At 66.3% G+C, this 56,376-nt stretch carries 49 protein-coding genes and 2 pseudogenes; 27 read left to right on the top strand and 24 right to left on the bottom strand.

Features of this window, described 5'->3' with window-relative positions; translation table 11 throughout:
• Positions 1-144: 144 nt before the first annotated feature.
• The gene (locus tag XINFAN_RS01720; RefSeq protein WP_233352090.1) at positions 145-438 is read left to right on the top strand and encodes a nucleoside phosphorylase-I family protein; all 294 of its coding nucleotides are present in this window, start codon (positions 145-147) and stop codon (positions 436-438) included.
• Between the two features lie 12 nt (positions 439-450).
• Here XINFAN_RS01720 and XINFAN_RS01715 read toward each other — a convergent pair whose 3' ends face one another.
• Both XINFAN_RS01715 and XINFAN_RS01710 read right to left on the bottom strand, forming a co-directional pair.
• Entirely contained in the window at positions 451-2,700 is a 2,250-nt protein-coding gene (locus XINFAN_RS01715) for an MGH1-like glycoside hydrolase domain-containing protein (protein ID WP_124084766.1), read from the bottom strand.
• Between the two features lie 51 nt (positions 2,701-2,751).
• Positions 2,752-3,804 carry an ABC transporter substrate-binding protein gene (locus tag XINFAN_RS01710; RefSeq protein WP_124084765.1) on the bottom strand — a complete coding sequence of 351 codons (1,053 nt, stop codon included), beginning with the start codon at positions 3,802-3,804 and terminating at the stop codon, positions 2,752-2,754.
• A 139-nt stretch (positions 3,805-3,943) separates the two neighbouring features.
• Here XINFAN_RS01710 and XINFAN_RS01705 point away from each other — a divergent pair, with 139 nt between their 5' ends.
• The 7 genes from XINFAN_RS01705 to XINFAN_RS01675 all read left to right on the top strand — a co-directional run bounded on the left by XINFAN_RS01705 (position 3,944) and on the right by XINFAN_RS01675 (position 11,964).
• Complete coding sequence (locus XINFAN_RS01705; protein ID WP_124084764.1) at positions 3,944-4,810, top strand: ABC transporter permease; 867 nt, start codon at positions 3,944-3,946, stop codon at positions 4,808-4,810.
• Positions 4,807-5,589 carry an ABC transporter permease gene (locus XINFAN_RS01700; protein ID WP_124084763.1) on the top strand — a complete coding sequence of 261 codons (783 nt, stop codon included), beginning with the start codon at positions 4,807-4,809 and terminating at the stop codon, positions 5,587-5,589. The genes XINFAN_RS01705 and XINFAN_RS01700 overlap by 4 nt, the downstream gene beginning before the upstream one ends.
• Complete coding sequence (locus XINFAN_RS01695) at positions 5,590-6,657, top strand: ABC transporter ATP-binding protein (protein ID WP_124084762.1); 1,068 nt, start codon at positions 5,590-5,592, stop codon at positions 6,655-6,657.
• A 305-nt stretch (positions 6,658-6,962) separates the two neighbouring features.
• Entirely contained in the window at positions 6,963-7,964 is a 1,002-nt protein-coding gene (locus tag XINFAN_RS01690; RefSeq protein WP_124084761.1) for a glycine betaine ABC transporter substrate-binding protein, read from the top strand.
• A gap of 228 nt (positions 7,965-8,192) precedes the next feature.
• The gene (locus XINFAN_RS01685; protein ID WP_124084760.1) at positions 8,193-9,080 is read left to right on the top strand and encodes an ABC transporter permease; all 888 of its coding nucleotides are present in this window, start codon (positions 8,193-8,195) and stop codon (positions 9,078-9,080) included.
• Positions 9,073-10,116 carry a quaternary amine ABC transporter ATP-binding protein gene (locus tag XINFAN_RS01680; protein ID WP_124084759.1) on the top strand — a complete coding sequence of 348 codons (1,044 nt, stop codon included), beginning with the start codon at positions 9,073-9,075 and terminating at the stop codon, positions 10,114-10,116. Before XINFAN_RS01685 ends, XINFAN_RS01680 begins: the two co-directional genes overlap by 8 nt.
• A gap of 348 nt (positions 10,117-10,464) precedes the next feature.
• Positions 10,465-11,964 carry a phospholipase D-like domain-containing protein gene (locus tag XINFAN_RS01675; protein ID WP_233352089.1) on the top strand — a complete coding sequence of 500 codons (1,500 nt, stop codon included), beginning with the start codon at positions 10,465-10,467 and terminating at the stop codon, positions 11,962-11,964.
• Here the strand turns inward: XINFAN_RS01675 and XINFAN_RS01670 are convergent.
• A complete protein-coding gene (locus tag XINFAN_RS01670; protein WP_124084758.1) occupies positions 11,915-13,000 on the bottom strand; it encodes a DUF475 domain-containing protein in 1,086 nt (361 codons plus the stop codon). The genes XINFAN_RS01675 and XINFAN_RS01670 overlap by 50 nt on opposite strands.
• Positions 13,001-13,178: 178 nt before the next feature.
• On the opposite strand from XINFAN_RS01670, the gene XINFAN_RS01665 reads away from it, so the two are divergent.
• The 3 genes from XINFAN_RS01665 to XINFAN_RS01655 are packed head-to-tail and all read left to right on the top strand — an operon-like array spanning position 13,179 to position 16,417.
• On the top strand, positions 13,179-14,336 hold the full coding sequence (locus XINFAN_RS01665) for a M20 family metallopeptidase (RefSeq protein WP_124084757.1): 1,158 nt from the start codon (positions 13,179-13,181) through the stop codon (positions 14,334-14,336).
• 37 nt (positions 14,337-14,373) lie between these two features.
• Positions 14,374-15,312, top strand: coding sequence for an aldo/keto reductase (locus tag XINFAN_RS01660; protein ID WP_124084756.1), 939 nt, complete (start codon positions 14,374-14,376; stop codon positions 15,310-15,312).
• Positions 15,313-15,322: 10 nt separating this feature from the next.
• Positions 15,323-16,417, top strand: coding sequence for an oxidoreductase (locus XINFAN_RS01655; RefSeq protein WP_124084755.1), 1,095 nt, complete (start codon positions 15,323-15,325; stop codon positions 16,415-16,417).
• A gap of 316 nt (positions 16,418-16,733) precedes the next feature.
• Here the strand turns inward: XINFAN_RS01655 and XINFAN_RS01650 are convergent, their stop codons facing one another.
• The 8 genes from XINFAN_RS01650 to XINFAN_RS01615 all read right to left on the bottom strand — a co-directional run bounded on the left by XINFAN_RS01650 (position 16,734) and on the right by XINFAN_RS01615 (position 26,558).
• On the bottom strand, positions 16,734-17,558 hold the full coding sequence (locus XINFAN_RS01650; RefSeq protein ID WP_124084754.1) for a hypothetical protein: 825 nt from the start codon (positions 17,556-17,558) through the stop codon (positions 16,734-16,736).
• A 322-nt stretch (positions 17,559-17,880) separates the two neighbouring features.
• On the bottom strand, positions 17,881-19,788 hold the full coding sequence (cysN, locus tag XINFAN_RS01645; protein ID WP_124084753.1) for a sulfate adenylyltransferase subunit CysN: 1,908 nt from the start codon (positions 19,786-19,788) through the stop codon (positions 17,881-17,883).
• Positions 19,788-20,696, bottom strand: a complete 909-nt coding sequence (cysD, locus tag XINFAN_RS01640; protein ID WP_124084752.1) for a sulfate adenylyltransferase subunit CysD — start codon at positions 20,694-20,696, stop codon at positions 19,788-19,790. Before cysD ends, cysN begins: the two co-directional genes overlap by 1 nt.
• A gap of 192 nt (positions 20,697-20,888) precedes the next feature.
• On the bottom strand, positions 20,889-22,262 hold the full coding sequence (locus XINFAN_RS01635; protein ID WP_124084751.1) for a phosphomannomutase: 1,374 nt from the start codon (positions 22,260-22,262) through the stop codon (positions 20,889-20,891).
• A 19-nt stretch (positions 22,263-22,281) separates the two neighbouring features.
• Positions 22,282-23,448: a nucleotide sugar dehydrogenase gene (locus tag XINFAN_RS01630; RefSeq protein ID WP_124084750.1), complete on the bottom strand. Its 1,167-nt coding sequence runs from the start codon at positions 23,446-23,448 to the stop codon at positions 22,282-22,284.
• A 409-nt stretch (positions 23,449-23,857) separates the two neighbouring features.
• Positions 23,858-24,523: a DUF542 domain-containing protein gene (locus tag XINFAN_RS01625; protein ID WP_124084749.1), complete on the bottom strand. Its 666-nt coding sequence runs from the start codon at positions 24,521-24,523 to the stop codon at positions 23,858-23,860.
• Positions 24,520-25,098 carry a UbiX family flavin prenyltransferase gene (locus tag XINFAN_RS01620; protein ID WP_124084748.1) on the bottom strand — a complete coding sequence of 193 codons (579 nt, stop codon included), beginning with the start codon at positions 25,096-25,098 and terminating at the stop codon, positions 24,520-24,522. Before XINFAN_RS01620 ends, XINFAN_RS01625 begins: the two co-directional genes overlap by 4 nt.
• Positions 25,095-26,558, bottom strand: a complete 1,464-nt coding sequence (locus XINFAN_RS01615; RefSeq protein WP_124084747.1) for a UbiD family decarboxylase — start codon at positions 26,556-26,558, stop codon at positions 25,095-25,097. Before XINFAN_RS01615 ends, XINFAN_RS01620 begins: the two co-directional genes overlap by 4 nt.
• Positions 26,559-26,662: 104 nt before the next feature.
• On the opposite strand from XINFAN_RS01615, the gene ubiT reads away from it, so the two are divergent.
• From ubiT to XINFAN_RS01560, 11 genes are all read left to right on the top strand, one after another.
• Positions 26,663-27,193 carry a ubiquinone anaerobic biosynthesis accessory factor UbiT gene (gene ubiT / locus XINFAN_RS01610; RefSeq protein ID WP_124084746.1) on the top strand — a complete coding sequence of 177 codons (531 nt, stop codon included), beginning with the start codon at positions 26,663-26,665 and terminating at the stop codon, positions 27,191-27,193.
• Positions 27,193-28,188, top strand: coding sequence for a ubiquinone anaerobic biosynthesis protein UbiU (ubiU, locus tag XINFAN_RS01605; RefSeq protein ID WP_199286339.1), 996 nt, complete (start codon positions 27,193-27,195; stop codon positions 28,186-28,188). Before ubiT ends, ubiU begins: the two co-directional genes overlap by 1 nt.
• Positions 28,189-28,190: 2 nt before the next feature.
• Positions 28,191-29,078: a ubiquinone anaerobic biosynthesis protein UbiV gene (ubiV, locus tag XINFAN_RS01600; RefSeq protein ID WP_124084744.1), complete on the top strand. Its 888-nt coding sequence runs from the start codon at positions 28,191-28,193 to the stop codon at positions 29,076-29,078.
• A 67-nt stretch (positions 29,079-29,145) separates the two neighbouring features.
• Positions 29,146-29,601: a DUF2946 family protein gene (locus XINFAN_RS01595; RefSeq protein ID WP_124084743.1), complete on the top strand. Its 456-nt coding sequence runs from the start codon at positions 29,146-29,148 to the stop codon at positions 29,599-29,601.
• On the top strand, positions 29,598-31,814 hold the full coding sequence (locus XINFAN_RS01590) for a NosR/NirI family protein (protein WP_124084742.1): 2,217 nt from the start codon (positions 29,598-29,600) through the stop codon (positions 31,812-31,814). Before XINFAN_RS01595 ends, XINFAN_RS01590 begins: the two co-directional genes overlap by 4 nt.
• A gap of 20 nt (positions 31,815-31,834) precedes the next feature.
• Positions 31,835-33,778 carry a TAT-dependent nitrous-oxide reductase gene (gene nosZ / locus XINFAN_RS01585; RefSeq protein WP_124084741.1) on the top strand — a complete coding sequence of 648 codons (1,944 nt, stop codon included), beginning with the start codon at positions 31,835-31,837 and terminating at the stop codon, positions 33,776-33,778.
• Positions 33,779-33,780: 2 nt separating this feature from the next.
• Complete coding sequence (locus XINFAN_RS01580) at positions 33,781-35,109, top strand: nitrous oxide reductase family maturation protein NosD (RefSeq protein ID WP_124084740.1); 1,329 nt, start codon at positions 33,781-33,783, stop codon at positions 35,107-35,109.
• Positions 35,075-35,974, top strand: coding sequence for an ABC transporter ATP-binding protein (locus XINFAN_RS01575; RefSeq protein ID WP_124084739.1), 900 nt, complete (start codon positions 35,075-35,077; stop codon positions 35,972-35,974). The genes XINFAN_RS01580 and XINFAN_RS01575 overlap by 35 nt, the downstream gene beginning before the upstream one ends.
• Positions 35,971-36,792: an ABC transporter permease gene (locus XINFAN_RS01570; protein ID WP_124084738.1), complete on the top strand. Its 822-nt coding sequence runs from the start codon at positions 35,971-35,973 to the stop codon at positions 36,790-36,792. The genes XINFAN_RS01575 and XINFAN_RS01570 overlap by 4 nt, the downstream gene beginning before the upstream one ends.
• Positions 36,789-37,367 carry a nitrous oxide reductase accessory protein NosL gene (locus XINFAN_RS01565; protein WP_124084737.1) on the top strand — a complete coding sequence of 193 codons (579 nt, stop codon included), beginning with the start codon at positions 36,789-36,791 and terminating at the stop codon, positions 37,365-37,367. The genes XINFAN_RS01570 and XINFAN_RS01565 overlap by 4 nt, the downstream gene beginning before the upstream one ends.
• 3 nt (positions 37,368-37,370) lie before the next feature.
• On the top strand, positions 37,371-38,288 hold the full coding sequence (locus XINFAN_RS01560; RefSeq protein WP_124084736.1) for an FAD:protein FMN transferase: 918 nt from the start codon (positions 37,371-37,373) through the stop codon (positions 38,286-38,288).
• A 410-nt stretch (positions 38,289-38,698) separates the two neighbouring features.
• On the opposite strand, the gene XINFAN_RS01555 is transcribed toward XINFAN_RS01560, so the two are convergent.
• The 12 genes from XINFAN_RS01555 to XINFAN_RS01500 form a co-directional block, all read right to left on the bottom strand.
• The gene (locus tag XINFAN_RS01555) at positions 38,699-39,799 is read right to left on the bottom strand and encodes a branched-chain amino acid ABC transporter substrate-binding protein (protein ID WP_124084735.1); all 1,101 of its coding nucleotides are present in this window, start codon (positions 39,797-39,799) and stop codon (positions 38,699-38,701) included.
• A gap of 92 nt (positions 39,800-39,891) precedes the next feature.
• Positions 39,892-40,197 (bottom strand): DUF6867 family protein, encoded by a 306-nt coding sequence (locus XINFAN_RS01550; RefSeq protein ID WP_124084734.1) that lies wholly within the window; start codon positions 40,195-40,197, stop codon positions 39,892-39,894.
• Between the two features lie 3 nt (positions 40,198-40,200).
• Positions 40,201-40,938 (bottom strand): ABC transporter ATP-binding protein, encoded by a 738-nt coding sequence (locus XINFAN_RS01545; protein ID WP_124084733.1) that lies wholly within the window; start codon positions 40,936-40,938, stop codon positions 40,201-40,203.
• Entirely contained in the window at positions 40,935-41,873 is a 939-nt protein-coding gene (locus XINFAN_RS01540) for an ABC transporter ATP-binding protein (protein ID WP_124084732.1), read from the bottom strand. The genes XINFAN_RS01545 and XINFAN_RS01540 overlap by 4 nt, the downstream gene beginning before the upstream one ends.
• The gene (gene livM / locus XINFAN_RS01535; RefSeq protein ID WP_124084731.1) at positions 41,873-43,426 is read right to left on the bottom strand and encodes a high-affinity branched-chain amino acid ABC transporter permease LivM; all 1,554 of its coding nucleotides are present in this window, start codon (positions 43,424-43,426) and stop codon (positions 41,873-41,875) included. The genes XINFAN_RS01540 and livM overlap by 1 nt, the downstream gene beginning before the upstream one ends.
• A complete protein-coding gene (locus XINFAN_RS01530; protein ID WP_124084730.1) occupies positions 43,426-44,343 on the bottom strand; it encodes a branched-chain amino acid ABC transporter permease in 918 nt (305 codons plus the stop codon). Before XINFAN_RS01530 ends, livM begins: the two co-directional genes overlap by 1 nt.
• A 67-nt stretch (positions 44,344-44,410) precedes the next feature.
• Positions 44,411-46,027: an AMP-binding protein gene (locus XINFAN_RS01525; RefSeq protein WP_124084729.1), complete on the bottom strand. Its 1,617-nt coding sequence runs from the start codon at positions 46,025-46,027 to the stop codon at positions 44,411-44,413.
• The gene (locus XINFAN_RS01520) at positions 46,027-46,776 is read right to left on the bottom strand and encodes an enoyl-CoA hydratase/isomerase family protein (protein ID WP_124084728.1); all 750 of its coding nucleotides are present in this window, start codon (positions 46,774-46,776) and stop codon (positions 46,027-46,029) included. Before XINFAN_RS01520 ends, XINFAN_RS01525 begins: the two co-directional genes overlap by 1 nt.
• A 9-nt stretch (positions 46,777-46,785) precedes the next feature.
• A complete protein-coding gene (locus XINFAN_RS01515) occupies positions 46,786-48,477 on the bottom strand; it encodes a methylmalonyl-CoA mutase family protein (RefSeq protein ID WP_124084727.1) in 1,692 nt (563 codons plus the stop codon).
• Entirely contained in the window at positions 48,474-49,469 is a 996-nt protein-coding gene (gene meaB / locus XINFAN_RS01510) for a methylmalonyl Co-A mutase-associated GTPase MeaB (protein ID WP_124084726.1), read from the bottom strand. Before meaB ends, XINFAN_RS01515 begins: the two co-directional genes overlap by 4 nt.
• A gap of 2 nt (positions 49,470-49,471) precedes the next feature.
• Complete coding sequence (locus XINFAN_RS01505) at positions 49,472-49,924, bottom strand: cobalamin B12-binding domain-containing protein (protein WP_124084725.1); 453 nt, start codon at positions 49,922-49,924, stop codon at positions 49,472-49,474.
• 77 nt (positions 49,925-50,001) lie between these two features.
• Positions 50,002-51,309 carry an aspartate aminotransferase family protein gene (locus XINFAN_RS01500; protein WP_124084724.1) on the bottom strand — a complete coding sequence of 436 codons (1,308 nt, stop codon included), beginning with the start codon at positions 51,307-51,309 and terminating at the stop codon, positions 50,002-50,004.
• Between the two features lie 96 nt (positions 51,310-51,405).
• On the opposite strand from XINFAN_RS01500, the gene XINFAN_RS01495 reads away from it, so the two are divergent.
• Entirely contained in the window at positions 51,406-52,263 is an 858-nt protein-coding gene (locus XINFAN_RS01495) for a LysR family transcriptional regulator (RefSeq protein WP_124084723.1), read from the top strand.
• A 3-nt stretch (positions 52,264-52,266) separates the two neighbouring features.
• Here XINFAN_RS01495 and XINFAN_RS01490 read toward each other — a convergent pair whose 3' ends face one another.
• On the bottom strand, positions 52,267-53,253 hold the full coding sequence (locus XINFAN_RS01490; RefSeq protein WP_124084722.1) for an AraC family transcriptional regulator: 987 nt from the start codon (positions 53,251-53,253) through the stop codon (positions 52,267-52,269).
• A gap of 105 nt (positions 53,254-53,358) precedes the next feature.
• On the opposite strand from XINFAN_RS01490, the gene XINFAN_RS01485 reads away from it, so the two are divergent.
• The 4 genes and pseudogenes from XINFAN_RS01485 to XINFAN_RS01470 all read left to right on the top strand — a co-directional run.
• The gene (locus tag XINFAN_RS01485; protein ID WP_124084721.1) at positions 53,359-54,126 is read left to right on the top strand and encodes an SDR family NAD(P)-dependent oxidoreductase; all 768 of its coding nucleotides are present in this window, start codon (positions 53,359-53,361) and stop codon (positions 54,124-54,126) included.
• Positions 54,127-54,153: 27 nt separating this feature from the next.
• A complete protein-coding gene (locus XINFAN_RS01480; protein ID WP_124084720.1) occupies positions 54,154-55,335 on the top strand; it encodes an acetyl-CoA C-acyltransferase in 1,182 nt (393 codons plus the stop codon).
• 130 nt (positions 55,336-55,465) lie between these two features.
• Positions 55,466-55,777 (top strand): annotated as a pseudogene (locus XINFAN_RS01475) (hypothetical protein); the annotation flags it as partial.
• A 126-nt stretch (positions 55,778-55,903) separates the two neighbouring features.
• Positions 55,904-56,277: pseudogene (locus XINFAN_RS01470) on the top strand (IS5 family transposase); the annotation flags it as partial.
• Positions 56,278-56,376: the final 99 nt, after the last annotated feature.

Genomic DNA, 56,376 nt, shown 5'->3' with positions numbered 1-56,376 from the left:
GGAACGGCGCTCCCCGGCCCCTAAGGCGCTGGGGGGGGCTAACGGGGGGGGCGGGCGCGCTGGCCGGGGCGGGTCTATGGCCAGGAGGCGGGGCTGGTCTGCGCCCATGCCTGGGGGCCGCGGCTGACCAGCCCGGCCGAGGTGATGGCCTGGCGCAGCATGGGGGCGGATTTCATCAACCATTCCTTCGCGCCCGAGGTGACGCTGGCGCGCGAGATCGGGGCCTGTATCACCAATATCAGCTTCGTGACGGCGGCGTTCCAGAGCTATTTCGCGCCGGCGGGAGTGAAGATCCTTGGCGATGATCCGTATAAGGTGCTGGGGCCTCTGGCGTCGAAACTGGCGCTGATGGTGCTGGCGGCGCTGCCTTTGGAGGCCGGGTGCGGTTGCGCGGGATTGCGCAGCGAACAGCCGCCGGAACATTACGCGCGACGGTAGGCCGGGGGGCGCTCATCGGTCCTGACGGACCTCTTCGCTGGCGATGACGCCCGTGAGGGCGGAAGAGCGGATCAGGGTGATCCGGCTGCCGGGGCCCAGGCCAGTGAGCGGGATTTCCCGGGGGCCGCGGGGCTGCGCCTCGCCGTTTACGAACAGATATGCGGTATCGAAGGCGGGCGGGGGGATGAGGGTTCCCTGCCCTTCGCCTTCGGGCCACAGGTCGAGCGAGATCCGGTCGGGACCGGCGGCGATCTGCGTCAGCCGTCCGCGCCAGCCGTCTGTGCCGAACAGCGCCTCAGCGCCGCGGCTGAGGTGCATGGAATCGCCCCGGCAGGTCAGCGTCACGCGGCCGGGCGGCATCAGCACCGGGCCAAGGTTCACGTCCTCGCCGGTCAGGGTGATCTCCCAGCCGTGCCAGGGCGAGACATCCATCACCTCGCCGAGGGCGATCAGCGGCAGCATCGCCGCCCAGGCGTAAAACGGATCGGCGTCAAGCTGGTCCTGGCCCTCGCCGGTGGTGGCGTTGTAGTTCTCGGCGGCGATGCGCGCGGACCAGTTCTTCATGAACAGGCGCAGGGATTTGTCGGCGAAGCGGCGGGCCTCGTTGAGACGCCCCTCGCGGCGCAGCGCCTGCCAGGTGAACCAGTTGACATTGGCCCAGATCCGGCCGCGCCAGTAGACGTTATCCCCGAACGCCGGATCGTCACGCGAGACGTTCGGGATCACCCATTCGCCGCCGAAGGTTTCGGGGTTTTCCAGATGGGCGATCAGGTGCTCCGCCTGTTCGGGCGAGGCCGCGCCGCAAAGCATCGGGTAAAAGCTGGTCGGCCCCACCGAGCGCACGAAGCCGCCGCCGCGCTGACGGTTGGCGAAGATCTTGCGGCTCTCGTCCCAGAGTTCGCTTCGGATCTTCGCGCGGCTCGACCCGGCAAGGACGGTGAACTCTGCGGCATCCTCGCTGTGGCCCAGTTCCGTGGCGATCTTCGCCAGCATCTCGGCATCGAGCGCCAGCGCACAGTTCAGCCCGAGGTCGATCAGCGACAGGGTGCGGGTTTCCGGGTTCCAGACCGCCTCGTCATGGGTGGGGGAATTGTCCATCCCGGTCTCGTTGCGGGCGCCGAAATGGCTGCCCTTGTAGAGACCGTCGCCCACATCGGACGAGCCGCAGGAGACGAGGCCGATCCCCTCCGGGTCGCGATGCGCGCGCCACCAGCGTTGGTTGGCGGCAAGGGCAGGGTAGCAAAGCTCCAGCAGGCTGCGGTCGCCCGCGCGCAGGAACATCAGCCAGGCCATCAGCGCGCCGTGGGGGGCCTGCGAGCGGTCCACCCAGATGTCGTTCGAGGTGGCGATGCAGGCGATATTGCCCTGCGGCGTGGCCGAGGCCAGCGCGGCCACCATGTTGTCGCGGGCGAGGGCCTCGTCGAACAGCCCGCACATCAGCGCGTTGAAGGTGGCGTCGTTATACCAGACCGCGAAATCGCCCAGGTGCCAGATCCGGCTGACGGCGGTCCAGGGGCGGCGGTTGGTGCCGTCCCAGAGCGTGTTCCAGCCCATAACGTCGCGGATCGCGTCCAGCGCGCCCCCGGCCCGGCCCTGATGGAGGGGCAGGGCGGCGGGGGCCTCGCGCGCAAGCGCGGTGCGGGCCTTTTCGACGGCGAGAGGGATGGAATCGGCGACGGCGGCGGCGAAGCGGGCCGCGGGCATCATTTCCAGGTTGAAGCGCAGGGCGATGCAGGGGGCGTGGCTGCCGCGCGCGGCTTTGGTGAAATAGCCGTTGGTCTCGTAATCCTCTGCGAGCGCCCCGGGGCTGGCATGGGCGGTGACCTGGACCGGGGCCTGGTCGCAGACGAGGGCGACATGGCGCTGGCCGAAGCTCAGGATCGCGGCGCTCAGGCCCTCGTCCCAGCGGGCCTCTTCTCCGGTCTCAGACGACAGGCAGAGCGTCACCCAATAGCGCAGGGCCCATTCGCCGAAAGCCCGGCCCTGCCAGCGCCCGGTGAAGGCCCAGGGGTCGGCCTTGTCGTAAGCCCAGTCGATCCCCGTTCCGGCGTGGCTGGTCTGGAACCTGATCAGGCTGCCGTCGGTCGCGTGCTCGCCGAAAGTGATGTCCTGGCCCGCGGTGATGAGCGACGCCCTGCGCGTGCTGGTGGCGTAAAGCACGGGCGTCACGCGGGCGCCGAGCGGCAGGAACACCATCTCGGCCGGGCGGGTGGACCAGGTGTTCCAGGCGCGGGAAAGGCCGATGTTCGGGCCGATCAGCATGGGCATTCCTTCCGGGGGAAGCGGCGGCCTCGGAAAGCCGCCGCGCCAGGGTCAGCGGGCGAATTCGGTCTTCACCTCGGCCCACATCTGCTGGAAGGCCTGACGTTCGGCATCAGAGAGCGGCCCCATGAAGCGCAGCTTTTCGGCCACCGCCGGGTCGCCCAGCACGTCGCGGTTGAAGCTGCCCTCGGGCAGGGCTTCCAGCGCCTTCGGGTTCGCGGAAGTGGCGGCGCCGATCTCGGTATCCCAGCGGGTGTAGAACCCGGGCGAGATCATGTAGTCGATGAATTTCGCCGCGCCCTCGGGGTTTTTCGAGCCTTTCGGGGTGCCCAGCACGTCGAACCAGGCGATGACGCCCTCATCCGGGATGACGAATTCGACCGGCAGGCCGAAGGTGGTCTTGGCCCGCATCGCGCCGCCGGCCCAGATCTGGCCGATGTCATAGGCGCCGTTCGCCATGCCCTTCATCCATTCGTCTTCCGACATCCAGAGCGATTTGACCTGGGGTTTCAGCTCCAGGAGCTTCGCCTTGATCGCGGCCAGATCCTCGGGGTGGTTGATGTCCTGGCCGAGAACCAGCGCGGTCTGTTTCACCTGCCATTCGGCATCGTCGCGCAAGGACACGCGGCCGGCATGGGCCGGATCCCACATCGCATTGGCCGAGGTGATGGGCGTGGTGATCCTGTCGCTGTTATAGGCGAGGCCGTTCACGCCCCAGACCCAGGGCACACCCCAGTAAGTGTCGTTGTTGTAGACGGATTCGTTTTCCTTGAAGGCCTGGGTCAGATCGTCCCAGCGGGTGATCTGCGCGGTGTCGATGCCCTGCAAGAGGTCCAGTTCGCGGATCGTGTCGATCATCGCGCCGTTGATGATCACCACGTCATAGGAGCCCGCGCCGGTCTGGAGCTTGGTCACCGCCTCCTGCTCCGAGGTGAAATAGTCGTGCAGCACCCTGATGCCGGTCTGGGCCTCGAACTCCTGGATGGCGAATTCGGCGTCGGTGCCGTAGCTGTTCCAGTTCAGCACGCGGATCTCTTCGGCAAGGGCGGGGGCGGCCAGGGCGGCGGTCAGCGCCGCGGCGGCGGCGTATCTGGTGATGGTCATATCTCTTCCCTGTTGATGGCGGCGGTGTTTTCAGGTCACTTAACCCCCGGAAGGACCGGGCGGGGGCCGGAAAGACCCGGTTCATTGCGGTATCTTGAGACATGAATGACCGCCCGGCGCAACAGGGAAGGCGCGCGAGATGACGACCACCGCCGCACGCAACCGCGCGATCCTGTGGCTGGCCGGGCCGGCCTATCTGTGGCTCCTGGCCACCGTGCTGCTGCCGCTGGCGGCGATGCTGTATTTCAGCTTCCTGACCGTCTCACCGCTGAGCGGGACGCCCGAATTCACCCTGGCGCATTACCGGACCTTTTTCACCCAGGAGGTCTATCTGGTGAACGCGGGGCGCTCGATGATGCTGGGGCTGCATGTCACCCTGCTGTGTCTGGCCTTCGGCTATCCTGCGGCCTGGGTGCTGGCGCGGGTGATAAAGAACCGCTGGCGCGAGGCGATGCTCTTGCTGGTGGTGCTGCCGTTCTGGTCGAACGGGCTGGTGCGGACCTTTTCCTGGACCATGGTGCTGACCGATTACGGGCTGATCGGGCGGGCGCTGCATGCGGTCTGGCCGGGGGCGCCGTCGATCGAGATCATGAACTCTTACCCCGCGATCCTGGTCGGGCTGACCCATGCCTATCTGCCCTATGTGGTGCTGACCTGCTATGTCTCGCTGCAAGGGATCAACCCCTCGCTGACCGAGGCGGCGCGGTCCCTTGGCGCGTCCTGGGGGCAGGTGTTCCTGCGGGTGATCCTGCCGCTGAGCCTTCCGGGGATCATCGCCGGGGCGATGCTGACCTTCGTTCCGGTGATGGGCAGTTTCATGGAGCCGCGGATCCTTGGCGGCACCCAGGCGATCATGCTGGGCACGCTGATCGAGAACCAGTTCACCGCGGCGTTCAACTGGCCGCTCGGCGCCGCGCTTGGGTTTGTCATGCTGGGGGCGGTGTTCCTGTTGATGGCGCTGTTCTGGCCGCTGATCCGGCGGCATGTGCAGGGGGTGGCGGCATGAGCCGGATGTTCGGGGTGCTGGCGCGGTCTTATCTGGGGCTGGTGCTGCTGTTTCTGTATGTGCCGATCCTTGTGATGATGATCATGGCCTTCAACAAATCGCCGCTCTACATGCTGCCGTTCCGCTTCGATACGGTCTGGTTCGGGAAGCTGGCCGAGAATGAGCGGCTGCTCCGTGCCACCTGGAATTCGGTCTGGATCGCGCTGGCCAATATGGCGATCGCGACCTCGCTGGGCACGATGGTGGCGCTGGCCTTCGCGCGCTACGATTTTCCGGGGAAGCGGTTCTTGCAGGGGCTGTTGATGCCGCCCCTGGTGATCCCCTGGCTGATCACCGGCACGGCGATGCTGATCTTCTTCTTCTGGACCGGGATCGGGCGCGGGCTGCATTCGATCCTCTTGGGCCATGTGGCGCTGTCGCTGCCCTATGTGGTGATCGTGATCTCGGCCCGGATGCAGAGCTTCGGCGCGGTGTTCGAGGAGGCGGCCGCGAGCCTCGGGGCCACGCCCTGGCAGGTGTTCCGCCGGGTCTCGCTGCCCCTGATGGCGCCGGGGATCGTGGCGGCGGCCTTGTTCGCCTTTGCGATTTCCTTCGATCAGTTCGTGATTTCCTATTTCCTCGCTCCGGTGGGGATCTCGATCCTGCCGGTCGAGATCTATTCCTCGATCCGTCAGGGTTTTACCCCCGAGATCAACGCGATTTCGACCATCGTCATCCTGGTTTCCATGGCGCTGATGATCGCCTTCGCCCGGCTGTCGAGCTTTTCAGGAGAGCGCTGAATGGGGTCCGTCGATCTGCAATCCGTCACCAAAACCTATGGCGCCACCCGCGCGCTGGACGAGGTGACGCTGACCATCGCCGAGGGCGAGTTCTTCGGGCTGCTCGGCCCCTCGGGCTGCGGCAAGACCACGCTTCTGCGCGCCATCGCCGGGTTCGTGACGCCCGACAGCGGGCGCATCCTGATGGACGGCCAGCCGGTTGAGAGGGTGCCGGTGAACCGCCGCGACATAGGGCTGATGTTCCAGAACTACGCGCTTTTCCCGCATCTGAACGTGCGCGAGAACCTCGGCTTCGGCCTGTCGGTGCGCCACCGCCCGAAGGCGGAAATCGCGGCGCGGGTAGAAGAATTGCTCAGGCTGGTGCGGCTGGAAGGGTTCGGCGAGCGCAAGCCGCGTGAGCTTTCGGGCGGGCAGCAGCAGCGGGTGGCGCTGGCCCGCGCGCTGGCGACCAATCCGCGGGTGCTGCTTCTGGACGAGCCGCTCGGGGCGCTGGACAAGAACCTGCGCGAAGAGATGCAGATCGAGCTGAAACAGATCCAGCGCGAGTTGGGCATCACCACGATCTTCGTCACCCACGACCAGGAAGAGGCGCTGACGCTCTCCGACCGCATCGCCATCATGCGGGCGGGCAGGGTCGAACAGATCGGCGCCCCGCGCGCGATCTATGAGCGCCCGGCGACGGTGTTCGCGGCGAATTTCCTTGGCGCGGCGAATCTCTTCACCGGCATGGTCGAGGCGCGCGAGGGCGGGCTGACCCGGGTGCGGCTGGAGGACGGCAGTCTCGTCACCACCCGCGACGAGGCCGCCCCTGGGCGCCAGGTGACGCTGGCGGTGCGGCCCGAGAAAATGCAGGTCGCCGCGCCCGGAGAGGGGCCGAACCGGCTGAGCGGCACCGTCTCGCATGAGGTGTTCACCGGCACGGCGGTGATTCTGCGGATGGACTTCCAGGGCCGCGCCATTTCGGTCTTCGCGCAGAACGACGGCGGCCCGCTGCCCCGCGCGGGAGAGGCGCTGACCGCGGCTTTCGACCCGGCCAATGCGGTGATTCTGACCGATCCGGCAGGGTGAGACCGTTTCCCGCCGAAGCGGCTGCGGCATGACGTGCCATGTCGCAATAGCCTGATAAAGGTCGCGTGAGGCGCCGAGCCGGGGCGGTTTTCCGTTGATCTTCCGCCGCGGAAGTTTCACGATCCGACATGACCGAAGACAATGACAGCACGGTCGATCCGCAAGGGCACGCCCGTGCCGGCGAGAGCCGGGGTCCCGCTCCCGTCTTCGCTGCCGGAGCGGGATCCGTCCGCAAGATCCGAAACCTGACGGCAGAAGCGGTGTCGCCGCCAGGTTCATCCACAAACCGCAATCGGGAGAAATTCATGAAGAAATTGTCTGTATCCGCGCTTCTGTCGCTGGGCGTCAGCTTTGGCGCCACCGCCGCCATGGCGCAGGATTGCGGCGATGTCACCATCGCCAGCATGAACTGGCAAAGCGCCGAAGTTCTGGCCGCGCTTGACGCCTTCATCCTCAAGGAAGGCTATGGCTGCAACACCAGCGTGATCACCGGCGACACCGTGCCGACCATCACCTCGATGGTAGAAACCGGCGCCCCCGACCTCGCCCCCGAGGGCTGGGTCGATCTGGTGCCCGAAGTGATCGCCCGCGGCACCGCGGAAGGCCGCCTCGTCCCCGGCGCGCTGGCGCTGTCGGATGGTGCGGTCCAGGGCTGGTGGATCCCGAAATACCTCGCCGACGCCAATCCCGATCTGAAGACCATCGACGATGTGCTGAAGCGCCCCGACCTGTTCCCCGATGCCGAGGACGCCTCGAAGGGCGCGGTGCACAATGGCCCGGCCGGATGGGGCGGCACCGTGGTCACCGCTCAACTGTTCAAGGCCTATGGCGCCGAAGCGGCCGGGTTCAAGCTGATCGACACCGGCTCGGCCGCGGGCCTCGACGGCTCCATCGCCCGCGCTTACGAGAATCAGCAGGGCTGGGTCGGCTATTACTGGGCTCCGACCGCGCTTCTGGGCAAATACGAGATGGTCAAGCTGGACCATGGCGTCGAGTTCAACGCGGAAGAATGGGCGCGCTGCAACTCGGTCGCGGAATGCCCCGATCCGCAGAAGAACGACTGGCCGGGCGACACGGTGCAGACGCTGATGACCTCGGGCTTCGCCGAGCGCGCCCCGGCCGATGTGAAAGCCTATCTCGACACCAGGTCCTGGTCGAACGCCACCGTCAACGCACTGATGGCCTGGATGACCGACAACCAGGCCGCGGGCGAGGATGGCGCGCGGTATTTCCTTGAGAACAACGAGGAAATCTGGACCCCGTGGGTCACCCCCGAGGCCGCCGAAAAGATCAGATCGGCGCTCTGATCAAAGACCTGTCCGGCGGTTTCCATGCCGCCGGACAGCCTTCCCTGAGGGCGCCGGCAAAGCTGGCGGACCACAGGGAAACCGACCGCAGCCCAGGACGGTTTTTGCGCATTCGTGTCGCATTAGGATGAAACCGCCGGTCGCTCTTGCGGCAGAAAGCAGGGCAAAAAAAACCGGCCGCGCACAGGCGCAGGCACGGCAACAACAAGCGAACCCGGGGGTCTTTTGATGGATTGGTTTTATAATTTTCCGCATATGAGCGACAGTTCATTGCGGGATTTGCGGAAGGTCATCGACGACGGTTTCCGGGAATTCACCCGGGCCTGGGGCGGCACGTTCGAGACGATCTTCGAGCCGCTGCGGCAGTTCCTGATCCATTCCGAGCGGCTGATGCTGGCCACGCCCTGGCCGGTGATGCTGGCGCTCGTCGCGGCCATCGCCTGGTTCGCCAGCCGCAGCTGGAAGATCGTGATCGGCGCGGTGATCACGCTTCTGCTGATCGGCTGGTTCGACATGTGGGAAGACACGATGCGCACCGTGTCGATGATCTTCGTCTGCACCGTGGTGGCGATCGCGCTCGGGATTCCGATCGGCATCCTGATGGCGCGCTCGAACCGGATGCAAAGCGTGATGAACCCGATCCTCGACGTGATGCAAACCATGCCGAGCTTCGTCTATCTGATCCCGGTGGTGATGCTTCTGGGCATCGGCCGGGTGCCGGGGGTGATCGCGGTGGTGATCTACGCCATCCCGCCGATGATCCGGCTGACCAATCTGGGGATCCGCCTCGTCGACAAGGACGTGCTGGAGGCGGCGGATGCCTTCGGCTCGTCGTCCTGGCAGAAGCTGAAGAACGTGCAGATGCCGCTGGCGCTGCCGACGATCATGGCCGGGATCAACCAGACCATCATGATGGCGCTGGCCATGGTGGTGATCGCCTCGATGATCGGGGTGCAGGGGCTCGGCCAGCCGGTGCTGCGCGCGATCAACAACCAGTATTTCACCATGGGCATGTTCAACGGTCTGGCGATCGTCGGCATCGCCATCATCTTCGACCGCGTAAGCCAGGCCTACGGCCGGCGCCTGCAAAAGCATCTGGAGATCGTCCATGGCTGATCCGGCAATCAACGAATACGGCATCGCGATCCGGCGTCTCTACAAGATCTTCGGTCCGAAGGCGGCGGAACTGGTGTCGCTGGTCGAGGGCGGCATGTCCAAGGCCGAGCTGAACGAGAAGCACGGCCATGTGCTGGGGCTGCGCGACATCAACATCTCGATGCCGGCGGGCGGGATCCAGGTGATCATGGGGCTGTCGGGCTCGGGCAAGTCGACGCTGATCCGCCACATCAACCGGCTGATCGACCCGACCTCGGGCGAGGTCATCGTCGGCGGCGAGGATGTGGTGAAGATGTCCCCCGACCAGCTCCGCGAATTCCGCCGCCACAAGACGGCGATGGTGTTCCAGAAATTCGCGCTGCTGCCGCACAGAAATGTGCTGGAGAACACCGTCTACGGGCTTGAGGTCCAAGGCGTGGCGCGGGCGAAACAGGTGGAAACCGCAACCTACTGGCTGGAGCGGGTCGGCCTGAAAGGGTTCGAGCAGAAATATCCCAACCAGCTTTCCGGGGGCATGCAGCAGCGGGTGGGCCTTGCCCGGGCGCTGACCAACGACGCGCCGATCCTTCTGATGGACGAGGCGTTCTCGGCGCTCGACCCGCTGATCCGGGTCGACATGCAGACGATCCTGCTGGACCTGCAAAAGGACATCCGCAAGACCATCGTCTTCATCACCCACGACCTGGACGAGGCCCTGCGCCTCGGCGATCAGATCGCCATCCTGCGCGACGGCGAGATGGTGCAGCAGGGCACCGGCCAGGACATCGTGATGCACCCGGCCGACGATTACATTTCCAGCTTCGTGGAACATGTGAACCGCGGCAAGGTGATCCGGGTCGGAACGCTGATGACCAGGGGCCCGGCGGATGCGGATCTCCCGCAACTGCCCGAGGGTACGCTGCTGGACGAGGCCGCGCGCCGCATCATCGCCTCGGGCCAGGAGCGTTTCGCGGTGACCGACGCCGAAGGCCGCCCGCTCGGCACCATCGACATGGCCGCCATAACCAGAGGCATGTTCACAACACACGCCGCCTGACCCCCCGGGACGGGGCCCCCGGGCCCCGCCCGCTCTCCCGCGCGGGCCGCGGACCTGCTTGGCAGCTCCCCGCATCCGGGAACAGCCTCCCGCGCCAGACCGCGGCGCGCAAAACGACCTGCCTCATTTTCTGTCTCTAAATATCCCGGGGGGATTGCCGAAGGCAATCGGGGGCTGGCCCCCCTCCGGGGCTTCAACAGATACCGAGGGTGATACAGCCGCCACGGCCCGGATCCTCACAAGCACCGCCACGCCGAAACCGGGGCCCGAAATCGCGGCGGAACCGGCGGGCGGCCCCTTGCGTTCAGCATCGGGGACGAGGGGCCGATGCAAGAGAGCCGCATAGTGATGGAACCGGGCCGGAACTGCTGGCGCATCGAGCCCGCGGAGCGTTTCGCCTTCATCGTCGATGCGGCGGATTATTTCGTGGCGGTGCGCAAGGCGATGCTGGCGGCGCGGCGCTCGATCCTGCTGATCGGCTGGGATTTCGACGCGCGGATCAGTTTCGGCGATCACTCAGACGGTGGGCCGGAACGGCTGGGGGATTTCATCCTCTGGCTGGCAGACCGCACGCCTGCGCTGGAAATCCGCCTGCTCCGCTGGGACACCGGCGCGCTCAAGACGCTGTTTCGCGGCACGACCCTGTTCACGATCCTGCGCTGGAAGGCCCATCCGCGCATCACGCTCCGGCTGGACGCGGCGCATCCCCTGGCCAGTTCGCACCATCAGAAGATCGTGGCGATCGACGATTGCATGGCGTTCTGCGGCGGGATCGACATGACGATGAACCGCTGGGACACCCGCGAGCATCTGGACGACGACCCGAAGCGCATCAGCCCCGGCGGTCGGCACCATCCGCCCTGGCATGACGCGACCAGCGCCTTCGACGGCAAGGCCGCCGGCGCCATCGCCGATCTGGCGCGCGCCCGCTGGAAGGCGGCCACCGGCGAGGTGCTGGAGCCCTGCGAGGATTGCCACGACTGCTGGCCCCCGGGGCTGCCCGCGCGGCTGAGGGATGCGCCGCTGGCCATCGCCCGCACCGTCCCGAAGATGGAGGGGGTGGAGCCGCGCCACGAGATAGAAGAGGCCTACGCCGACATGATCCGCGCGGCGCGGCGCTTCATCTATCTGGAAAGCCAGTATTTCGCCTCGCGCCGCATCGCGCGGGCGGTGGCCGAACGGCTGCTTGAGGAGGACGGGCCGGAGATTCTGGTGATCAACCCGCGCGCCGCCCATGGCTGGCTGGAGCCGCTGGCGATGGACACCGCCCGCGCCCGGCTGGTCAAGGCCCTGCGCAGGATCGACATGCACGGACGGCTTGGGATTTACCATCCGGTCACGGCAGGGGGCGCGGATATCTATGTCCATGCCAAGGTGATGGTGGTCGACGATGCGGTGCTGCGGGTGGGCTCGTCGAACGTCAACAACCGCTCTTTGCGGCTGGATACCGAATGCGACGTGATCCTTTCCACTGACGCGCCCGGCTGCGCCCATCTGCGCGAGGGGATCGCGGCGTTGCGCGACGATCTGCTCGCCGAACATCTGGGGGTGACGCCCGGGGTCGTCGGCGAGACGCTGGCGCGGACCGGATCGCTGCTGGCCACGGTCGAGGCTTTGCGCGGGCCGGGCCGCAGCCTGCGGCCCTATGAGCTGCCCGATCTGAACGGTTTCACCAAATGGCTGGCCGACAACGAGATCCTCGATCCGAACGGCCCCGACGAGATCTTCGAATCCCCCGCGAAACGCGGGCTGTTCAAAGGGTGGGAGCGGCTGCGCGAGCGGATCCGCCGCGCCCGCTCTACTCTGCGGCGGCGGCCTCGCGCCGGTTCCAGCGGATCGAGGAGATGAGCGCCACCCCGATCAGGCAGGCGCCGCCGAGGCCGGTGATCACCTCGGGGATATGGATCAGCGCCTGGAGATACATGATCACCGACAGGATCATGATCGCCCAGAAGGCGCCGTGCTCCAGATAGCGGTATTCGGCGAGCGTGCCGCGCTCGACCAGCATGATGGTCATCGAACGCACATACATCGCGCCGATGCCCAGACCGATGGCGATGACGAACAGGTTCTGCGTCAGGGCGAAGGCGCCGATCACGCCGTCGAAGGAAAAGCTGGCGTCCAGCACCTCAAGATACAGAAAGGCGCCGAAACCGCCTTTGGCCGCGCCCTCCAGCATCTGCTGGCTGCGGTCGAGCACGCCGCCCACCACCTCTACCAGAAGAAAGGTCAGAAGGCCCCAGACCGCCGAATAGAAGAAGGTGTTCGCCGCCACCGGCCCCAGATGGGGCGCGTCCGAATCGCCGATGATGCGGGTGAAGATCATCATGATCACCAGAACCACCGCGATCTCGACCCCTTTGACCGAGGAATATTGCTGGGCTTTCTCTTCGATCCAGCGGATCCAGTGCACGTCTTTCTCATGGTCGAAGAAGAAGCTCAGCGCCACCATCATCAGGAAGGTGCCGCCGAAGGCCGCGATCGGCAGATGCGCCTCAAGCATGATGCGAGAATATTCCTCGGGCTGGCTGGCGGCCATGGTCAGCGCGGTCCAGGGGCCGACATTGGCGGCGATCACCACGATCATGAGCGGGAAGATCACCCGCATCCCGAACACGGCGATCAGGATGCCCCAGGTCAGGAAACGGCGCTGCCATTTCGGCGTCATGTCCTTCAGCTTGTTCGCGTTCACGATGGCATTGTCGAACGAGAGCGAAATCTCCAGCACCGCCAGCACGGCGCAGATGAAGAAGACCGAAGCCATGCCGCCCAGGGTGCCCGTCATCTGCCAGCCAAGCCAGGCCCCGAGCGCAAGGCCGAGGACCGTGACGATGATCGCCACCGTCAGATAGGACAGCACCGAGCGTTCCGTTCTTCCCGTCATCGCCTTTTCCCCTGTGCCGCGACCGCCGTTCCGGCTGCGCTTTCTGTTAGCCGGATCGGATATTCCCTGCCAGAGGCGATTTTGCCCGCGCCGCGGCCCCGCAGGCGGCCTGCGGGAAATCGCCGCTTATCACCGCCCGCGGGCTCGCGCATAGTGCGCCAAACGGCGGGGGAAGCGGATGGAAGACCTTCACGACAAGACGCAGGGCGCGGCGGTGTTCGACGTGGCGGAGTTCCTGTCGCAACTGATCCGGGTGCCAAGCTGCGATCCGCCCGGCGGCGAGCTGGAGGTGGCGCGGCTGGTGCACCAGGCGCTGCTGTCTCTGGGGATCGGGGCGGAGCTGGACGAGTTCCAGCCCGGCCGCGCCAATGTCCTCGGCCGCATTCGCGGGGCGGGGCGGCGCAAGGCGATGGTGTTCTCGTCGCATATGGACACGCTTCCCCCCGGCGCCACCGGCTGGAGCCGCGATCCGTTCTCCGGCCTGATCGAGGGCGGGCGGGTGCATGGCCGCGGCGCCAGCGACATGAAATCCGCCCTGGCCTGCATGGTCGCCGCCGCCGGGGAAATCGCCGCCTCGGGCACGCCGCTGGAAGGCGATCTCGTGCTGGCCTTCACCGCTGGAGAGAGCAACGACCTGCTCGGCGCGCGCCGTTTCGCCGCGCAGGGGCTGAAGGACGAGATCGGCGCTTTCCTCTGCGGCGAGCCGAGCGATCTGGATATCATCGTGGTGGAAAAGGCGGTGCTCTGGCTGCGGCTGAGCGCACGCGGCCGGATCGGCCATGTCTCGGGCGAGGGCGGCGCCAATGCGATCCACGCGCTGATGGCAGGGCTGGAGCGGCTGAAGACATTCACCTTCGATCTGCCCGCGCATCCGCTGCTGGACGGGCCGACGCTCAGCCTGAACCGGATCCAGGGCGGCTCGGCCAACAATATGACGCCGGAATATTGCGAGGCGGTGGTGGATATCCGCCTGCCGCCGGGGGTGCCCGCCGATGTGATCCTCGACCGGCTGGCCGCGCATCTGGGCGAGGGGATCGCGCTTGAGGTGATCGACTTCAAACCCGCGGTCGAGGAACGGGCGGATTCGCCCTTCGTCGCCCTCTGCGCCCGGATCTGCGAGGAGGAGCGGGGCGAGCGGCCGAAGATCCTCGGCGTGTCCTATTATTCCGACGGGGCGGTGCTGATGGACGGGGTGGAGGCGCCTTTCGCCATCATCGGGCCGGGGCATCTGGGCGCCAGCGGCACGGCGGATGAATCGGTGCCGGTGGAGAACCTGCACTGCGCGGTGGCGATCTGCCGCCGGATCGCCCTGGCCTGGCTGGGCTCCGGAGCGTAACCTTGCGATGATCGCGCCCGCAACCACAGGAGGCATCATGCAAAAGCGTCAGCTTGGCCGCACCGATCTGCATATCGCGCCGCTGGTCCTCGGCACCAACACCGCCGGATGGACGGCGGACGAGGCCACATCCTTCGCAGTGTTCGACGCATATCTCGCCCAGGGCTTCACCGCGCTGGACACGGCGGATGTCTATTCCCGCTGGGTGCCGGGCAACGACAGCGAAAGCGAGAAGATCATCGGCCGCTGGATGAAGGCGCGCGGCAACCGCGACAAGGTGCATATCTTCACCAAGGTCGGATCAGACATTGGCCAGGGCAGGATCGACCTTTCGGCCAGATGGATCGAGACGGCGGTCGAGGGCTCGCTGAAACGGTTGCAGACCGATTACATCGACCTCTACCAGAGCCACTGGTTCGACCCCGCCGTGGGCCAGGAGGAAACGCTCATGGCCTATGAGCGGCTGGTGCAGGCGGGCAAGGTGCGCTGGATCGGCGCGTCGAATTTCGATGCCGGTCAGTTGGGCGAGGCGCTCGGGATTTCCGCCGCGAAGGGGATCGCGCGCTATCAGACCATCCAGAACGAATACAGCCTGATGCGGCGCGACGCTTACGAGGGCGCGATGCAGGACCTGGTGCTGGCGGAAGGGCTGAGCCTGATCCCCTATTACTCGCTGGCCGCGGGTTTCCTGACCGGCAAATACCGTCGGCGCGAGGATCTGGAGGGGCGTGCGCGGGCCAGCAGTCTGGAGCGCTATTTCACCGACAAGGGCCTCGCGGTCCTCGCCGCGCTGGACGAGGTGGGGGCGGAGCTATCGGCGACGCCTGCCGAGGTGGCGCTGGCCTGGGTCTCGGCGCAGCCCGGGGTGATCGGGCCGCTGGCCTCGGCCACCTCGGTCGCGCACCTCGACTCGCTTGCGCGCGGTGCGCGGCTGGACCTGAGCGCGGATCAGATCGCCCGGCTGAGCGCCGTCTGAGGAGGAAAGCATGACAGAGCTTCCCGCCAGCGTGGCGCCCCTGTTCACGCCGTTCCGCCTTGGGCCGCTCACGCTGCCGAACCGCTTCGTCATGGCGCCGATGACGCGGGGCTTCTCGCCCCATGGCCTGCCGGGCCGCGACGTGGCGGAATATTACGCCCGCCGCGCGGCGGCCGGGGTGGGGCTGATCGTCACCGAGGGCGTCTATATCGACACGCCCTCGGCGGGCAGCGCGGACAACATCCCGAGGCTCGACGCCGCCACCGTCCCGGCCTGGGCCGGGGTGGTGCGGGCGGTGCATGAGGCCGGGGGGCATATCTTCGCGCAGCTCTGGCATCTGGGCGCGGTGCGCGACGAGGGGGCGCCGCCCTTCCCCGACGCCCCGGTCCTCGGCCCCTCGGGGCTGGCGCTCGACGGCAGCCCGAAGGGCCGCGCGATGAGCGAGGGCGAGATCCGCGACACCATCGCCGCCTTTGCCCGCAGCGCGGTTTTCGCGCGCGAGGCCGGGTTCGACGGGGTGGAGCTGCACGGCGCGCATGGCTATCTGATCGACCAGTTCTTCTGGGACCAGACCAACCGCCGCAGCGACGCTTGGGGCGAGGGCCCCCGTTTCGCGGCCGAAGTGACGGCGGCGGTCCGGGCGGCGGCGGGGCCGGATTTCCCGGTCATGCTGCGGTTCTCGCAATGGAAGGGCGGCTTCTACGATGCCCGGCCCTGGCCGACCCCCGAGGCCCTGCGCGCGGCGCTGCGGCCGGTGGTGGATGCCGGAATCACCGGCTTTCACGTCTCGACCCGGCGCTATTTCGATCCCGGCTTCGAGGGGTCCGGGCGCACACTCGCGGGCCATGTCAGAGAGATGTTCGGCCTGCCGGTGGTGGCGGTCGGCTCGGTGGGTCTGGGCACGCCCTATGCCCGCGATCCGGTCACCGTGGTGGAAAGCGCCGGGATCGGGACGGTGCCCGCGCTTTTCGCCGCGGGCGAGTTCGATCTGATCGCGCTCGGCCGGGCTTTGTTGCAGGACCCCCGCTGGGTGGAGAAGCTGCGGACCGGCGCCGGGGACGACTGGACGGGCTACGATCCCGCCTCGCAGAAGCGGCTTTACTGAACCGGGCGAACCAGCCCCGGGTCCACAGTTCCGCCATCCGCCAGATCGCCCCGCCGATTTCGAGAGCAGGACTCTGAGCCATGACGGGCATCACGAGGCCGGGCGCAAGACGCTCGATAGCCTCGCGCCCTACGGATACATCTGCAAAATCCGGACATCAGAGCCGGATCGATTCATCCTGAACCCGATCCAAAAGAGGCAGGGACTGAACGGCCAGCCCCTTCACAATCACAGACCTGCATGCCGATGAGATGGCGGCACGCAGGTCAGCCGGCGTGAAAAGGGTGGGCTCTTTCTGTCCTGGCAAGCGCCGGGATCAGTTCGTCAGAAGGTAATATGAGTTGCGCTTGCGCCCGGTATTCTCCACCGCAATGTAGAAATAGCCGTCCCAGGCCGGAACGAAATCGCAATAGACCTGATCCGAGGGCGAAACATCGTAGCAGACGACATTGCCGTTCTCATCGGTGATCACCACGTCGAGGTTGGCGTCGCCATCGCCGGCCACCGCCACCTCGGCATAGGAATTGCCGTAGAAGGGCACTTGCCAGATATCCACCTTGCCCGAGTTCAGCCGCGACAGCCAGCTTACCCCGCCGCCGATCCGCCCGCGCGAGGTTTCCGCCTCTGCGTCGGCGATGATCTCTTTCAGCGCCTCGTTATCACCGGCGAGTTCGGTCGCTTTGGCGAACATCGCGGCGGCGGTGGCGGGGGTTTCCGCCTCGCCCTCATCCTCGTTCAGCGCATCGCGGAAGGTGGCCACGGCGGCGGGACGGGGTTCGTCCTTCATGACCGGCGCAGGAGCGGCGGGGGTGGGCGACGGCGCCCGTTTCTTAGCGAAAGTCTCAAGGTTCAGCCCCTCGGCGTCGAAACCGGCGGGATCGAGGGCGGCGGGTTCCTGCGCCTCCACCTCGGCCGAGGCGGCGAGCCTGGCGGCGGTGAGCACGGTCAGCGCGTCGCCCGAGGCGATCCCGATCCCGTAAAGCTCATAGGCCATCGAAAGCGTGGCGACGGCGCCCTTCTCGCCTCCGGAGGTGGTGGTGAGGTTCGACCCGGACTTGTCCTGATCCTGCGCGAAGGAAGGCAGCGAAAGCGCCGCCAGCGCGGTGGTGGCGAGCACGAGGGAAATGGATTTGAGCTTCATGGGTGAGCGCCTCTGGATTGCTGATGGCCCCCGGCGGGCAGAGGGTCGGGAGGCTGGCATCGTGTCACTCCGCGAGGCGTTTGAGAAGACGCCATGGCGTGACAAATGCTGTCATCGGCCGGCGGCCGATTTTCTCCGGACAATCGGGTATTCTGCCGCTGCGCCCGGAAGGCACGAGTGATCGGCCCCCGGCCAGAGTGCTGAAGAGACCGCCGCTGGCCGGTTGCTGTCGCAAGGCCGGATATCCGCGGCGATCCTTGCGGACAACGGCGCGGATACCGATCCGGCGGCTCTGCCGGGTGCCAGACTGTCCTGCGGTTGATCAGCGCATGATCAGCGCGATCACCCGGTCGGCGGCCTCTTCGGGGCTCAGATCGACGGTGTTCACCTCAAGCTCGGGCGCTTCGGGCGCCTCATAGGGGCTGTCGATCCCGGTGAAGTTCTTGAGCTGACCCGAGCGCGCCTTGCGGTAAAGCCCCTTCACGTCGCGCGCCTCGGCCACTTCCAGCGGCGTATCGACGTAAACCTCCAGGAACTCGCCCGCCGCCATCAGATCGCGCACCATCCGGCGCTCGGACCGGAAGGGCGAGATGAAGGCGGTCAGTACGATCAGCCCGGCATCGGTCATCAGCTTCGCCACCTCACCGACGCGGCGGATGTTCTCCACCCGGTCGGCATCGGTGAAGCCGAGGTCGCGGTTCAGCCCGTGACGGATGTTGTCGCCGTCGAGCAGGAACGTGTGCTTGCCCATGGCATGCAGCTTTTTTTCCACCAGGTTCGCGATGGTGGACTTGCCCGAGCCGGAAAGGCCGGTGAACCAGACCACGGCGGGCTTCTGGTTCTTTTGCGCGGCATGGGCCTCGCGGTTGATGTCGACCGCCTGCCAGTGGATGTTCTGGCTGCGGCGCAAAGCGAAATGGATCATCCCGGCGGCGACGGTGGCATTGGTCATCCGGTCGATCAGGATGAAGCCGCCGAGGTCGGGGTTGGTCGCGTAGGATTCGAACGGGATCACCCGGTCGGTCGAGATATTGACCACCCCGATCGCGTTCAGCGCCAGCGTTTTTGACGCCAGATGCTCCAGCGTGTTGACGTTGACCTCATATTTCGGCTCGGTCACCGTGGCGGTCACGGTTTGCGTCCCGATCTTCAAAAGATACGGGCGGCCGGGCAGCATCTCGTGCTCGTCCATCCAGACGAGCGTCGCCTCGAACTGGTCGGCCACTTCGCAGGGCGCGTCGGCGCGGGTGATCACATCGCCGCGCGAGCAGTCGATCTCATCAGTGAAGGTCAGCGTGACGCTCTCGCCCGCCACCGCCACGTCCTTTTCGCCGCCAAAGGCCGGGATCGCCCTGACCGTGGTGGTCTTGCCCGAGGGCAGCACCCGCACCGGGTCTCCGGGCCGCACCGCACCGGCGGCGATCTGGCCCGCGAAGCCGCGGAAATCGAGGTTCGGCCGGTTCACCCATTGCACCGCCATGCGGAACGGCTGGTCCAGCATCCGGCTGTCGTTGACCGGGGCCTCTTCCAGATGGCCGAGCAGCGCCGGCCCCTGATACCACGGCATTTCTGCCGATTTCGTGACGATATTGTCGCCCTTCAGGCCGGAAATCGGGATCGGCAGGAAGCTCTCCATCCCGATCTGTTTGGCGAAATGCGAATAATCCGAGACGATCTCGTAGAACCGTTCGGCGGAATAGCCGACCAGATCCATCTTGTTCACCGCCAGCACGATGTTCCTGATGCCGAGCAGATTGACCAGGTAGGAATGTCGCCGGGTCTGGGTCAGCACGCCCTGGCGCGCGTCGATCAGGATCACGGCGAGGTCCGCGGTCGAGGCGCCCGTCACCATGTTGCGGGTGTATTGCTCATGCCCCGGCGTGTCGGCGACGATGAACTTGCGCTTGTCGGTGGCGAAGAAGCGGTAAGCCACGTCGATGGTGATGCCCTGTTCGCGCTCGGCCGCCAGACCATCGACCAGCAGCGCGAAGTCGATCTCGCCGCCCTGGGTGCCGACCGCTTTACTGTCGTGTTCCAGGCTTGCAAGCTGATCCTCGAAGATCATCTTGCTGTCATACAAGAGCCGCCCGATCAGCGTCGACTTGCCATCATCGACCGAGCCGCAGGTGATGAAGCGCAGCATGGTCTTGTGCTGATGCTGCACCAGATAGGCGTCGATATCCTCGGCGATCAGCCGGTCGGCGACATATGCGGGGTCTTTGGCGCTCATCAGAAATACCCCTCCTGCTTTTTCTTCTCCATCGAGGCGGCCTGATCGTGGTCGATCGCCCGGCCCTGGCGTTCGGATGTGGTGGTCAGCAGCATTTCCTGGATCACCTCGGGCAGGGTCTTTGCCTCGCTCTCGACCGCGCCGGTCAGCGGGTAGCAGCCAAGCGTGCGGAAGCGCACCGATTTCATCACCGGCACCTCGCCGGGGTTCAGCCGGAAGCGGTCGTCATCGACCATCAGGATCAGCCCGCCCCGCTCCACCACCGGGCGCGGCGCGCTGAAATACAGCGGCACGATCTCGATCCCTTCCAGGTGGATGTATTGCCAGATGTCCAGCTCGGTCCAGTTCGAGATCGGGAAGGCGCGGATGGTCTCGCCCGGGGCCTTGCGGGTGTTGTAAAGCTTCCACAATTCGGGGCGCTGGTTCTTCGGATCCCAGCGGTGGTTGGCCGAGCGGAACGAGAAGATCCGCTCCTTGGCGCGGGATTTCTCCTCGTCGCGCCGGGCGCCGCCGAAAGCCACGTCAAATTTGTATTTGTCGAGCGCCTGTTTCAGACCGTCGGTCTTCCACATATCGGTGTGCAGGCTGCCGTGGTCGAAGGGGTTGATGCCTTTTTCCAGCGCCTCGGGGTTGTGGTAGACGAGCAGATCCATCCCGGCGGCCTGGGCGGCCTTATCGCGCAGGTCATACATGGCGCGGAATTTCCAGGTCGTATCGACATGCAGCAGCGGGAACGGCGGCGGCGCGGGCCAGAAGGCCTTTTTCGCCAGATGCAGCATCACCGCGGAATCCTTGCCCACCGAGTAAAGCATCACCGGCTTTTCGGCGCTGGCGACCACCTCGCGCAGGATGTGGATGCTTTCGGCCTCAAGCCGTTGAAGATGGGTCAGCGTCGTTCTGGAAGTCATTGCCTGCCATGCCGGAAAGAACCAGTTCCCGTTTGTGATGCCACAGCAGATGGGTAAAGCAAAGGCAACGAAGTGGCGAAGCCGGGGCAGGGGCGAAATCCGGGCGCAAAGTCCACAACCGCGGGAACGGCGGGAATGTTGTTCCGGGGCGGGATTTTTCCGCGGAACCCTGTCTCTGCCCTGCGCCCGCGGTCAGGCCGAAAGCGCCGCGCGCAGGGTGGCGAGCCCGTCTTTCATCAGCCGTCTCGCCCTGGTCTCGTCGCCCGCTTCGACGTAGAGCCGGAACTCGGGCGCATTGCCCGAGGGGCGCAGATGCAGCACGCCGCCGCCCGCCAGCATGATCCGCAGACCGTCGGTCAGGTCGGTGCCCGCTTCCGTCTGGCCGAGCCGGGACAGGAAAGCGGCGCGGGCGTCCTGGTCCCCGGTGAGGCTGGCAAGGAAAGGCTGCGAGACTTCGGGCGCGATCTCCTGCAAGCGGTCGGCCAGGGTGACGACCGGCGGCTCGGCGGCGACGCGGGCCGAGACCGGGCCGCCCTGCGCCGCGATCAGCACCATAACGAGCGGCAGGATGCAGTCGCGCGTCGGCAGCGCGGTGATCGGCCCGGCGGGGCCTTCGGCGTCGAACCCCAGCAGGAAACCGCCGTTCGCCTCATAGCCGGTGACACGGCCTCCGGCCTGTTCCATCGCCCCGATCACGAAGGGCGAGCCGATCTTCGTGCGGATCACCCGGGCGAAGCCCTTCTGCATCACGCCGCTGTTCGACGAGACCGGCGTGACCACGGTTTCCGCCCCCAGCACCTGCGCGGTGATCTGGCCGAGGATGTCGCCGGGCACGATCCGCCCCGCCTCATCCGCCAGCAGGGGCCGGTCGGAATCGCCGTCGGTCGAGACGAGGGCGTCCAGCCCCGCCTCACGCACCCAAGCCGCGATCTGCGCCGCGCTGGCCGGATCGACCGCTTCGGTATCGACCGGAATGAAAGTCTCCGAGCGCCCGAATTCCGGCACTTCGGCCCCAAGCCCGCGCAGGATCTCGGACAGCATGTCGCGGCCCACGGCGGAATGGGACCAGACGCCGATCCGCCGCCCGGCGAGGGCCTGCGCCCCGCAGGCGGTGACATAGCGGGCGACGAAATCCGCGCCCGCGGTCATGTCCTGCCGCAGCCCTCCGGCCCGGCCCGCTGCCGGACGGCCAAGCGCCGCAAGGATCGCCGCCTCGTCGGCTTTGCCGATCTCGCCCCGGGGTGTGTAGAATTTCAGCCCGTTGCGGTCCGCGGGGATATGGCTGCCGGTGATCATCACCGCCGCAGCCCCCGCCGTGCGCGCGGCAAGCGCCAGCGCGGGCGTGGGCAGCGCGCCGCAATCCGTGACCTCAAGCCCCAGATCCCGCGCCGCAAGGATCACATCGCCCGCGATCCGCGGCGACGATGGCCGCAGGTCCCGGCCGACGAACAGCCCCGCCCCCGTCTCGCAGGCGGCGGCGAAGGCGCGGATATGATCCGCGATCAGCGCGGGCGTCAGCTCCGTGACCAGACCGCGCAGGCCGCTCGTGCCGAATTTCGGTGCCATGCCCGTCTCCTCAATCTGCTCAATCTGCGCCGAACAGGTCGCGGGTGAAGATCTTCTCTGCCACATCGTCCAGGTCTGCGGTGCGGCGGTTCGCGATGATCACCTCGGCCTCGGCCTTGAACTCCGCCAGGTCGCGCACCACCCGCGAGCCGAAGAAGGCATCCTCTTCCAGCGCGGGCTCGTAGACGATGACCTCGATCCCTTTCGCCTTGATCCGCTTCATGATGCCCTGGATCGAGCTTTGGCGGAAATTGTCCGACCCCGCCTTCATCACCAGCCGGTAGACGCCGACGAGGCGCGGACGCAGGGCGATGATCCGGTCGGCAAGGTAATCCTTGCGGGTGCGGTTGGCCTCGACCACCGCCGCGATCAGGTTCTGCGGCACATCGGCGTAATTGGCCAAAAGCTGCTTGGTGTCCTTGGGCAGGCAGTAACCGCCGTAGCCGAAGGACGGGTTATTGTAATGCGCGCCGATGCGCGGATCGAGACAGACCCCTTCGATGATCTGGCGGCTGTCCATGTCGCGCGACAGGGCATAGCTGTCGAGCTCGTTGAAGAACGCCACCCGCAGCGCAAGGAAGGTGTTCGCGAACAGCTTGATCGCCTCGGCCTCGGAGGGGTCGGTGAACAGGAGGGCGACATCCTTGTCGACCGCCCCTTCCAGCAGCAGCGCGGCGAAGCGTTCGGCGCGTTCCGACCGTTCCCCCACGATGATGCGCGAGGGATGCAGGTTGTCGTGAAGCGCGCGGCCCTCGCGCAGGAATTCCGGGCTGAAGAGCACGTTATCGGTGCCCTTCTCCGCCCGGATCCTTTCGACATAGCCGACCGGGATCGTCGATTTGATGACCACCACCGCCGCCGGGTTGACCGCGAGCACCCGGTCGATCACCGCCTCGACGCTGGAGGTGTCGAAGTAATTGTTGACCGGATCGTAATTGGTCGGGGTGGCGACGATGACGAATTCCGCCTCCGCAAAGGCCGCATCGGCGTCTGTCGTCGCGGTCAGGTCGAGATCGCGATGCGCGAGGAAATCCTCGATATCGGCGTCGACAATGGGCGCGCGGCGCGCGTTCACCATGGCAACCCGGGGCCCGGAAACGTCCACCGCCATCACGGAGTGGTTCTGCGCCAGCAGAATGGCGTTCGAGAGACCGACGTATCCCAGGCCTGCGACAGCGATCTTCATCTCACCCCTCCCGGGCCATCTTAATACATGGTCATCTGCCTAGAGCTTCCCGCCAGCCAAGCCAAGATGCCGCGCGTGGTTTGGAAGGGGGCGCCGGGCGGCCCGCGCCCCGCTGCGGCAGCGGGTCCTTCTTATTTTCGCCCAGCCGTTAATCGTCTGAGCCTGTTTATTGCGGTCTGGCAAAACGGGTGCCGCTCACGCGGGAACCTGTCTGGGTGAGGACGACCGCATCCGCTCTGAGGATGTCTGCGCCCGCGGCCAGGGCACAATGGGAGCAGAGCGGGCGCGGGATGCACGCAGATCTGCACCCCGCGCGACGAAGGCGCTGCGGCGGAGGCCCGGGCAGCGGGTGAGCCGCCCGAGACGCAACCCTTGCCGGCCGTAATCGCAGGCCCGAAGGCCTGCGGCCTCAGGCGGCCAGCGCGCGGGGGAAGAGGATGGTCTCCTCCAGATGGATATGGGCGACCACATCGTCGCACAGCTTGCGCAACCCGGTATAAAGCGCGGTCCAGGAGCCGCAGGCACCCACCGGCAGCGCAAGGCCATGGGTGACATGCTCGATCCGGCGCAACAGATCGGTGGTGCCGGTATGTTCCTCGTTCATCACCCGCAGCGGCTCGGCCAGCAGGGCACCCGCGCCGCTCAGGATCGCGGGGAACAGCACGCTTTCCTCTTTCGACATATGCGCATCGAGATCGTCGCGCAGCGCGATCAGGGCCTCGGTCAGCCCAAGCGGCGCCTCGTCGTGATCGCCGTGGACCATCTCGACCCGATTGGCGAGCTGGACCAGGAAGTTCAGCTCCTCGCGGTGGGTGGCGTGATAGCGCTCCATGATATGGCCGATCAGGCCCTGGGTATCCTGCGGCGCGTCCTCGGCGGCGCGGTCGATCAGCGCCTGAAGCCTGCCGGTCAGCGCGGCCAGCTCCAGCCCGGCCTGGGCCGCGGCCTCGCGCAGGCTCAGCCCGCCGCCGCAGCAAAAGCTGATGTCGGCGTCGCGGAAGATCCCGGCGGCGCCGGGAAGTTTCGCGGCGATGTCGCGCACCGCGGTTTCGGGAGAGAGAAGAGGGTCGGTCATTTGGGGTCTCCGTGGGGGTCGGGGGTCCAGGCCCGCGCCTGCGGCGGGGCCAGATGCAGAAGATCGACGGCGCGGGCCGCGATCTGGGCGGTGACTTCGGCCAGGCTTTGTGGCCGCAGGTAGAAGGCCGGAACCGGCGGCAGGATCGCCGCGCCCATCACGGTGACCGCCTGCATGTTCTTCAGATGCGCCAGCGTCAGCGGCGCCTCTCGCGCCAGAAGCACCAGCGGGCGGCGTTCCTTCAGCTGCACCCCGGCGGCCCGGGTCAGCAGGTTGTCGTCCAGCCCATGGGCGATGGCCGCGAGGCTGCGCATCGAACAGGGCGCGACGATCATCCCGGCGACAGGGCACGACCCCGAGGCGATGGCCGCGCCGAGATCGCCGATCGGATGCACCCGCGTGGCCAGCGCGCAAAGCGCGGCCTCGGCCCCGGGACCGATCTCTTCGGCCAGCGTGCGCCCGGCCATCACCGAGAGCACCAGATCGACCTCGGCCCCGAGGCGGTTCAGAACTGCGGCGCAATCCAGCGCCAAAGCCGCGCCCGAAGCACCCGAGACGCCCAGAACCACCCTCATGGCAATATCCCCGCCAGCAGTTCCGCCGCGCGGGCCTCATGCGCGGGGTCGGGCCGCATCTCGCGGCCCCATTCCCGTGCGGTCTCGGCGCCGATCTTGGTGGTGGCGTCGAGCCCGATCTTCCCCGCCAGCCCCTCCAGCGGCGAGGCGAAGTCGAGGTAATCCATCGGCGTGCGCCCGATCAGCATCACATCGCGCCCGGGGTCCATCCGGGTGGCCAGCGCCCAGGCGATGTCGTCCCAGTTGCGGATGTCGAGATCGCCGTCCACCACCACGATCATCTTGGTATAAGAGAACTGCGGCAGCATCCCCCACAGCGCCATCATCACGCGGCGCGCCTGGCCGGGGTAACGCTTGTCGATCTTCACCACCGCCATCCGGTAAGAGCAGGCCGCGGGCGGCAGCCAGAGGTCCAGCACCTCGGGGATCTGCGCCCGGATCACCGGCAGCGCCAGATCGTTGAACACCTCGCCGATCACCGAGGGCTCGTCGGGCGGGCGGCCCGTCACCGTGGTCAGATAAAGCGGGTCGCGGCGGCAGGTGATGCGGCTTACGCGCAGCACCGGGAAAGGCTCCACCGCGTTGTAATAGCCGGTATGGTCGCCGAACGGGCCTTCGGGCGCGGTCTCGCCGGGATGGACCCAGCCTTCGACGATGATTTCCGCCCGGGCGGGCACCATCAGCGGCACCGAGCGCGCGGCGACCAGATCGGTCCGCGCACCGCGCAAGACCCCGGAAAACCCCAGCTCCGACACGTTTTCCGGCAGGGGCAGAGCCGCCGCGAGCAGCGTCGCCGGATCGGCGCCGAGCGCGATGGCGACCGGCATCGGCTCGCCCGCCCGCTCCCACGAGCGGTGATGCGCCGCGCCGCCGCGATGCGCCAGCCAGCGCAGGATCAGCCGGTCGGGCGCCAGCACCTGGGCGCGGTAGACGCCGAGGTTGTAGCGCGAGAGTTCCCCGGCCCCATGCGGCCGGGTGATCACCACCGGCCAGGTGATCAGCGGCCCGCCGTCCCCGGGCCAGGGGGTCTGCACCGGCAGCGCGCTCAGGTCGGGCAGGTCCGCCTCCTGGACCGGCGCATGGCGCAGCACCCGGGGCCGCGCCGCCAGCGCCGCGCGCAGCATCGGCCAGCGCGACAGCGCGTCGCGCATCCCCTCGGGCGGCGGCGGGCTGCGCAAGGACGCGAGGAAGGCGCCGAAACCCGGGATCTGGTCGGGCGTCAGCCCCAGGCCCGCAGCAACCCTTTCGCGCGTGGCGAAAAGGTTCGTCACCACCGGCATCTTCGGCCCATCATGAGCATCGAACCGCAGCACCGGCCCGCCCGCCCGCAGGGCCGCCAGTTGCAGCGCCGTCATCTCATGGCGCAGCGAGACCGACGCATCCACCCGCGCCAGATCGCCCCTTGCCTCGGCCCAGGCCAGAAAGGCCCGCAGATCGGGAAAGGCGGGCAGGCTGCGCATCGTCGGCTCCGTCGGCTTCATGCGGCGCAATCTGACAGCGGATTTCACGGCCGCGCTTGACCGGGATCAAGCACGGCCGGGTTTTTCCATGGCAGCATTGTCGCATGACCCTGCCGCGCCCCCTGCCCCGCCTGTTCTCCCGCCTGCCTTTGCCGCCGCTCGCCGCCCCCGCGCTCGGGCTGGCGCTGACGCGGCTTTTGCGCCGCATCGCCACGCGCCAGCCCGCGATCCTGTCGCGGCTCGGGCCGTATCAGGCGGCGCGCTTTCTGATCGACGTGCAGGACGGGCCGGTTCTGCTGCTGATGGAGCCCGAGGCGCGGCGGATCACCGCTTTGCCCCGCCGCGCCCCGCCGCCGCATGACGCGGCGATCCGGGGGCGGATGGCGGCGTTTCTTGCCATGCTGCACGGCACCGAGGACGGCGACGCTTTGTTCTTCTCGGGCGAGCTGGAGATTTCCGGCGACACGTCTGCGGTGCTGGCTTTGCGCAACGCGCTGGACGATGCCGAGCTGGACCTGACCGGCGAACTGGCGGCGCTGGCGCGGCCCCCGTTCGACCGCTGGCTGCGGCGCGCCTCGCATCTGGCGGCGCAGCGCAGCGGCTATGCGCTTTCCCGAGAGGAGCCCCTGGCATGATGGAACTGGTCTGCCCCGCGGGCACCCCCGCCGCTTTGCGCGCCGCCGTGGATGCGGGCGCCCATACCGTCTATTGCGGCTTCGCCGACGAGACCAATGCGCGGAACTTCCCCGGCCTGAACTTCTCGCGCGAGGAACTGGCCGAGGGCGTGGCCTATGCCAGGGCCAGGGGCGCGCGGGTGCTGGTCGCGATCAACACCTTCCCGCGCGCGGGCGGGCAGGCGCTGTGGCACCGCGCCGTGGCTGACGCCCATCAGGCCGGCGCCCATGCGGTGATCCTGGCCGATCCGGGCCTGATCGCGCACGCAGCCGAGGCGCACCCCGATCTGCGCCTGCATCTCTCGGTCCAGGCCGCCGCCGCCAACCCCGATGCGATCAACCTTTACGCCGAGGCCTTCGGCATCCGCCGCGTGGTGCTGCCCCGGGTGCTGACGGTCGAGGAAATCACCGCGATCAACCGCGAGATCGACATCGAGACCGAGGTTTTCGTCTTCGGCGGGCTCTGCGTGATGGCCGAGGGGCGCTGTTCGCTTTCGTCCTGGGCCACGGGGCTCTCGCCGAACATGAACGGCGTCTGCTCTCCGGCCAGCCATGTTGCCTATGAGGAAGTGGCGGGCAACAACGAGGCGCGGCTTGGCGGCTATCTGATCCACCGCACCCCGAAGGGCGCGCCGGTGCCCTACCCCACGCTGTGCAAGGGCTGTTTCACCGCGCCCGCCACCCGGACCGGCCCGGCCCAGACCGGGCATATCTTCGAGGATCCGGTCAGCCTGGATGCCACCGAACTGATCCCGAAGCTGCAAAAGGCGGGGGTTACGGCGCTGAAGATCGAGGGGCGGCAGCGGTCCCGCGCCTATGTCGCCCAGGTGGTGCGCGCCTTCCGCGCCGCGGTCGAGGCGGCGGAACAGGGCGCGCCGATGCCTGCGGGCCTGCTTGCCAAACTCACCGAAGGCCAGGCGGCGACCACCGGCGCCTATGCCAAGACCTGGAGATGATGATGGACCTGACCATCGGCCCGATCGCCTTCTTCTGGACCGCCGAAACGGTGAGCGATTTCTACCGCCGTATGGCCACCACGCCCGCGCGGCGGGTGGTGATCGGCGAATGGGTCTGCTCGAAACGCCTGCCGTTCTGGCAGCAGGAGATCCCCGGCGCGATTGAAACTCTGCTGGCGGCGGGAAAAGAGGTCGCGCTGTCGACGCTGGCGCTGATCACGCTCAAACGCGAGCGCAGGCAGACCGAAGAACTGTTCGGCGCCGGACTCCCGGTCGAAATCGCCGACCTCGGCGCGCTGAAACACCTGCCCGAGGGCGCGGCTTTCCAGGTCGGCCCCACGGTGAACGTCTATAACGAGGGCACGCTGGAATGGCTGGCCCGCAAGGGCGCGACCCGGATCTGCCTGCCGCCGGAACTGCCGCTGGCCTCGGTCGAAGTGCTGGCGCGGGCGGGCGCGGCGGCGGGCGTCGCCATCGAGGTCTGGGGCCATGGCCGCGCGCCGCTGGCGATCTCGGGGCGCTGCTATCACGCGCGGCTGCACGACCGGGCCAAGGACTCCTGCCTCTTCGTCTGCGGCGAGGACCCGGACGGGCGCGAGGTGCAGACGCTGGACGGGCACGACTTCCTGACCGTGAACGGGGTGCAGACCATGGGCCACGCCCATACCACGGTGGCCGGGCAGATCGCGGAACTGGTGCAGGCGGGCGTCGTCTCGCTGCGGCTCTCGCCCCAGGCCGGGGATTTTGCTGGCGTGGTCGATGTTTACCACCATCTGACCGAAGGCATGCCCGCCCCCGGCGCGCTGGCGCAACTGCGCGCGCGGATGCCGGGGGCGCGGTTCGCGGACGGGTTCCTCGCCGGGGCGCCGGGGCTGCGCGGCGCGGGCTGAGGCCAAACCGCGGGCAGTTTGTTGCCGCACAAAGAAGCCCCATGACCCAGGCTCTATCCCAAGGCTCATGACCCGCAGCCCGCCCCTTCTTTTCCGGCTCCGCATCTGCCTGACCATTCTGTCGGTGCTGGCGCTGCTGACCGGCACCTGGGCGCAGGCGGCGACGCCGGTCACCGGCCCGCTGACCGCCCTGGTGATCTGCGGCGGCGAAGGAGAAAAGACGGTCTGGCTCGACGGTGCCGGGAACGAGCATCCCGCCCCGCATGATTGCTGCGATTGCGCGCTTTGCGATGTCGCCGCCGGAGAATTTCCGCAGGCGCAGAGCCTTGTCCACCCCGCCACCTGGCAGCGCGGTGCCCCGCCCGCCGCGGCCGGAACCATCGCGCCGTCGCGTCACAGATGCCTGCCGCCTTCGCGCGGACCCCCGCCTTTCCCCGCCCGGATGTCCCTCTTCTCTGCGATTTCCGCGATGGCGGAAGACGCGGCCGGGCTCCGGGCTTCCGCCAGGACGATCCCAGCATGACCCTTGCCCGCCCTCTTGTCTGCCGCCTGCTGACCTGCCTTCTGCTGCTGGTCCTGCCCGCCGCCGCCAGTGCCGAGACGGTGCTGCAAACCCTGCTTCCCGCACAGAATGCCGCCGACCTGGTGCCGGGCGCCGACAGTTTCGGCCCGGTGCGCGAGGATGTGGCGGTGGCCCCGGTGCTGAAAGGGGCGGAAACCGTGGCCTGGGTCTTCGTCACCTCGGATTTCGTCGGCACCACCGGTTATTCCGGCAAGCCGATCCATACCCTGGTGGCGGTGGACCAGGACGCGAGGATCGCCGGGGCGCGGCTGGTGAAACACTCGGAGCCCATCGTGCTGATCGGCATCCCCGAGGCGAAGATGACCGCGGTGGTCGCGGGTTACACCGGCCTCGATCTGGTGGCCGAAGCGCGGTCGGGCGGCACCGGACATGAGGTGGACATCATCTCCGGCGCCACCGTCACCGTGATGGTGATCGACGATTCGATCATCCGCTCGGGGCTGAAGGTGGCGCGCGCGCTGGGCCTTGGCGGGCTGGCGCCCGAGACGGCGGGGACCGGCCCGCGGTTCGGGATCGACCCCGAAGCGACGGCCGAGGCCGACTGGCATGTGATGGAGGGCGACGGCACCCTGCGGCGGCTGTCGCTGGACGTGGGCCAGGTCAACGCCGCCTTCGCCGCCAACCCGGACCCGCGCGCCGCTGCCCGCGCCCTGACCGAGGCGCCCGAAACCACTTTCATCGAGATGCAGGCGGCGCTGGTCTCGGTTCCTGCCATCGGCCAGGCGCTGCTGGGCGAGGCTGCCGCGGCCAACCTGCGCGGCTGGCTGGCCGAGGGCGACCAGGCCGTGGCGGTGATGGGCCGCGGGCTCTACAGCTTCAAGGGCTCGGGCTATGTGCGCGGCGGCATCTTCGACCGGATCGTGCTGATCCAGGACGATATTTCTGTGCGCTTCCGCGACCGCGACCATCGCCGCATCAATGCGATCACCGCCGAGGGCGCCCCCGAATTTACCGAAATGGACCTGTTCCGCATCCCGGCAGAATCCGGCTTCGATCCGGCGAAACCCTTCCGCATCCAGCTTCTGGTGCACCGCGAGATCGGGCCGGTGGAGAAGGTGTTCCAGACCTTCGACCTGGGCTACCAGCTGCCGCCGCAGTTCCTGCGCGCCATCGCGCCGCCTCCGGAACAGGCCGCGGTGCAGAACGACGCCATCGCCCGGGCCGAGCGCGAGGAGGGCCAGGCCCAGTCCGATCTGTGGAAGCGGATCTGGCAGGATTCGACGGTGAAGATCGGCATTCTCGCCGCGATGCTGGTGGTGCTGACCGCGGTGTTCTTCTTCCAGCATTACGCGGTCAGGAACGGGCGGCGGTTCTGGTGGTTCCGCATGGCCTATCTGACGGTCACGCTGGTGGTGCTGGGCTGGATGTTCAACGCGCAGCTGTCAGTGGTGAACCTGATGGCTTTGTTCGGCAGCCTTGTGAACGGGTTCAGCTGGCAGGCCTTCCTGCTGGACCCCCTGACCTTCATCCTGTGGTTCGCCCTGGCCGCCGCGCTGTTGTTCTGGGGCCGGGGCGCCTATTGCGGCTGGCTTTGTCCCTTTGGGGCGCTGCAAGAGATCACCAACCAGATCGCCCGCAAGCTGCGCGTTCCGCAATGGACCCTGCCCTGGGGCCTGCACGAGCGGCTCTGGCCGGTGAAATACATGATCTTCCTCGGTCTGTTCGGCGTCTCGCTGATGAGCATCGAACAGGCCGAGCATCTGGCTGAGGTCGAGCCGTTCAAGACCTCGATCATCCTGAAATTCATGCGCGCCTGGCCCTTCGTGGCCTATGCGCTGGCGCTGTTGGCGGCGGGGCTGTTCGTGGAACGCTTCTACTGCCGTTACCTCTGCCCGCTTGGCGCGGCGCTGGCGATCCCGGCGCGGCTGCGGATGTTCGACTGGCTGAAGCGTTACCATGAATGCGGCAACCCCTGTCAGACCTGCGCCAACGAATGCCCGGTGCAGTCGATCCATCCGACCGGCGAGATCAATCCGAACGAGTGCATCAACTGCCTGCATTGCCAGGTGCTTTACCAGTCGGAAACCAAATGCCCCGTTGTGATCAAAAAGCTGAAACGGCGGGAAAAACTGGCGGAAAGCACGGCGCCGAAACTGGGGATGCCCCCGGCCGGGCATCCGAACGCCGCCCGCACCACTCAACCCACACTATGACCAACCAGAGGAGTCCGATCATGGAACCGACCGAAAAGAAGGGACTGAGCCGAAGGCTGCTGCTTGGCGCCACCGCCGGGGGCGCCGCTGTCGCGGGCACTCTGGGCGGACGCCTGGCGCTTGGCGTTGGCGGAATCGGCGGGATTACCGCCGCCACCTCGGGCGCGGCGCTGGCCGCCGGGGCGGATGGCTCGATCCCGCCCGGCCAGCTTGACGATTACTACGGCTTCTGGTCCTCGGGCCAGACCGGCGAGATGCGCATCCTCGGCATCCCCTCGATGCGCGAGCTGATGCGGGTGCCGGTGTTCAACCGCTGCTCGGCCACCGGCTGGGGCCAGACCAATGAATCGATCCGCATCCACCAGCGGACGATGAGCGAGAAGACCAAGAAGCAGCTTGAGGCCAACGGCAAGAAGATCCACGACAACGGCGATCTTCACCACGTTCATATGTCGATGACCGACGGCAAATACGACGGCCGCTTCCTGTTCATGAACGACAAGTCCAACACCCGCGTGGCCCGGGTGCGCGGCGACGTGATGAAATGCGATGCCATCCTGGAGATCCCGAACGCCAAGGGCATCCACGGCATGCGGCCGCAGAAATGGCCGAAGACCAACTATATCTTCGCCAATGGCGAGGACGAGGCGCCGCTCAACAACGACGGCTCGACCATGACCGACGTGTCGACCTATGTGAACATCTTCACCGCGGTCGATGCCGAGAAATGGGAGGTCGCCTGGCAGGTTCAGGTGTCAGGCAACCTCGACAACTGCGATGCCGATTACACCGGCAAATGGGCGTTCTCGACGTCGTATAACTCGGAAATGGGCATGAACCTGGCCGAGATGACGGAATCGGAGATGGACCATGTGGTGATCTTCAACATCGAGGAAATCGAGAAGGCCGTGGCCGCCGGCCAGTATGAAGAGGTGAACGGCTGCAAGGTGCTGGACGGGCGCAAGGATGCGAACAGCCTGTTCACCCGCTATGTGCCGATCGCCAACAACCCGCACGGCTGCAACATGGCGCCGGACAAGAAGCACCTCTGCATCGGCGGCAAGCTCTCGCCCACGGTGACGGTGCTGGACACCACCAAATTCGACACGCTGTTCTACGAGAATGCCGAGCCGCGCAGCGTGGTGGTGGCCGAGCCGCAGCTTGGCCTCGGCCCGCTGCACACCGCTTTCGACGGGCGCGGCAACGCCTATACTTCGCTGTTCCTCGACAGCCAGGTGGTCAAGTGGAACATCGAGGATGCGATCCGCGCCTATGCCGGCGAGAATGTCGATCCGATCAGGGACAAGATCGACGTGCATTACCAGCCCGGCCACCTGAAAACGGTGATGGGCGAGACGCTGGACGCCCAGAACCAGTGGCTGGTCTGTCTGTGCAAGTTCTCGAAGGACCGTTTCCTGAACACCGGGCCGCTGAAACCCGAGAACGATCAGCTGATCGACATTTCGGGCGACAAGATGGTGCTGGTCCACGACGGCCCCAACTTCGCCGAGCCGCATGACGCCATCGCCGTCCATCCCTCGGTGATGTCGAACATCAAATCGGTCTGGGACCGCAACGATCCGATGTGGGCCGAAACCCGCGCCCAGGCCGAGGCCGACGGCGTGAATATCGACGAATGGGCCGATACGGTGATCCGCGACGGCAACAAGGTGCGGGTCTATATGACCTCGGTCGCGCCGTCCTTCTCGCTTGAGGAGTTCACCGTCAAAGAGGGCGACGAGGTGACGGTGATCGTCACCAACCTGGACGAGATCGACGACCTGACCCACGGCTTCACCATGGGCAACCATGGCGTGGCGATGGAGGTCGGGCCGCAGCAGACCTCTTCCGTCACCTTCGTGGCGGCGAATGCCGGGGTCTACTGGTATTACTGCCAGTGGTTCTGCCACGCGCTGCATATGGAGATGCGCGGCCGGATGTTCGTCGAGCCGAAGGAGGCCTGAGAATGCGGCTGGCTGCCCTGATCCTCGGTCTGCTGACCGCTCTGCCGTCCCTCGCGGCAGAGCGCGAGGTCGCGCCGGGAGAGGGCAGCCTGGCCGCCGCCATCGCCGGGGCCACCCCCGGCGATGTGCTGATCCTGGAGGGGGGCGCCTATTCCGGCCCCGTCACCATCGACCGCCCGCTGGTGCTGACCGGCCCCGCGACCGCGGTGGTCGATGGTCTGGGTCAGGGCAGCGTCATCACCATCGCTGCGCCGGACGTGGTGCTGAAGGGTTTCACCGTCACCGGCTCCGGGGGCCGCAACGAAGATCTCGACTCCGGGGTGAAGATCCTGAAAGGCGCCGACCGCGCGGTGGTCGAGGGGCTGACGCTCACCGACAACATGCACGGGATCGACGTTCACGGCGGCCGCGACGCCCGCGTTACGGGCAACACGATCACCGGCCGCCGGCATCATCAGATGAACCAGCGCGGCAACGGCATCTATGTCTGGAACAGCCCGGGCACCCTGCTTGACGGCAACACCATCCGCTATGGCCGCGACGGCATCTTCTCGAACGCCAGCGCCGACAGCATCTACCGCAACAACGTGATGCGCGACCTGCGCTTCGCGGTGCATTTCATGTATACCCGCAACACCGAGGTTTCCGGCAATATCTCGATCGGCAACCATCTGGGCTTTGCGATCATGTTCTCGGACCGCGGCAAGATCCTGAACAACCTCAGCCTCGGCGACCGCGAGCACGGGCTGATGCTGAACTATGCCAACAACGCCGATGTGACCGGCAATCTGATCCGCGGCGGCACGAAGAAATGCCTGTTCATCTACAACGCCCACAAGAATCTGATCTGGAACAACCGCTTCCAGAACTGCGGCATCGGGTTGCATTTCACCGCCGGATCCGAGCGCAACGTGCTGACCGGCAATGCCTTCATCGCCAACCGCGAGCAGGTGAAATATGTCGGCACCCGCTTCATGGAGTGGAGCCACGAGGGCCGCGGCAATTTCTGGTCCGACCACCCGGCCTATGATCTGAACGGCGACGGCATCGCCGATGCGACCTATCGGCCCAACGATCTGATGGACCATATCCTCTGGTCGCAGCCCGCCGCGGCGCTGCTGACCGGCTCTCCGGCGGTGCAGCTGATCCGCTGGAGCCAGTCGAGCTTTCCCGCCACCCTGCCCGGCGGGGTCACCGACAGCCATCCGCTGATGCACCCCCTGACCATCCCCGTCCCGCCGGAAGTCGAGGCTTACGAGGCCGAAGCCGCCGGACGCTGGGCGCAAGGAAATTACGATGACATCGACCCTGACGATCTCGGCGCTCACTAAACGCTTCGGCCCGGTCGAGGCGCTGACCGATGTGTCGCTGACGCTCGCCCCCGGACAAAGGGTGGCGCTTCTGGGCCATAACGGCGCCGGGAAATCGACGCTGATGAAGATCCTGCTCGGGCTGATCCCTTACGACGCGGGTGAGGTCACGGTCTGCGGCGCGCTGCCCGGATCGGCCACGGCCCGGGTGCAGGTGGCCTATCTGCCGGAGAATGCCGCTTTTCACCCCGCGCTGACCGGCGAGGAACAGATCCGCCACTACCTGCGCCTGCGCGGCGAGGCGCCGTCCCAGGCGATGGATCTGCTCGCGCGGGTGGGTCTCGCCCATGCCGCGCGCCGCCGGATCGGCACCTATTCCAAGGGGATGCGCCAGCGCGTCGGCCTTGCGCAGACCCTGATCGGCCAGCCGCGCCTTCTGGTGCTGGACGAGCCGACCTCGGGCCTTGATCCGGTGTCGCGCCGCGATTTCTACGCGCTTCTCGACGGGCTGGCGGCGGGGGGCACTTCGATCCTGCTGTCCAGCCATGTGCTGACCGAGGTCGAGGCGCGCACCGACCGCATCCTGATCCTGTCGAAGGGGCGGCTGGTGGCCGAAGGAACGCTTACTGACTTGCGGCGCGAGGCGGCGCTGCCGGTGGCGATCACCGTCACTCCGGCCGCCGATTACCAGGACAGCCTCGCCTCGGCGCTGCCCGGCGCGGTGCCCGGCCCAGACGGCACCCTGCATCTGACCTGCGGCCAGAGCGAGAAGCTGGCGGTGCTGGCCCGGATCACCGGCCTCGGGGCGCGCGTTCAGGATGTGGATGTGATCCCGCCCAGCCTGGAAGACATCTATTCCCATTTCAGCCGGAGGGACGGGCAATGAGGCGCATCCTTTCCACCGCCGTGATCGAGTTCCGCATCGCGCTTCGCAACCGCTGGGTGGCGATCGCCATGGTGCTGATGGTGGTTTTCGCCCTGGTGCTGGCCGCCGCCGGGGCCGCGCCCACCGGCGACATCGGCGCCGACCGGCTGTCGGTGACGGTGGCCTCGCTGACCTCGCTCGCCGTCTATCTGGTGCCCCTGATCGCCCTTCTGATGAGCTTCGACGCCATCGCGGGCGAGGTGGAACGCGGCACCCTGCCCCTGTTGCTGACCTATCCGGTCGCGCGGGCCGAGGTGCTGGCGGGCAAGCTGCTCGCGCATCTGCTGGTGCTGACGCTCGCCGTCACCGCGGGCTACGGCGCGGCGGCGCTGGCGGCGTTCTGGTCGGATCCCGCCTCGCTGAAAGGCATTCCGGCACTGTTGCGCCTGATCTGGAGCTCGGTGCTGCTCGGCGCCACCTTCCTCGGCGCGGGCTATGCTTTGTCGTCGCTCGCACGCCGCCCCTCGGGCGCGGCGGGGCTGGCGGTCGGGCTGTGGCTGGGTGCGGTGGTGCTTTACGATCTCGCGCTGCTGGCGCTGATCGTCTCGGACGGCGGCGGCGCCTTCACCACCCGGGCGCTGCCCGCCGCCCTGCTGGCCAATCCGGCCGACGCCTTCCGCCTGTTCAACCTCGCCGCCGCCGGGGCCAGCGGCGCGGCGGGCGGCATGGGCGGCGCCGCGGCCGCCATCCCGCTCTGGCAATCGGCGCTGTCGGTGGGGCTCTGGCCCTTCCTCGCGCTCGGGCTTGCCATCGCCGCTTTCCGAAAGGTCACGCCATGAGACGCGCGCTCATCCTCGCCCTCTGTCTCGGCCTTGCCGCCTGCAAGGAAGAGACCCGGCAGGACACCAGCCCGGTGGAACTCGTCCCCGAAACGCTCGGCCATTTCTGCCAGATGAACCTGCTCGAACATCCCGGGCCCAAGGCCCAGGTCCATCTGGAAGGGCTGCCCGGCACGCCCCTGTTCTTCAGCCAGGTGCGCGACGCCATCGCCTATCAGCGCCTGCCCGAGCAGAGCCACAAGATCCTTGCGATCCAGGTCAATGACATGGGCGCCCCGGCAGCGACCTGGGAAGTGCCCGGGGAGGGCAACTGGATCCCTGCCGGGGATGCGTTCTACGTGGTCGGCTCGGTGGCCGAGGGCGGCATGGGCCTGCCCGAGACCGTGCCCTTCGGCACCCGCGACGCCGCCGAAGCCTTTGCCGCTGCTCAGGGCGGCACCGTGCTGCGCCTGTCCGAGATCCCCGACGATCTGGTGCTGGCCCCGGCCGAAGACCCCGCCGCCCTGCCCGATTCCGACGACGATGCCGATTATGAAAGCCGCCTGCGCGCCCTGTCGCGCCCCAGTGAGGGCTGAGCCATGCACCTGACCCGCCGCCGTTTCCTGACCATTTCCGCCGTCGCCGCCACCCTGCCCGGCACGCTTTCCGCCCGCCCGGTGCCGCAGCACTGGACCGGCCAGGCGCTCGGCGCCCGCGCCTCGATCCGGCTTGAGCACCCCGAGGCCGAAGCCATCACCGCCCGCTGCCTGTCCGAGATCGACCGGCTGGAGAACATCCTCAGCCTTTACCGCGAGGACAGCGCGCTGTCGCGGCTGAACCGCGAAGGCGGGCTGGAGGCACCGCCCTTCGAGCTGCTCGATTGTCTTACCCTCGCGGGGCTTGTCCATCGCGAAACCGGCGGGTTGTTCGACGTGACACTGCAACCCCTGTGGGCGCTGTGGGCCGAAAGCGCAGCGGCGGGCCGCAGGCCCGGACCGACCGAGCGCAGCGAGGCCCTCGCCCGGACCGGGTGGGAAAAGGTGCGTCTGTCAGCCGGGCGGATCACACTGGCGCCGGGCATGGCGCTCACGCTCAATGGCATCGGCCAGGGCTATGTCGCCGACCGGGTGGCGGCGCTGCTGGACTCCGAGGGGCTGACCAACATCCTGATCGACACCGGAGAGCTGCGCGCCCTCGGCCCGCAGCCGGATGGCGCCGCCTGGCCGGTCCGCATCGCCGGAAGCGGCACCGAAGTGCCGCTGGCCGCCCGGGCGCTGGCCACCTCGGCGCCGCGCGGCACCTGTTTCGATGCCGCCGGGCGCGACGGCCATATTCTCGATGCCCGCACCGGCGCCCCCGCGGATTCGCCCTGGTCCGCGGTTTCGGTCTCGGCCCCGCAGGCGGCGCTGGCCGATGCGCTTTCCACCGCGATCTGCCTGACCAGAGATCAGGAAGAGATCGGGCGGCTCATGGCCGGTTTTCCCGCGGCCAGGATCGAAGATCTGCGCCCGGCCTGAAAACCGGATCGCGAACAGAGCGGTGCGGGCCGCCTTCGGGCGCTTCGCAAACGCGCTGCATGTCCCGCCCGTGAGTCCCGGGAGTTCTGATACCGCAACCCCGCATAAGAGATGTCGTTATGTACGCCCCATAACTGACAGACCTGGGCCCAGGCCGCGCAAATCGCCCGGTTACGTTTTCCGGCTTTCGGGCAGGTAACAAGGGCGAGCCTGAGCGGCACTGCGCAACGGCCGCGAATGTTCGCTCCGTCCCGCAAGGTTTGCATGGCGGCGCGGGTTCGCAGACGCCGCCATGCCGCATTCGTTGGGTTGATCGTCCGCTATGCACTCCGCCTGCCCTCGTCCGGTTGGTTGAAGGCAGGCGGAGCGGGACAGCCGGTCCTGCGGGAGCGCACAGGACCGCACGGCCCTTACTGAACGAAGTAGTCGTAGTTTCCGGCTTTCCACTCATAGACGACATAGCCCGGCAGGGTCGCGTCGCCCTTTTCATTGAAGCCCAGTTCGCCCAGCACGGTGTTGAACGTGCCTTCGTCCAGCCCCTTCACCACCGGGTCGAAATCTGCGGAACCGGCGGCTTGCGCGGCCTGGGCCCAGGCCTGAACCGCAGCATAGGTATAAAGAACATACCCTTCGGGTTCGATGCCCCTGGCGCGGAACTTGTCGACGATCAACGCCGCATCTGCATTCTTGCGCGGGTCGGGAGAGAAGGTCAGCAGGGTGCCTTCGCCCGCCTCGCCCGTGATCGCCCAGTATTCAGCGGTCGTCAGCCCGTCGCCGGACATGACGATGGTGTCCATGCCCTGCTCGCGCATCTGGCGGGCCAGAAGGCCGGCCTCGGTGTGATAGCCGCCGACGTAAAGCAGATCGATGTCCTCGCTTTTCAGCTTGGAAACCAGCGCGGTATAGTCCTTTTCACCTGCGGTATAGGCCTCGGTCATCGCAGCCTTGCCGCCGGCGGCCTCATAGGTGGCCAGCGTCGCATCGGCCAGACCCTTGCCATAGGCGGTCTTGTCGTTGACGAAGGCGATCTTCTTGTCGAGGAACCGGGCGGCAAGAAACTCGCCCGCGACCCTGCCCTGATCGTCATCGCGGCCGCAGATGCGCAGGATGCCGGGGCCGGGACGTTCGTCCGTATAGGCCGGGTTGGTCGAGGCGGGCGAGATCTGGATGATCCCCTCTTCGGCATAGACCGCCGAGGCCGGGATCGAGGAGCCGGAGCAGAAATGCCCGACGACAAAGACCACACCCTCACCCGCGAACTGGTTGGCGATGGCGACGGCCTGTTTCGGATCGCAGGCATCATCCCCCACGCTCAGCACCAGCTGTTCGCCGTTGACGCCGCCGGCGGCATTGATGTCCTCGACCGCCAGCTCGGCACCCACCCTCATCTGTTCCCCGTAAGAGGCATATTGCCCGGTCATCGGGCCGGCAACCGCGACCTTCGTATCTGCGAAGGCGGGGCCGCACAGCACAAGACCAAGCGCCGCCCCGGTCATCAGCATCCTTTTCATGTCGTATCTCCTTGTTGGTCGATGCCCTGGTTCATGCTGTGGCCGGGTGCCCCCCGGGGCATCTTTGCGCGGCACCCGTTTTCGTCCCGGGATCAGTCCGGAGGAGATCCGGCCGGAAACAGCCGATACTGGGTGGTCATCTGGCGCGCGCGGGTCAGCCGCTTGCCCGCAAAGCCGATCACGGCAAGCGTCGCGAAATCGGCCGCATAGCCGGAAGCCGAGAGGAGAGCGCCCTGGAAAAGGGCAAAGTGCAGAAAGCGCACCGCGCCCGCCAAAAGGACCATGTAGAAGACAAGCCGCAGATCACCCTGCCAGCTGCGGGCAAGGGCGCGGCCCGTCATCCAGCCCGCCAGCCCGCCCAGAAGCAGCGTGATGAAGAAAAATTCCCAGATTTCCATTACTTAAGCCCCTGCCGTTTCGCGACGGCCACCTTCCAGATAGGCGGCGCGGACATCATCGTTGTTCAACAGGTCCTGGCCCGTGCCGGACATGGTGATGCGGCCGTTGACCATCACATAGGCCCGGTGCGCCAGCTTCAGCGCATGAAAGGCGTTCTGTTCGACAAGGAACACCGTCAGCCCCTCGCGCTGGTTGAGCTCGCGGATCACCTCGAAAATATGGCGCACGATCAGCGGCGCGAGCCCGAGCGACGGCTCGTCCAGCAACAGAAGTTTCGGCCGCCCCATCAGGGCGCGGGCAATGGCCAGCATCTGCTGTTCGCCGCCCGAAAGGGTGCCGCCACGCTGGCTTTCGCGTTCCTTCAGCCGCGGGAACAGGTCATACATCCGCGCCAGATCGGCGTCGAAATACTCGGGCGAGACGACGCTGGCCCCAAGACGCAGGTTCTCCAGCACGGTCATGCGCTGAAAGATGCGCCGCCCCTCGGGCGACTGCGCGATGCCCTGACGCATGGTAAGATGGGTGGGCTGGCGGGTGATGTCGCGCCCGTCATAGACCACCCGGCCCGAGCGTGCCTGGGGGCTGCCGCAGATCGTCATCATCAGGGTGGATTTGCCCGCGCCATTGGCACCGATCAGGGTGACGATCTCACCCGCGTGGATCTGAAGATCCACACCATGCAGAGCGGTGATCTTGCCATAGCCCGCGGCCACGCCCTCGACTGACAAAAGCGCGCTCATGATGCGACCCCCTCGACGATATCTTCTGCTTCGGCCTCGTCCTCGACGCCCAGATAGGCGGCGATGACCTTTGGGTCGTTGCGCACGGTTTCGGCGCTGCCGTCGGCGATCTTGACCCCGTAATCGAGGACGACGACATGGTCCGAGATCTCCATCACCACGCCCATGTCATGCTCGATCAGCAGGACCGAGGTGCCATGCTCGTCCCGTATCGTGCGGATCAGCCGGTTCAGTTCCGCGGATTCCCGTGGATTGAGTCCGGCGGCGGGTTCGTCCAGACACAGCAGCTTTGGCCCGGTGCACATGGCGCGGGCAATTTCCAGCCGCCGCTGCGCGCCATAGCTGAGATCGCCTGCCGGATCGTCGGCACGGTCCAGAAGGGCGGTCTGTTCCAGCCAGTAGACCGCGCGGTCGATCGCCTTTTTCTCGGCCCGCCGATAGCCGGGCAGGCCAAGAATGCCGCCCAGGGTATAACCCGAGGCAACCATCAACCCGTTGTGCTGCGCGACCAGCAGGTTTTCCAGAACGGTCATGCCGCCGAACAGCCGTATGTTCTGGAAGGTGCGGGCCACACCGGCCTGACGCGGGATCTCGAAATCGGGCATCCGCTCAAGCAGGAAAACCCCGCTGTCACCATCCTTGCTGTGCCGCAGCCCGCCGGAATGGGCGGCCGCGAGTGCGGCGTCATGCGGGCCGGGGCCGTGGCGCATGACGATCCGGCCCTCGCTGGGTTTGTAGAAGCCGGTCAGACAGTTGAACACCGTGGTCTTGCCCGCGCCGTTCGGGCCGATCAGGGCGGTGATGTCGCCGCGCCCGACCTGAAAGCTGAGATCGTCGACGGCGACGATCCCGCCAAAGCGCATCGTCAGATGCTCCACCGACAGCAGGGGGGTGTCCAGCCAGCGTTGCGCGGGGCTGTTCAGGGGGGTGGTCATCAATGTCCCTCCCCTTGCGAGACGAGATCGGCGCCGATGCTCTTTCTCTCTTTCAGCACTGCCGATGGATTGCGGCGCGAGATGAAGCCGCGCGGCTTCCAGATCATGATCGCGACCATGGCCAGCCCGAAAATGATCATCCGATATTGCACCGGATCGACGCCCGGGAAGATCTGCCCGACGAAAGAGATATGCCGCAGCATCTCGATCCCGCCGATCATCACGGTGGCGGCGATCACCACCCCCATCTGCGAGCCGAGGCCACCCAGAACCACGATCGCCAGGATGATCGCCGATTCCATGAAGGTGAAGCTTTCGGGCGAGACGAAGCCCTGCCTCGTGGCAAAGAACGCCCCCGCCAGCCCGCCGAACATCGCGCCGATGCCAAAGGCGGTCAGCTTGGTGTTCGTGGTGTTGATGCCCAGGGCGCGGCAGGCGATCTCATCCTCGCGCAGGGCCTCCCACGCGCGGCCGATGGGCAGTTTGCGCAGGCGCAGCGTCACGAAATTGGTCAGGAAGGCCAGGGCCAGGATGATATAGTAAAGGTAGATGAAGCGGTGGATCGTGCTGAACTCCAGCCCGAAGAAATCCGCGAACCCGCCCTCGCCGCGCGAGAATTCCAGCCCGAAGAACGTGGGTTTCGGCACGCCCGATATACCGTTCGGCCCGTTGGTGAAATCGACCCAGTTCAGCAGGACGACGCGGATGATCTCGCCGAAGGCAAGGGTCACGATGGCAAGATAATCGCCCCGCAGCCGCAATACCGGAAAGCCCAGAACAAGGCCCCACATCCCCGCCAGCATCCCGGCAAGGGGCAGCGCGCTCCAGAACCCGATAAAGGGGAAACAGGTCGAGAGCAGCGCGAAGGAATAGGCCCCGACGGCGTAGAAGGCGACATAGCCAAGGTCCAGCAGCCCGGCGAGGCCGACGACGATGTTCAGCCCCCAGCCCAGCATCACATAGGTCAGGATCAGGATGGCAAGGTCGATGAACTGCCGTTGCTGCCCCGGCAGGAAAGTGGTGATCAGGAACGGAAGCGTCAGTGCCAGCAGCACCAGCGCAATGCCGATCGGTATGGCAAAGCGGGCCTGCCGGGTGGCCTCGGCCCTGGCAGGGGCAGGACGCCGCCGCCAGAGCGCCACGCCGTAAAGCACCGCCACGATCAGCCCGCCCAGCACCGCACCGACCAGGGCGCGCGCCGGCAGGCTGCCGCCGGTTGCGTCCTGCGTCATGATCCCGGCAATGCCCGCGATGAAGATCCCCGCCGTCAGCATCTGCGTCGTGACAGGCGCGGCCTTGCCCAGCAGGGCATCCAGCAAGAGCCGCCCCAGAAAGACGATCAGCACCGCATGGCCCAGCGCAGCCCAGCGATAGGACAACACCAGACCATCCCCCGCGATGTCGGTTTTCATGCCGATGAAAAAGAAGCCGAGGATGCCCGCCAGCGCCGCCGCCTTTGCCGCATCCGCCAGCGCCACGGACCAGACGAAGGCCCCTTGCTCCAGGCTCGCAGCCCTGGTCGGACCGGGCCGGATATTGCTTGCCGTCGCCATCAGACCTTCTCCACTTCGGGTTTGCCCAGGAGGCCGGAGGGCAGGAATATCAGCAGCACCACAAGGATCGAAAACGTCGCCACATCCTTGTATTCAATGGGGAAATAGCCGGACCAGAAAGTCTCGATCAGGCCGATCAGCAGGCCACCCAGCATCGCGCCCGGCAAAGAGCCGATGCCGCCCAGAACCGCCGCCGTGAAGGCTTTGATCCCTGCCAGAAACCCGATGTAGAAGTCGATCACGCCATAGCGCAGCAGGAACATGAACCCGGCCACCGCCGCCAGCGCCGCCCCCATCACGAAGGTCAGCGAAATGGTGCGGTCGACATCAATGCCCAGCAGGGCCGCCATCTTCCGGTCCTGCTCGCAGGCCCTTTGCGCCCGGCCGAGAGAGGTGCGCGAGATCAGAAGGCTGAACCCCGTCATCAGAACCACCGTGGTGGCGATGATGATCATATGCATCCAGGAAAGCTGGACGACGCCGGTTGCCCCCTCCATCAGCGTGACGCCGCCCTGAATCTGCGGCGGCAGCGGCTTGACCCGCGCCCCCTGGCTGATCTGGACAAAGTTCTGCAACACGATGGAAATGCCGATGGCGGTGATCAGCGGTGCCAGCCGGAATGATCCGCGCAAGGGGCGATAGGCGATCTTCTCGATGGACCAGCCCCAGGCCACGCAGAACAGCATGGTGATGATCAGCACCAGGACCAGAACGACCGGCAGAAAGGCGGGCCCGAACAGGCTGGTCAGCAGCAGAAAGGCGGTCAGCGCGATGAACGAGCCAATCATGAAAACGTCGCCATGGGCGAAGTTGATCATGCCGATGATGCCGTAGACCATCGTATAGCCGATGGCGATCAACCCGTAGATCGACCCGAGCGTCAGCCCGTTTATCAATTGCTGGATGAAGTATTCCATCCTGTGTCATCTCCCTTGTTTTGCCGTTGTTGTTATGTCCGGTCGGCATCCGTCGTGGTCGGTCAGGTCAGCGGGTTTCCCCGTCGAAGGTGGCTGGCCCCTTGCCGCGCTGTTTCAGGGCGGCGCGCGAGATTTTCTCGGTCGGTGTGCGGGGCAACGGGTCGTCGGTGATCTCGACATAGCGCGGCACCATGTGGCGCGGCGCATGGGCGCGGAAATGCGCCAGCAGGTCGGTGGCCGTCAGGCGACTGCCATCGCGGCGCAGCACGACGACCATGATGTCCTCTTCGGTGTATTCCGAAGGGATGCCGAAGGCCGCGCTTTCCACCACATCGGGATGCTGCTCGGCGATCAGTTCGACCTCATAGGCCGAGACGTTCTCGCCCCGCCGCCGGATCGCCTCGTTCATGCGGTGGCTGAAATACATCCAGCCGTCGGCATCGAAATATCCGGCATCGCCCGAGTGATACCAGAGATTGCGCAGCGTCTGGACCGTCTTGCCGTCCTGCTTGTCATAGCCCGAGAACATCGCCCAGCTGGTGCGCGGGCGCGAGACGATCTCGCCCATCGTGCCGGGCGGAACCGGGCTGTCAAAGGCATCGACCACCGCCACCTCCCAGTCGGGATGCGGGCGGCCGCACGAGTTTTCGCGGCTGTCGCCAACGATGTCGAGGGTGACGAAACTGGTTTCCGTCTGCCCGTAGCCGGTGACGAGGTTCATGGTGAACCGCCGCTCGAACGCGGCCCGGTCGGGCAACATCGGGATGCACTGACAGACGCGCACGGGGTTGTCGGCGTCACTGGCCAGCGCGGGCGCGCGCATCAGGATCACCGCCATCGCCCCCAGAAGATTGGTCGCCGTGGCCCCGCTGGCCCGAAGCTGATCCCAGAATTTCGAGGCGCTGAACCTGTCGACCAGCGTGGTCCGGGTGCCAAAGACCAGCGGCATGTAGATGCCGAACATCTGGGCATCGGTGTGAAACAGCGGCAGCGCCGAGAAATAGCTGTCGGCCGGGGTATAGCCCAGATTGCGCGACATGGTTTCGGTCCAGCCGAAACATTGCCGGTGCGACATCACCACGCCCTTGGCCGCGCCCGTCGTGCCCGAGGTGTAAAGGATCGCCATCGGATCGCTGAACCGTACCTCGACCGGGCTGAACGCTTCGGGCGCGTCAAGGCAGTCGGCATAGGTCACAATCTGCGCCACGCGAACGCCCGCGGCGCGGGCCTGCGCCTCATCCGCGCCGACCAGAACCAGCGTTTTCAGATGGGGAAGGCGGTCTTCGATCCGGGCGATTTCATCAAGTGCGGCGCCATCGGTGACCAGAACCGCCGCGTCGCAGCTGTGCAGGTTGTGGATCAGAAGATCGCCGCGCAGCCCCGGATTGCTGGGCACCTCGACCGCGCCCAGCTTTGATGCGGCGAACCAGACCGCCACAAACTCCAGACAGTTGGGCAGCAGGATCGCCACCCGGTCGCCCTGCGCCACGCCCAGCCCGCGCAGCCCGTTGGCCAGCCGGTTGGTCAGCCGGTCAAGGCCCGCGAAACTGGCGGTCTGGCCGCAGATGTCCAGAAACGGCGCCTCGCCCAGCCGTTCGGCCTGATGGCGCAGAATGTCGGGAAGTACCTCAAGCGGTGCGGCGCCGGGCAGGGTTTTCTCGTCGAACATGCCGGAAATGCCCATCAGAATGCCTTGACCCGCGCCTGCGCTTCCTCGGACAGGAAGCCGCGCACCGTCACCTCGGTCTCGATCGCCATCGCGTCCTCAAGGCTGGAATGGAACCCGGCGTTGATCGCGCGCTTCATATCGGCGACCGAGCCATGCGGTTTGGCGATGATCGCCGTGGCCAGATCGCGCGCCGCCGCGTGCAATGTATCCGCGGGGCAGACGCGCCAGGCGATACCGGTGCGCAATGCCATCCGGGCATCATGCTTTTCGCCCAGGATCATCAGTTCCTTGGCGACCTGCGGCCCGACCTGCTTGGTCAGAAGCGCCGTCACCCCGCCGGTGACGAAAAGGCCCCAGGTGACTTCGGGGAAGAACCAGCGGGCATCGTCGGCAAACAGGCGGAAATCGCAGTTCACCACCCATTCCAGCGCACCGCCCACGCACCAGCCATGCACGGCGGCGATGACGATGCGGTCCGATCCCATGATCTGCCGCGTCACATTCTGGATCGCTTCGATCCAGGCCTGCGCCGCCTCGGGCGATCCGGTCTGGCTGTCGATGTCTTTCAGATCGTCGCCCGAGCAAAAGGCCCGCCCCTCGCCATAAAGAACGATGACACGGGTGTCGGGGTCGGCATTGGCCGCGTCCAGCGCGCGGGTCAGATCGACCACCAGCGGGCCGTTCATCGCGTTCAGCCGGTCGGGGCGGTTCAGACCGATCCAGCGGATCGCGCCGTCCTGTCTGGTGGTAACGGTGTCAGTCATTCGGCTGCCTCAGATGATGTTGGGTTCGTCGTAGTTGCCCCAGACGTCGCGCAGGGCACCGCAGATCTCGCCCAATGTGGCGCGGGCCTTCACAAGCTCGATGGTCTTGGGCAGAAGATTCACGTCTTCATTGCGGGCCTGATCCTGCAATTCGGCCAGCAGCGATTGCACGAGGCCCGTATCGCGGGTCGCGCGCAGCTCTTTCAGGCGCAGGCACTGAAGATTGGTGCAATTCTCGTCATAGGGATGGATCTCGACTTCGGCCGAGGAACTGCTGGCATCGACATTGCTGTTGACGCCCACCGAGATTTTCTCGCCCGTGTCGAACAGCTTGAAGGTGGAATAGGCGGAATCCGCCAGCTTTTGCTGGAACCAGCCATCCTCGACCAGCTTGACCGCGCCGCCCAGCCGGTCCACCTCTTCCAGCACCTCCCAGATCTGCCGCTCCATCTCGGAGGTCAGGCTCTCGACGAAATACGACCCGCCAAGGGGATCGACCACCGAGGTCACGTTGATCTCGTCGCGGATGATCTGCTGGGTGCGGATCGCCAGCTTCATCGCCTCTTCGGTGGGGATGGCAAAGGCCTCGTCCAGACCGTTGGTGTGCATGCTCTGACAGCCGCCCAGCACCGCGCCAAGGGCCTGAATCGCGGTGCGCATCAGGTTGTTGGTATGCTCGATCTTGGTCAGGCTCATCGCTGCGGTCTGCACATGGACGCGCAGGCGCATCGACTCGGGCTTTTTCGCGCCGAACCGCTGGGCCATGATCCTGGCATAGACCCGGCGGGCGGCGCGGAACTTGCAGATCTGTTCAAAGAAATCCTGATGGCTGATGAAGAAGAACGACAGCCGGGGCGCGAAATCGTCGATGTCGATGCCCGCGCCCGTCACCTCTTCGCAATAGGCGATGGTAAAAGCCATGATGAAGGCGATTTCCTGAATCGCATTGCCGCCCACATCCGAGAGGTGATAGCCGCTGAGGCTGATCGGGTTCATCTTCGGCGTGGTGTTGGTGCAATGGATGATCAGATCGCGCAGCAGCCGCACGGCCGGGCGCACCGGATAGATCCATTCCTTCTGCGCGACATATTCCTTCAGCGGGTCAGCCTGAAGCGTGCCGGTCAGCCTGGTGAAATCATACCCGCGCCGTTCGGCCACCGCGACGAACATCGCATAGATCACCCAGGCCGACGGGTTGATGGTCAGCGAGACCGAGATCTTTTCAAGGTCGATCCCTTCAAAAAGCCGGTCCATGTCGTCGATGGAGTCGATCGAGACGCCGACCCGCCCGACTTCGCCAAAGGCCATCGGATCATCGGAATCCAGCCCAAGCAGCGTCGGCAGGTCAAAGTCGGTCGACAGGCCGGTCTGCCCGGTCTCGATCATGTATTTGTAGCGCTGGTTGGTGGATTCCGGGTTCCCGAACCCTGCCACCTGCCGGATCGTCCAGGGCCGCCCGCGATACATCGTGGGGTAGGGGCCGCGGGTAAAGGGATATCGGCCAGGGAATCCGATGTCCTCCAGCGGGATATGTGCCACATCGGCAGCGGTGTAGACGCGCTTCAGCGGGATTCCGCATTCGGTGCGGTATTCGGCTTTTTCTTCGGCGCGGGCCTTCAGCGTGGCGGCAAGCTCTTCACGCTCCCACTCAGCCTGTTCCGCTTGCAGTCCCTCAAGGGCGTGTTTGGCATAGATCGTCATGTCCGGTGTTCCGTATTCTCAGGGCCAAGCAGCCTCATGGCGGCGGTCAGCGGGTCGGATGCCCGACCGGCCACCGCCTGCAACTGGGCGCTCATGGCCTGCGTGCCGTCGTCGAAACGGCGGCGGATCAGGTGGTTGATGTTGGACAGCACGCGGGTGCGGGCGATGGCCTCTTCGCGCGGGGCGAGCTCACCGCTGGCCTGAAGGTGGACACGATGCGCGTCGATGGCCTCGACCAGTGCCGCGATACCTTTGTCCGTCGTCGCGCTGAGTGTCAGCACCTGTGTCTGCCAGCCGGAGCGGGGCGCGTCAGAGCCAAGGGCGATCATCGCCTTGATCGCGGCGGCGGTGGCGGCTGCCTCGGGACGGTCGGCCTTGGAAATCGCGTGGATATCGGCGATCTCCATCACGCCGGCCTTGATGGCCTGAATGTCGTCGCCAAGGCCGGGCGGCGACAGGACGACCACGGTATGCGCGGCGGTGACAATCTCTACCTCGTCCTGACCGACACCCACCGTCTCGATCAGGATCGGCGAATAGCCAGCCGCATCCAGCACATCGACCGCCTGAAACGTCGCCCGGGACAGCCCGCCCAGATGGCCGCGCGTCGCCATGCTGCGGATAAAGGCGCGCGAGGGATCGGCAGCCTGCCCCATACGGATGCGGTCGCCAAGGATCGCACCGCCGGAATAGGGGCTGCTCGGGTCCACGGCCACCACCGCAACCTTGTGGCCTGCGGCGACATAATCGCGGATCAGCGCCGAGATCAGGGTGGATTTCCCGCCGCCCGGAACCCCGGTGATGCCGACAATATGCGCGCGCCCGCCATGGCGGTAGAGATCCGACAGCGCGGGCGCGGCCTCGTCATATTCGGCCTCGGCGCGGGTGATCATCCGCGCCACGGCACTTGTCGAGCCGCCCAGCACCTGCGGCACCAGTTCTGCCGAGGGCCGATACTGAACCGGGGCGGATTGTCTCTTGCCGGTGAGCATGGTCAGATCGGTCCCCGCGCCGCGACCATATCGCGGATGGTGGTGACGATCAGTTCGGACCGCGCCTCTTGCGGCACGATGGCGTTGACGCCGCTTTCCAGAAGCCCGGCATAATCCTGTTCGGGGATCACGCCGCCTGCCACCACCAGCACATGCCCGGCGCCCTTGTCGCGCAATTGCTGGCACAAGGCGCCGAACAGCGGACCATGAGAGCCGGACAGCAGGCTGACCCCGATCACATCGACATCTTCCTGTATCGCCGCATCGACGACCTGCGCGGGCGTCTTGTAAAGGCCGGAGTAGATCACTTCCATTCCCGCATCGCGCAGAATACGGGCGACAACCTTGGCGCCCCGGTCATGACCGTCCAGCCCCAGCTTTGCCACCAGAACGCGGATGCGCTGCGGGGCAGATGAGGTGGTTCCGGCCGGTGCGCTGTTGTTCTGTGTCGTCATGCGACAAGTCTCCTTCCTGCGCCCGGGCGTGCTGCCAGGCGCTGCGTTTGCGTTTGTTTTGCGGGAGGGGTGGCCGGTCAGGCCGGGCTGACGGTGCTTTCGATCGCTTCGGCCATCAGGCCAAGGCCCCGTTCCAGCTCGGCTTCGCTCATCGTCAGCGGCGGGGCCAGACGGAAGACCCCGCCCATCCCCGGCAGCCGGACGATGTTCATGCTCAGCCCCCGCCGCAACGCCTCGGCCGAGATGCGGGCGCCGGTTTCGTGGTCGGGCAGCCGGTCGCGGCGGTCAGAGACGATCTCTACCCCCGCCATCATGCCGCGCCCGCGCACATCGCCCACACAGTCGAACCGCTGTTTCAGGGCGTTCAGTCCCTCGAACAACAGGGCGCCCATCCGGCGCGCGCGCGCGACCAGTTGCTCCTCCTCGACGATGTCGAGAACGGTCAGGCCGACGGCGGCGGGCAGCGGGTCCGAGACATGGGTGGTGTAGAACAGAAAACCCCGTTCATGGGCGCGTTCCTCGATCTCGGCCGAGGTCAGCACGGCCGCCAGCGGCAGACCCGCACCGATGGTTTTCGACAGCGTCAGAATGTCGGGCGTCACGCCATCGCGCTGAAAGGCGAACATGTCGCCGGTGCGGCCAAGGCCGGTCTGCGCCTCATCCAGGATCAGCAGCATCCCGCGTTCGCGGCATTTCTCTTTCAGCGCCGCCAGATAGCCGGGCGGCAGTTCAAGGATACCGCCACTGGACAGGATCGGCTCGGCGATAAAGGCGGCAAGGCTGCCGGTCGATTGCGCATCGACCATGGCAAAGGAATCATCCAGCTCTGTCCGCCAGTCGAGATTGCCGTCGCTGTCGAGAAACCGGGGGCGGTAAGTGTTGGGAGCGGGGATCGCCAGCGATCCGACCGCCACCGGACCATAGCCCTTGCGGCCCGCCGAATAGGTGGCCGAGGCGGCGGCATTCGTCATGCCGTGCCAGCTTTTTGAAAAGGCCACGATCTCGTGCTTGCCCGTCACCAGCTTGGCCATGCGGATCGCGGCCTCGTTCGATTCCGCGCCGGTGGACAGCAGCAGAACCCGGTCCAGCCCCGGGGCCAGCCCGGCCAGCCTCTGGGCGAAACTCACCACCGGCCATGACAGCATCCCGCTGAAAAGATGAACGGTCTCGGCCGCCTGGCGCTGGATCGTTTCGGTGATACGGGGGTGGTTGTGGCCCACCAGCATCGACATCTGGCCCGAGGTGAAATCAAGGATCGCCCGCCCGTCGGCATCATACAGATGGCTGCCGGACGCGCGCTGGATGATGACCTGATCGAAGGCGCCGCCATAGCGCACCAGATGGCGCGCTGCGTCCCAAAACTCGCGATTCCCGTTGGCTGTCATTTGCGGTTCCCCCTGCCGTCTTCGTCATGACCCTAGACGCGGCGGGCGCCTTGCGTAAAATTGATAGTATGGAAACCCGGTATCAGGACTATTGATATGCAGCCCATGATGGATCTTCGGCTGCTGCGTACCTTTGTCTGTGCCGCGCGGTCAAAATCGCTCAGCGCCGCCGCGATTCAGGTTTTGCGCACGCAATCCGCCGTGACCATGCAGATCCAGCGGCTGGAGGAGACGATGGAGCATACGCTGTTCCACCGCTCGGGCAGCGGCATCCGGCTGACGGAAAGCGGCGAGCGGTTTCTGGTCTATGCGGAACGTATCCTGAAGGCCCATGACGAGGCGATCTCGGAATTCTCGAACAAGGGACTTTATGGCTCGATCAGTTTCGGTTGCCCCGAGGATTATCTCATCGCCTTCGGTCCCTCGCTGATCCAGACCTTTGGGGCGGTGCATTCGTCGGTGGATATCAACGTCGTGTCCGCGCCGACGGTGGAACTGCGCAAGCTGTTGCAGCAGCGCCAGATCGACCTTGCGCTGGTCTCGACCCCACATCCGACGGAAAAGGACGTGATCCTGCGCCATGAACGGCTGGTCTGGGTCGGCAACAAGCAGAATCTGGCGCTGCAATTCTATGGCGATGTGGTGCCGCTGGCGCTGTCGGCCTCGAACACCATGGATCATCGCGCGGCCTGCGAGGCGATGGAGCGAGTGCAGATGAAATACCGCATCGCCTTTGCCAGCAACAGCCTGGCCGGGCTGATCGCCATTGCGCGCTCGGGTCTGGCGATCAGCGTATTCACGCAAAAGGCGGTGCCGGCGGATCTGCATGTGCAGGAAAAGCACCTGCCGCGTCTTCCGCATATCGGAGTGCTGGTCAGCTATGCCGAAGAACGGCCCGCGGCCGCGGTCAAGGCCTTCGGCGAGCATATCCACCGCCAGTTGCCGCAGTTCTGACGGTCAGGTGGCGGCCTTGCGGAAGGCGCCGGGGTTCTGCCCGGTCCAGCCGCGAAAGGCGCGAATGAAGGCGCCGGGTTCGCTATAGCCCAGCTCGGCGGCGATCTCGGCAAGGCTGAGCGGGGTTTCCCGCAACAGACGTTGGCTATGGCGCAGGCGGATGTCTGCCTTGATGGCGGCAAAGCTCTGCCCCTCGGCCCGCAGGCGGCGGCGAAGGGTGGCCTGAGACAGGCGCAGTTCGGCGGCAATGGTCCCGATCTCCGGCCAGCCGGCGGGGGGCTGCGCGGCCAGCCGGCGGCGCAGGCGGTCAGCCGTGCCGCCATCCTGACGATAGCGGATCAGGATATTGCCGGGCGCCTCTCGCAGGAACTGCTCCAGCGCCCTGGGGCTGCGCAACAGTTTCAGCGACAGGTGGCGGGCATCGAACACCAGTCTGCTCTGCGGCTGATCGAACCGCACGGGAACGCCGAAGAATTGCAGATAGTCTTGTCGTTCAGCCGGAACGGGGCAGGCAAAATCCAGCTGTAACAGGGGGATGCGCCGCCCTGCCAGCCAGCAGCATACGCCCAGAAGGATCAGCCAATAGGTGCGGCAGGCAAAGGCCTGATGGGGGCCATCCGTCCGGTCCAGCGTGATCTCGGCCACTCCGTTGCGCGTCACGATGCGGCCCTGCGGATGGTCCAGCACCACGTTCAGGAACCGCAGGGCCCGGCGCATCGCGGCACCGAGATCGCGCGCCTGCAACAGGGCATGGCACATCAGCGCAAAGCTGCCCGGTCGCATCGGCCGGGCGCCAAGGCCAAAGAATTCATCCTGCATCGCCAGGGCACAGAGGTGCCAGAACCGGCCATAGGCCTCGGCCGAAACCGGGCCATCCAGTGGCGTGACGATTCCGGCAGCTTTGAGCGCAGGTGCCGCGTCGCACCCTGCGGCAGCCATGCAGGCCAGGGCATCCTCGACGAATCCGGGGGTGACTTTGCGCGGGTTCATGGCTGAATGATTGACATTTCCGATCACAGATCAAGGCTTGGGATGTCATTGTTTGCCAGTTGCGGCGCATTATCCTTGCCCCGCACAGCAACAGGGGTGGCGGTTATGCAGATCGGGGATCGGGTCTTTCTGGTGACCGGCGCGGGCTCGGGCCTGGGCGCGGCAGTGGCCGGGATGGTGACCGCGGGCGGCGGACGTGCCGTGCTGATCGACCTGAACGCCGAAGCCGGTCAGGCGATGCAGGACCGGCTGGGGAAAGCCGCGCTGTTCCACCGTGCCGATGTGACCAGCGAAGCGGATGGCCGCGCCTCGATTGCCGCCGCCCTGGCCGCCTTTGGCCGGATCGACGGGCTGGTGAACTGCGCAGGAGTGGCCCCGGGAGAGAAGATCCTGGGGCGCGAGGGGCCGCATCGGCTCGACAGCTTTGCCCGGGCCGTGACCATCAATCTGGTCGGCACCTTCAACATGTTGCGGCTCGCGGCCGAGGCGATGGCGCGGCAGCCCGCCGCGCCGGGGGAAGATCGCGGAGTGATCGTCAATACGGCCTCGATCGCCGCGCAGGACGGACAGATCGGCCAAGCCGCCTATGCGGCGTCCAAGGGCGGGGTGGCGGCGCTGACCCTGCCCGCGGCGCGGGAACTGGCCCGTCACGGCATCCGTGTCGTGACCATAGCGCCCGGCATTTTCGCGACGCCGATGATGGCCGGGATGCCGCAGGATGTGCAGGATGCCCTGGGCGCCTCGGTTCCCTTTCCGCCCCGGCTGGGGCAGCCGCAGGAATATGCAGCGCTGGTGCGCCATATCGTCGAAAACCAGATGCTGAACGGCGAGGTGATCCGTCTGGACGGCGCCTTGCGCATGGCCCCGCGCTGACGCAGGCCGTATCAAGGGAAGAATCCAATGAGCATTGAAGATCCGATTGTCATCGTCGGAATGGCCCGCACCCCGCTTGGCGGGTTGATGGGCGATCTGGCTGCCGTCACCGCGCCCGCTCTGGGTGCCACCGCGATTGCGGCGGCCGTCGCAAGGGCGGGGCTTGCGCCCGATATGGTCGAAGAGGTGCTGATGGGTTGCGTTCTGCCCGCGGGGCTGGGGCAGGCCCCGGCACGGCAGGCGGGTCTGGGCGCGGGGTTGCCGCTGTCCGCCGGCGCCACAACCGTCAACAAGATGTGCGGCTCGGGGATGAAGGCCGCGATGCTGGCCCATGACCTGGTGCTGGCGGGAAGCGCGAATATCGTGGTCGCGGGCGGAATGGAGAGCATGACGAACGCGCCCTATCTGCTGAATAGGGCGCGGGGCGGATATAGGATGGGACACGGTGCGATCAGGGACCACATGTTCCTTGACGGTCTGGAAGACGCCTATGACAAGGGCCGCCTGATGGGCACCTTTGCCGAGGATTGCGCGGCCGAATTTGCCTTTACCCGCGAGGATCAGGACAGCTATGCCCTCACCTCGCTTGAACGGGCAAAGGCCGCCATCGCCAGCGGCGCATTCGAGGCTGAAATCGCGCCTGTCACGGTGGCAGGCAGACCCGACCCGGTTGCGATCGACGAGCAGCCCGGCAAGGCAAGGCCCGAGAAGATCCGGCATCTGAAACCCGCCTTCCGGTCGGGCGGCACGGTGACAGCCGCCAATGCGTCCTCCATCTCTGACGGGGCGGCCGCGATGCTTCTGATGCGGCGATCCGTGGCCGAGGCGCGCGGCCTGACTCCGCTGGCGGTGATCCGGGGCCATGCCACCCATGCGCAAGCCGCCGCGAGGTTCGCCACCGCCCCCATCGGCGCGATGGAGGCCCTGTCCGCCCGCACCGGCTGGGCACTGCGCGACATCGACCTTTTCGAGATCAACGAGGCCTTTGCTGTTGTCGCCATGGCGGCGATGAGATCGCTGAACCTTCCATATGACAAGGTGAACATCCACGGCGGCGCCTGCGCCCTGGGCCATCCGATCGGTGCCAGCGGCGCGCGGATTATCGTGACATTGCTGTCGGCACTGCAACGCCACGGCTTGCGCCGGGGTGTGGCATCGGTGTGCATTGGCGGGGGGGAGGCCACGGCAATCGCACTGGAACGGGTTTGAGCCCGGTGCGCTGGTCCTCCAGAGGAACCAGCGCCTCCCTGGGGCCAAAGAACCTGCACGTTGCCATGTCATTTCTGCTGATATCCTGGCCGAAGTCTGGCCCTGTTCCCATCAAGTTTGCAGTCCCGGAGTAACGAAACCGAACCATCCGTGCAGCCGCGAAGATCAGAAAACAGTCCGGCGGACTGTTTTCCCGAGGGGCGGCCAGGTCGAGCGGATGAACCGCTCGATCAAAGAAGCGACCGTCAAGCGGTTCCACTACGAAACCCACGAGCAGTTGCGCACTCACCTGATGGACTTCCCGGCAACCTGCAACGTCGCCCGACGGCTCAAGACCCCCGGCGGCCACTCGCCATACGAATACATCTGCAAAATCCGGACATCAGAACCGGATCGATTCATTCTCAATCCAAGCCAACAGAGGCAGGGACGAAGCAGCTAGCATGAGGCGGCCTTGATGCCAGAGGTGGTTCGGTTCATCTGGACAGGTTTTGGTTGTTTTCTAGGCTCAGGACCCATTGATTTCAGGACCTTGGCATGATTCAGGCCCCGCAAGGAGACCTGAATCATGAGCAACCTTTACTGGCTTTCCGACGCCCAGATGGAGCGCCTCAAGCCTTTCCTTCCGAAGAGCCATGGCAAGCCCCGCGTCGATGATCGTCGCGTCCTGAGTGGCATAATATTCATCAATCGCAATGGGTTATGCTGGCGTGATGCGCCGAAGGAATACGGCCCGGCGAAGACCCTCTACAACAGGTGGAAGCGCTGGAGCGACAATGGGGTCTTCGCCCGGATCATGGTGGGCCTGGCCACCGAGCGCGCCGAACACAAGACCATCATGATCGACGCGACCTACCTCAAGGCGCACCGCACGGCGTCGAGCCTACGGGTCAAAAAAGGGGGCGTGCGCGCCAGATCGGACGAACCAAAGGCGGCATGAACTGAGCTACTCCCCGGAAATCGGACAGTGACGGAAGCTACGATCTGACGTTTGCTGGTCTCCAATGACGAGGAGATCAGGAATGCGGAAACGCAGGAACC

Origin of the sequence: Pseudogemmobacter humi (assembly GCF_900609055.1) — a bacterium.
GTDB classification, from domain to species: Bacteria; Pseudomonadota; Alphaproteobacteria; order Rhodobacterales; family Rhodobacteraceae; genus Pseudogemmobacter; species Pseudogemmobacter humi.
This window is presented reverse-complemented; position numbering and strand designations above follow the sequence as displayed.

Coding starts and splice junctions, on each gene's coding strand:
- nosZ (WP_124084741.1), top strand. CDS start 31,835: ATGGAACCGACCGAAAAGAAGGGACTGAGCCGAAGGCTGCTGCTTGGC.
- XINFAN_RS01680 (WP_124084759.1), top strand. CDS start 9,073: ATGGCTGATCCGGCAATCAACGAATACGGCATCGCGATCCGGCGTCTC.
- XINFAN_RS01625 (WP_124084749.1), bottom strand. CDS start 24,523: ATGACCGACCCTCTTCTCTCTCCCGAAACCGCGGTGCGCGACATCGCC.
- XINFAN_RS01520 (WP_124084728.1), bottom strand. CDS start 46,776: ATGACTGACACCGTTACCACCAGACAGGACGGCGCGATCCGCTGGATC.
- XINFAN_RS01695 (WP_124084762.1), top strand. CDS start 5,590: ATGGGGTCCGTCGATCTGCAATCCGTCACCAAAACCTATGGCGCCACC.
- XINFAN_RS01720 (WP_233352090.1), top strand. CDS start 145: ATGGCCTGGCGCAGCATGGGGGCGGATTTCATCAACCATTCCTTCGCG.
- XINFAN_RS01590 (WP_124084742.1), top strand. CDS start 29,598: ATGACCCTTGCCCGCCCTCTTGTCTGCCGCCTGCTGACCTGCCTTCTG.
- XINFAN_RS01505 (WP_124084725.1), bottom strand. CDS start 49,924: ATGACGACACAGAACAACAGCGCACCGGCCGGAACCACCTCATCTGCC.
- XINFAN_RS01545 (WP_124084733.1), bottom strand. CDS start 40,938: ATGAGCGCGCTTTTGTCAGTCGAGGGCGTGGCCGCGGGCTATGGCAAG.
- XINFAN_RS01580 (WP_124084740.1), top strand. CDS start 33,781: ATGCGGCTGGCTGCCCTGATCCTCGGTCTGCTGACCGCTCTGCCGTCC.
- XINFAN_RS01635 (WP_124084751.1), bottom strand. CDS start 22,262: ATGGCACCGAAATTCGGCACGAGCGGCCTGCGCGGTCTGGTCACGGAG.
- XINFAN_RS01620 (WP_124084748.1), bottom strand. CDS start 25,098: ATGAGGGTGGTTCTGGGCGTCTCGGGTGCTTCGGGCGCGGCTTTGGCG.
- XINFAN_RS01565 (WP_124084737.1), top strand. CDS start 36,789: ATGAGACGCGCGCTCATCCTCGCCCTCTGTCTCGGCCTTGCCGCCTGC.
- XINFAN_RS01655 (WP_124084755.1), top strand. CDS start 15,323: ATGACAGAGCTTCCCGCCAGCGTGGCGCCCCTGTTCACGCCGTTCCGC.
- XINFAN_RS01670 (WP_124084758.1), bottom strand. CDS start 13,000: ATGACGGGAAGAACGGAACGCTCGGTGCTGTCCTATCTGACGGTGGCG.
- XINFAN_RS01700 (WP_124084763.1), top strand. CDS start 4,807: ATGAGCCGGATGTTCGGGGTGCTGGCGCGGTCTTATCTGGGGCTGGTG.
- cysN (WP_124084753.1), bottom strand. CDS start 19,788: ATGAGCGCCAAAGACCCCGCATATGTCGCCGACCGGCTGATCGCCGAG.
- XINFAN_RS01705 (WP_124084764.1), top strand. CDS start 3,944: ATGACGACCACCGCCGCACGCAACCGCGCGATCCTGTGGCTGGCCGGG.
- XINFAN_RS01550 (WP_124084734.1), bottom strand. CDS start 40,197: ATGGAAATCTGGGAATTTTTCTTCATCACGCTGCTTCTGGGCGGGCTG.
- XINFAN_RS01515 (WP_124084727.1), bottom strand. CDS start 48,477: ATGACGATCTATGCCAAACACGCCCTTGAGGGACTGCAAGCGGAACAG.
- XINFAN_RS01575 (WP_124084739.1), top strand. CDS start 35,075: ATGACATCGACCCTGACGATCTCGGCGCTCACTAAACGCTTCGGCCCG.
- XINFAN_RS01660 (WP_124084756.1), top strand. CDS start 14,374: ATGCAAAAGCGTCAGCTTGGCCGCACCGATCTGCATATCGCGCCGCTG.
- XINFAN_RS01615 (WP_124084747.1), bottom strand. CDS start 26,558: ATGCGCAGCCTGCCCGCCTTTCCCGATCTGCGGGCCTTTCTGGCCTGG.
- XINFAN_RS01495 (WP_124084723.1), top strand. CDS start 51,406: ATGCAGCCCATGATGGATCTTCGGCTGCTGCGTACCTTTGTCTGTGCC.
- XINFAN_RS01595 (WP_124084743.1), top strand. CDS start 29,146: ATGACCCGCAGCCCGCCCCTTCTTTTCCGGCTCCGCATCTGCCTGACC.
- XINFAN_RS01665 (WP_124084757.1), top strand. CDS start 13,179: ATGGAAGACCTTCACGACAAGACGCAGGGCGCGGCGGTGTTCGACGTG.
- XINFAN_RS01685 (WP_124084760.1), top strand. CDS start 8,193: ATGGATTGGTTTTATAATTTTCCGCATATGAGCGACAGTTCATTGCGG.
- XINFAN_RS01485 (WP_124084721.1), top strand. CDS start 53,359: ATGCAGATCGGGGATCGGGTCTTTCTGGTGACCGGCGCGGGCTCGGGC.
- XINFAN_RS01690 (WP_124084761.1), top strand. CDS start 6,963: ATGAAGAAATTGTCTGTATCCGCGCTTCTGTCGCTGGGCGTCAGCTTT.
- XINFAN_RS01570 (WP_124084738.1), top strand. CDS start 35,971: ATGAGGCGCATCCTTTCCACCGCCGTGATCGAGTTCCGCATCGCGCTT.
- XINFAN_RS01490 (WP_124084722.1), bottom strand. CDS start 53,253: ATGAACCCGCGCAAAGTCACCCCCGGATTCGTCGAGGATGCCCTGGCC.
- XINFAN_RS01540 (WP_124084732.1), bottom strand. CDS start 41,873: ATGACCACCCCCCTGAACAGCCCCGCGCAACGCTGGCTGGACACCCCC.
- ubiV (WP_124084744.1), top strand. CDS start 28,191: ATGGACCTGACCATCGGCCCGATCGCCTTCTTCTGGACCGCCGAAACG.
- XINFAN_RS01630 (WP_124084750.1), bottom strand. CDS start 23,448: ATGAAGATCGCTGTCGCAGGCCTGGGATACGTCGGTCTCTCGAACGCC.
- meaB (WP_124084726.1), bottom strand. CDS start 49,469: ATGCTCACCGGCAAGAGACAATCCGCCCCGGTTCAGTATCGGCCCTCG.
- XINFAN_RS01480 (WP_124084720.1), top strand. CDS start 54,154: ATGAGCATTGAAGATCCGATTGTCATCGTCGGAATGGCCCGCACCCCG.
- XINFAN_RS01650 (WP_124084754.1), bottom strand. CDS start 17,558: ATGAAGCTCAAATCCATTTCCCTCGTGCTCGCCACCACCGCGCTGGCG.
- XINFAN_RS01525 (WP_124084729.1), bottom strand. CDS start 46,027: ATGGGCATTTCCGGCATGTTCGACGAGAAAACCCTGCCCGGCGCCGCA.
- XINFAN_RS01560 (WP_124084736.1), top strand. CDS start 37,371: ATGCACCTGACCCGCCGCCGTTTCCTGACCATTTCCGCCGTCGCCGCC.
- livM (WP_124084731.1), bottom strand. CDS start 43,426: ATGGCGACGGCAAGCAATATCCGGCCCGGTCCGACCAGGGCTGCGAGC.
- cysD (WP_124084752.1), bottom strand. CDS start 20,696: ATGACTTCCAGAACGACGCTGACCCATCTTCAACGGCTTGAGGCCGAA.
- XINFAN_RS01710 (WP_124084765.1), bottom strand. CDS start 3,804: ATGACCATCACCAGATACGCCGCCGCCGCGGCGCTGACCGCCGCCCTG.
- ubiT (WP_124084746.1), top strand. CDS start 26,663: ATGACCCTGCCGCGCCCCCTGCCCCGCCTGTTCTCCCGCCTGCCTTTG.
- XINFAN_RS01530 (WP_124084730.1), bottom strand. CDS start 44,343: ATGGAATACTTCATCCAGCAATTGATAAACGGGCTGACGCTCGGGTCG.
- XINFAN_RS01675 (WP_233352089.1), top strand. CDS start 10,465: ATGGAACCGGGCCGGAACTGCTGGCGCATCGAGCCCGCGGAGCGTTTC.
- XINFAN_RS01555 (WP_124084735.1), bottom strand. CDS start 39,799: ATGAAAAGGATGCTGATGACCGGGGCGGCGCTTGGTCTTGTGCTGTGC.
- XINFAN_RS01715 (WP_124084766.1), bottom strand. CDS start 2,700: ATGCTGATCGGCCCGAACATCGGCCTTTCCCGCGCCTGGAACACCTGG.
- XINFAN_RS01500 (WP_124084724.1), bottom strand. CDS start 51,309: ATGACAGCCAACGGGAATCGCGAGTTTTGGGACGCAGCGCGCCATCTG.
- ubiU (WP_199286339.1), top strand. CDS start 27,193: ATGGAACTGGTCTGCCCCGCGGGCACCCCCGCCGCTTTGCGCGCCGCC.